The organism is Synergistaceae bacterium, assembly GCA_031267575.1.
In the GTDB taxonomy this organism is placed as follows: Bacteria; Synergistota; Synergistia; order Synergistales; family Aminobacteriaceae; genus JAIRYN01.
This window is the reverse complement of record JAIRYN010000047.1, coordinates 115,344-173,014: the sequence shown is the minus strand read 5'-3', so window position 1 is coordinate 173,014 and position 57,671 is coordinate 115,344. Positions and strand designations below refer to the sequence as shown.

51 protein-coding genes and 2 pseudogenes (1 of these 53 only partly in view) are annotated in these 57,671 nt (G+C 52.8%); 23 read left to right on the top strand and 30 right to left on the bottom strand.

Annotated elements, in window-relative coordinates:
* Positions 1–3: 3 nt before the first annotated feature.
* The 4 genes from LBJ36_07505 to LBJ36_07490 all read right to left on the bottom strand — a co-directional run bounded on the left by LBJ36_07505 (position 4) and on the right by LBJ36_07490 (position 3,487).
* Positions 4–306: a hypothetical protein gene (locus tag LBJ36_07505; GenBank protein MDR1378883.1), complete on the bottom strand. Its 303-nt coding sequence runs from the start codon at positions 304–306 to the stop codon at positions 4–6.
* Between the two features lie 385 nt (positions 307–691).
* Complete coding sequence (locus LBJ36_07500) at positions 692–1,816, bottom strand: Ldh family oxidoreductase (GenBank protein MDR1378882.1); 1,125 nt, start codon at positions 1,814–1,816, stop codon at positions 692–694.
* A gap of 78 nt (positions 1,817–1,894) precedes the next feature.
* A complete protein-coding gene (locus tag LBJ36_07495; GenBank protein MDR1378881.1) occupies positions 1,895–2,560 on the bottom strand; it encodes a hypothetical protein in 666 nt (221 codons plus the stop codon).
* 21 nt (positions 2,561–2,581) lie between these two features.
* On the bottom strand, positions 2,582–3,487 hold the full coding sequence (locus tag LBJ36_07490; protein MDR1378880.1) for a YitT family protein: 906 nt from the start codon (positions 3,485–3,487) through the stop codon (positions 2,582–2,584).
* Between the two features lie 177 nt (positions 3,488–3,664).
* Here LBJ36_07490 and gyrB point away from each other — a divergent pair, with 177 nt between their 5' ends.
* The 3 genes from gyrB (at position 3,665) to prfH (ending at position 7,489) form a co-directional block, all read left to right on the top strand.
* Positions 3,665–5,563 (top strand): DNA topoisomerase (ATP-hydrolyzing) subunit B, encoded by a 1,899-nt coding sequence (gyrB, locus tag LBJ36_07485; GenBank protein ID MDR1378879.1) that lies wholly within the window; start codon positions 3,665–3,667, stop codon positions 5,561–5,563.
* Positions 5,564–5,737: 174 nt separating this feature from the next.
* Positions 5,738–6,826 carry an RNA ligase RtcB family protein gene (locus tag LBJ36_07480; GenBank protein MDR1378878.1) on the top strand — a complete coding sequence of 363 codons (1,089 nt, stop codon included), beginning with the start codon at positions 5,738–5,740 and terminating at the stop codon, positions 6,824–6,826.
* A gap of 6 nt (positions 6,827–6,832) precedes the next feature.
* The gene (gene prfH, locus LBJ36_07475) at positions 6,833–7,489 is read left to right on the top strand and encodes a peptide chain release factor H (protein MDR1378877.1); all 657 of its coding nucleotides are present in this window, start codon (positions 6,833–6,835) and stop codon (positions 7,487–7,489) included.
* Here the strand turns inward: prfH and LBJ36_07470 are convergent.
* The 22 genes and pseudogenes from LBJ36_07470 to hisH form a co-directional block, all read right to left on the bottom strand.
* Positions 7,484–8,194 carry a thiamine diphosphokinase gene (locus tag LBJ36_07470; GenBank protein MDR1378876.1) on the bottom strand — a complete coding sequence of 237 codons (711 nt, stop codon included), beginning with the start codon at positions 8,192–8,194 and terminating at the stop codon, positions 7,484–7,486. The genes prfH and LBJ36_07470 overlap by 6 nt on opposite strands.
* Positions 8,191–10,518 (bottom strand): hypothetical protein, encoded by a 2,328-nt coding sequence (locus tag LBJ36_07465; protein ID MDR1378875.1) that lies wholly within the window; start codon positions 10,516–10,518, stop codon positions 8,191–8,193. Before LBJ36_07465 ends, LBJ36_07470 begins: the two co-directional genes overlap by 4 nt.
* Before the next feature lie 16 nt (positions 10,519–10,534).
* On the bottom strand, positions 10,535–11,575 hold the full coding sequence (mltG, locus tag LBJ36_07460; protein ID MDR1378874.1) for an endolytic transglycosylase MltG: 1,041 nt from the start codon (positions 11,573–11,575) through the stop codon (positions 10,535–10,537).
* Positions 11,576–11,583: 8 nt separating this feature from the next.
* Positions 11,584–12,690: a tRNA preQ1(34) S-adenosylmethionine ribosyltransferase-isomerase QueA gene (gene queA, locus LBJ36_07455; protein ID MDR1378873.1), complete on the bottom strand. Its 1,107-nt coding sequence runs from the start codon at positions 12,688–12,690 to the stop codon at positions 11,584–11,586.
* On the bottom strand, positions 12,687–14,111 hold the full coding sequence (locus LBJ36_07450) for a SpoIID/LytB domain-containing protein (protein ID MDR1378872.1): 1,425 nt from the start codon (positions 14,109–14,111) through the stop codon (positions 12,687–12,689). Before LBJ36_07450 ends, queA begins: the two co-directional genes overlap by 4 nt.
* Positions 14,112–14,149: 38 nt before the next feature.
* Positions 14,150–14,556 (bottom strand): annotated as a pseudogene (gene tnpA, locus LBJ36_07445) (IS200/IS605 family transposase).
* 178 nt (positions 14,557–14,734) lie between these two features.
* Positions 14,735–15,730, bottom strand: coding sequence for a threonylcarbamoyl-AMP synthase (locus LBJ36_07440; protein MDR1378871.1), 996 nt, complete (start codon positions 15,728–15,730; stop codon positions 14,735–14,737).
* A gap of 3 nt (positions 15,731–15,733) precedes the next feature.
* Positions 15,734–16,903: a tRNA guanosine(34) transglycosylase Tgt gene (tgt, locus tag LBJ36_07435; protein ID MDR1378870.1), complete on the bottom strand. Its 1,170-nt coding sequence runs from the start codon at positions 16,901–16,903 to the stop codon at positions 15,734–15,736.
* Positions 16,890–17,735: a TatD family hydrolase gene (locus tag LBJ36_07430; GenBank protein ID MDR1378869.1), complete on the bottom strand. Its 846-nt coding sequence runs from the start codon at positions 17,733–17,735 to the stop codon at positions 16,890–16,892. Before LBJ36_07430 ends, tgt begins: the two co-directional genes overlap by 14 nt.
* An 80-nt stretch (positions 17,736–17,815) precedes the next feature.
* A complete protein-coding gene (gene ribF, locus LBJ36_07425; GenBank protein ID MDR1378868.1) occupies positions 17,816–18,778 on the bottom strand; it encodes a riboflavin biosynthesis protein RibF in 963 nt (320 codons plus the stop codon).
* Between the two features lie 31 nt (positions 18,779–18,809).
* Positions 18,810–19,727, bottom strand: coding sequence for a tRNA pseudouridine(55) synthase TruB (gene truB / locus LBJ36_07420; protein ID MDR1378867.1), 918 nt, complete (start codon positions 19,725–19,727; stop codon positions 18,810–18,812).
* Positions 19,699–20,787 carry a DHH family phosphoesterase gene (locus LBJ36_07415; GenBank protein ID MDR1378866.1) on the bottom strand — a complete coding sequence of 363 codons (1,089 nt, stop codon included), beginning with the start codon at positions 20,785–20,787 and terminating at the stop codon, positions 19,699–19,701. The genes truB and LBJ36_07415 overlap by 29 nt, the downstream gene beginning before the upstream one ends.
* A gap of 14 nt (positions 20,788–20,801) precedes the next feature.
* Entirely contained in the window at positions 20,802–21,167 is a 366-nt protein-coding gene (rbfA, locus tag LBJ36_07410; protein ID MDR1378865.1) for a 30S ribosome-binding factor RbfA, read from the bottom strand.
* Between the two features lie 84 nt (positions 21,168–21,251).
* A complete protein-coding gene (infB, locus tag LBJ36_07405) occupies positions 21,252–23,249 on the bottom strand; it encodes a translation initiation factor IF-2 (GenBank protein ID MDR1378864.1) in 1,998 nt (665 codons plus the stop codon).
* Positions 23,250–23,670: 421 nt separating this feature from the next.
* A pseudogene (locus LBJ36_07400) lies at positions 23,671–23,913 on the bottom strand (YlxR family protein).
* A gap of 1 nt (position 23,914) precedes the next feature.
* Positions 23,915–25,024 carry a transcription termination factor NusA gene (gene nusA, locus LBJ36_07395; protein ID MDR1378863.1) on the bottom strand — a complete coding sequence of 370 codons (1,110 nt, stop codon included), beginning with the start codon at positions 25,022–25,024 and terminating at the stop codon, positions 23,915–23,917.
* Positions 25,025–25,636 (bottom strand): ribosome maturation factor RimP, encoded by a 612-nt coding sequence (locus LBJ36_07390; protein ID MDR1378862.1) that lies wholly within the window; start codon positions 25,634–25,636, stop codon positions 25,025–25,027.
* Between the two features lie 810 nt (positions 25,637–26,446).
* The gene (gene argF / locus LBJ36_07385) at positions 26,447–27,394 is read right to left on the bottom strand and encodes an ornithine carbamoyltransferase (GenBank protein ID MDR1378861.1); all 948 of its coding nucleotides are present in this window, start codon (positions 27,392–27,394) and stop codon (positions 26,447–26,449) included.
* Positions 27,395–27,691: 297 nt separating this feature from the next.
* Positions 27,692–27,982, bottom strand: a complete 291-nt coding sequence (locus LBJ36_07380) for a DUF4491 family protein (GenBank protein ID MDR1378860.1) — start codon at positions 27,980–27,982, stop codon at positions 27,692–27,694.
* A 40-nt stretch (positions 27,983–28,022) separates the two neighbouring features.
* Positions 28,023–29,810 carry an adenine deaminase gene (gene ade, locus LBJ36_07375; protein MDR1378859.1) on the bottom strand — a complete coding sequence of 596 codons (1,788 nt, stop codon included), beginning with the start codon at positions 29,808–29,810 and terminating at the stop codon, positions 28,023–28,025.
* Positions 29,811–30,568: 758 nt separating this feature from the next.
* Entirely contained in the window at positions 30,569–30,739 is a 171-nt protein-coding gene (locus tag LBJ36_07370) for a hypothetical protein (protein ID MDR1378858.1), read from the bottom strand.
* Positions 30,708–31,412 (bottom strand): imidazole glycerol phosphate synthase subunit HisH, encoded by a 705-nt coding sequence (gene hisH / locus LBJ36_07365; GenBank protein MDR1378857.1) that lies wholly within the window; start codon positions 31,410–31,412, stop codon positions 30,708–30,710. The genes LBJ36_07370 and hisH overlap by 32 nt, the downstream gene beginning before the upstream one ends.
* A gap of 798 nt (positions 31,413–32,210) precedes the next feature.
* Here hisH and LBJ36_07360 point away from each other — a divergent pair.
* The 11 genes from LBJ36_07360 to LBJ36_07310 all read left to right on the top strand — a co-directional run bounded on the left by LBJ36_07360 (position 32,211) and on the right by LBJ36_07310 (position 43,825).
* A complete protein-coding gene (locus LBJ36_07360; protein ID MDR1378856.1) occupies positions 32,211–32,369 on the top strand; it encodes a hypothetical protein in 159 nt (52 codons plus the stop codon).
* A gap of 130 nt (positions 32,370–32,499) precedes the next feature.
* Positions 32,500–33,135, top strand: coding sequence for a nitroreductase family protein (locus LBJ36_07355; protein MDR1378855.1), 636 nt, complete (start codon positions 32,500–32,502; stop codon positions 33,133–33,135).
* A gap of 676 nt (positions 33,136–33,811) precedes the next feature.
* Positions 33,812–34,390, top strand: a complete 579-nt coding sequence (locus LBJ36_07350; protein MDR1378854.1) for a TerD family protein — start codon at positions 33,812–33,814, stop codon at positions 34,388–34,390.
* Positions 34,391–34,491: 101 nt separating this feature from the next.
* Complete coding sequence (locus LBJ36_07345) at positions 34,492–35,082, top strand: hypothetical protein (GenBank protein ID MDR1378853.1); 591 nt, start codon at positions 34,492–34,494, stop codon at positions 35,080–35,082.
* Positions 35,083–35,386: 304 nt separating this feature from the next.
* A complete protein-coding gene (locus LBJ36_07340) occupies positions 35,387–36,082 on the top strand; it encodes a TIGR00266 family protein (protein MDR1378852.1) in 696 nt (231 codons plus the stop codon).
* 199 nt (positions 36,083–36,281) lie between these two features.
* Positions 36,282–37,685 (top strand): MATE family efflux transporter, encoded by a 1,404-nt coding sequence (locus LBJ36_07335; protein ID MDR1378851.1) that lies wholly within the window; start codon positions 36,282–36,284, stop codon positions 37,683–37,685.
* A 69-nt stretch (positions 37,686–37,754) separates the two neighbouring features.
* Positions 37,755–38,645 (top strand): 50S ribosomal protein L11 methyltransferase, encoded by an 891-nt coding sequence (locus LBJ36_07330; GenBank protein ID MDR1378850.1) that lies wholly within the window; start codon positions 37,755–37,757, stop codon positions 38,643–38,645.
* The gene (locus LBJ36_07325; GenBank protein ID MDR1378849.1) at positions 38,618–40,054 is read left to right on the top strand and encodes a MiaB/RimO family radical SAM methylthiotransferase; all 1,437 of its coding nucleotides are present in this window, start codon (positions 38,618–38,620) and stop codon (positions 40,052–40,054) included. Before LBJ36_07330 ends, LBJ36_07325 begins: the two co-directional genes overlap by 28 nt.
* Positions 40,008–41,615 carry an Hsp70 family protein gene (locus tag LBJ36_07320; protein ID MDR1378848.1) on the top strand — a complete coding sequence of 536 codons (1,608 nt, stop codon included), beginning with the start codon at positions 40,008–40,010 and terminating at the stop codon, positions 41,613–41,615. The genes LBJ36_07325 and LBJ36_07320 overlap by 47 nt, the downstream gene beginning before the upstream one ends.
* Positions 41,616–41,660: 45 nt before the next feature.
* Positions 41,661–42,674: a DnaJ domain-containing protein gene (locus LBJ36_07315; protein MDR1378847.1), complete on the top strand. Its 1,014-nt coding sequence runs from the start codon at positions 41,661–41,663 to the stop codon at positions 42,672–42,674.
* Between the two features lie 662 nt (positions 42,675–43,336).
* The gene (locus LBJ36_07310) at positions 43,337–43,825 is read left to right on the top strand and encodes a hypothetical protein (protein ID MDR1378846.1); all 489 of its coding nucleotides are present in this window, start codon (positions 43,337–43,339) and stop codon (positions 43,823–43,825) included.
* A 13-nt stretch (positions 43,826–43,838) separates the two neighbouring features.
* On the opposite strand, the gene LBJ36_07305 is transcribed toward LBJ36_07310, so the two are convergent.
* Positions 43,839–44,318: a hypothetical protein gene (locus LBJ36_07305; GenBank protein MDR1378845.1), complete on the bottom strand. Its 480-nt coding sequence runs from the start codon at positions 44,316–44,318 to the stop codon at positions 43,839–43,841.
* A 7-nt stretch (positions 44,319–44,325) separates the two neighbouring features.
* Positions 44,326–45,681, bottom strand: a complete 1,356-nt coding sequence (gene hydA, locus LBJ36_07300) for a dihydropyrimidinase (GenBank protein ID MDR1378844.1) — start codon at positions 45,679–45,681, stop codon at positions 44,326–44,328.
* A gap of 109 nt (positions 45,682–45,790) precedes the next feature.
* Here hydA and LBJ36_07295 point away from each other — a divergent pair, with 109 nt between their 5' ends.
* The 7 genes from LBJ36_07295 to LBJ36_07265 all read left to right on the top strand — a co-directional run bounded on the left by LBJ36_07295 (position 45,791) and on the right by LBJ36_07265 (position 53,164).
* Positions 45,791–46,885, top strand: a complete 1,095-nt coding sequence (locus LBJ36_07295; GenBank protein MDR1378843.1) for a UDP-glucose--hexose-1-phosphate uridylyltransferase — start codon at positions 45,791–45,793, stop codon at positions 46,883–46,885.
* Positions 46,886–46,889: 4 nt separating this feature from the next.
* Positions 46,890–48,083, top strand: coding sequence for a galactokinase (gene galK, locus LBJ36_07290; GenBank protein MDR1378842.1), 1,194 nt, complete (start codon positions 46,890–46,892; stop codon positions 48,081–48,083).
* Between the two features lie 53 nt (positions 48,084–48,136).
* Positions 48,137–49,654 carry an IMP dehydrogenase gene (locus LBJ36_07285; protein ID MDR1378841.1) on the top strand — a complete coding sequence of 506 codons (1,518 nt, stop codon included), beginning with the start codon at positions 48,137–48,139 and terminating at the stop codon, positions 49,652–49,654.
* 50 nt (positions 49,655–49,704) lie between these two features.
* Entirely contained in the window at positions 49,705–50,244 is a 540-nt protein-coding gene (locus tag LBJ36_07280) for a nitroreductase family protein (protein MDR1378840.1), read from the top strand.
* A 185-nt stretch (positions 50,245–50,429) separates the two neighbouring features.
* On the top strand, positions 50,430–50,825 hold the full coding sequence (locus LBJ36_07275; protein MDR1378839.1) for a transcriptional repressor: 396 nt from the start codon (positions 50,430–50,432) through the stop codon (positions 50,823–50,825).
* 104 nt (positions 50,826–50,929) lie between these two features.
* Entirely contained in the window at positions 50,930–51,493 is a 564-nt protein-coding gene (ahpC, locus tag LBJ36_07270) for a peroxiredoxin (GenBank protein MDR1378838.1), read from the top strand.
* A 3-nt stretch (positions 51,494–51,496) separates the two neighbouring features.
* Positions 51,497–53,164, top strand: a complete 1,668-nt coding sequence (locus LBJ36_07265; protein ID MDR1378837.1) for an FAD-dependent oxidoreductase — start codon at positions 51,497–51,499, stop codon at positions 53,162–53,164.
* Positions 53,165–53,306: 142 nt separating this feature from the next.
* Here the strand turns inward: LBJ36_07265 and LBJ36_07260 are convergent, their stop codons facing one another.
* Together LBJ36_07260 and LBJ36_07255 are read right to left on the bottom strand one after the other, a co-directional pair.
* Positions 53,307–53,879: a flavin reductase family protein gene (locus LBJ36_07260; protein ID MDR1378836.1), complete on the bottom strand. Its 573-nt coding sequence runs from the start codon at positions 53,877–53,879 to the stop codon at positions 53,307–53,309.
* 145 nt (positions 53,880–54,024) lie between these two features.
* Positions 54,025–55,308, bottom strand: a complete 1,284-nt coding sequence (locus tag LBJ36_07255) for an amidohydrolase (protein MDR1378835.1) — start codon at positions 55,306–55,308, stop codon at positions 54,025–54,027.
* 590 nt (positions 55,309–55,898) lie between these two features.
* Between LBJ36_07255 and LBJ36_07250 the strand changes: the two genes are divergently transcribed.
* Both LBJ36_07250 and mnmE read left to right on the top strand, forming a co-directional pair.
* Positions 55,899–57,197, top strand: coding sequence for a hypothetical protein (locus LBJ36_07250; GenBank protein ID MDR1378834.1), 1,299 nt, complete (start codon positions 55,899–55,901; stop codon positions 57,195–57,197).
* A protein-coding gene (gene mnmE / locus LBJ36_07245) for a tRNA uridine-5-carboxymethylaminomethyl(34) synthesis GTPase MnmE (protein ID MDR1378833.1) crosses the window boundary here: on the top strand, positions 57,184–57,671 show its beginning. The gene runs 958 nt beyond the window's last position; the window shows 488 of its 1,446 coding nt (coding positions 1–488); its start codon is at positions 57,184–57,186; its stop codon lies off the right edge, out of view. The genes LBJ36_07250 and mnmE overlap by 14 nt, the downstream gene beginning before the upstream one ends.

Genomic DNA, 57,671 nt, shown 5'->3' with positions numbered 1-57,671 from the left:
TGTTCAGGGATAGGAGGGATAATGTCCCGTAGGGTGATAGAACAGTCGGCTCACTTTGTCGTAGCCCGGAGCATCCAATAATGTTCTGTCCTGGCGCAACGCCGGAACATTGGCGACGCGCTCAAGAGGGCGGTTGCCGTCATTGTCGTCGATAGAAAACAGGAGAACTTTTGCGGCAGTCGCGGGAGGAAACATCCCGTTGATGAAAATATTTTTAGGAGAGAAAGGCTTGCTGGCATGATAGTTGTTGAACAGGGAAATTATGAGATCTTTTTGCTCATATTGGATGGGCAGTATTCCATTCACGCGAAATTATCTATGTATGACGAGTATAAAGAAGTGATCGCCAGCTTTAAAATTCCTCTATGTTTTCTTTCCTCCAATTTTTTCTTAAATTCTTAAATAATGGCCCTGAAACAAGTCGGCTTTCCGAGCGCGGAGAGGAGTTTAAAAAATAACGGTCCGCGTGTCGTGTACCGGTAACGACTCAATAAAATATTCTGTCCGTCCGTGGATGGATGTGTCCGAGATGCGGGGCGGAACACGACCGGGATATCAACCGGGATATCGATGCGGCTGTAAATATTCTCAGAGTGGGGGCATCCACTCTTAAAGGAGAAGACGTAAAACCGGTTTTAGTCGGCTGTCTTTGTCGATCTTAGAATCTCATGACTTTAGTCGTGGGAGTATGTCACGAGAGGCTTGTGACTTCTTCCTCAGTCGGTAGAAACCGAATCGGTTCCAGCTTGAGTTCCTCGCTCAGCGAGCCCAAAAAATCGCGTGTCGCGTCATCGATAAAAATGCCTTCTTTCAGCGCTTTCTCACGAGCTTCGGATTCTTTTTCCCCGTGGATGTAAATTCTCTCCTGGTCCACCGCTTTTTCACTTTTGCGGATATCGTCGAGAATTTTACTCACTCGACGCTTCAGCTCTTTCGGATCTCCGAAAAGATCAAGTCGGATAGCGCCGAAGAAGTGAGTTATCCCTGAACCTTGGCCTTCGCGAAAGGTTTCCACCGTGCTCATGCCCAACGACAGTCCTGAACAGAGCAGCTCGACGAGAAGCCCCAGGCCGTAACCCTTGTGTCCGCCGTTTTCCTCACCCCCGCCACCAAGGAAAAGGTGACCACCATACGTCGGATTCGACAAAAACATCTTCTCGAAGCCGGTGGCGTCGGCAGTCCCGATGCCGTTCTCATCAACCGCCCAACCGAGCGGCATGGGTTTCTTGCGTCTGTCGTAAACCTCAATCTTGCCGTGAGCCACCGTCGTCGTCGCCATGTCGAGCAAAAAAACACTGTTGCGCGTGTTTTCTTCGGGTATACCTACCGCTATCGGATTGGTGCCGAGCATTCTTTGGCGCCCGTAGGTCGGGATTCCACAGGTTCGGGTATTGGTGAACGCCATGCCGATCATATCGTGTCGAGCGATTGTCTCCGCCCAGTATCCCGCAATTCCAAAGTGATTGGAGTTCCGCGCGGCGCAAAAGCCCGTGCCGGCCTGAGACGCTTTTTCGATGATCTTTTTCACGCAAAATTCCGATACATAGCAACCCACTCCGTCATGCCCGTCGACGACAAGCGAACACGGCGTCTCCCAGACGATTTCAGGCTTGGCGCCAGGCTTAGAAAAACCGCGGTCTTTATTCATTCGATAGAAAGCCAGCCGAGACACTCCATGAGATGGAATGTTTCTCGCATCGGCCTCCACAAGAACCCGCGCCGTCACTTCGGATTCCTCATGCGAATAACCGTAACCTTTTGACAGTATTGATTCGGTCAGTTTCATAAGATCGTCATAACATACCTTATTTCCCACGGTATACAACTCCTCAGCCTATTGAATTTTCTAGAGACGCGTGGCCATACGTTTCTACTGTATTTTATCTCATGTATTTTATCCCACGAACGGGCTGCCAGCCACCACAAAAGCTCCACATACCTCCGCTCCTTGGGCACGGGCGGCCTTGGCTAGACAAGAAAGAGTTGTGCCCGTAGTGCAGACGTCATCCACAAAACCCACCCGAAGATTAGAAATATCCATGCCGAAACCGAAGGCCTCAGGGGTAAGGGAGAAGCGTTCCGACAAGGAAGCACCCGCTCGCGGTGAAACATCAATTTTCCACTGCGCGACATCCAGAACCTCGGTTCCCCAAACCTCGCTCAACCCCTTGGCTATCCCTTCGGCCTGGTTATAACGCCGTTTGCTGTTCTGGTGTAGGGGAATGGGGACGAGAACGTCCACCTTCGGGCAAGCGACAACCCGCGCCAGAGCTTTTCCCAAATGAGGACCTAGGGCTCTATATCTTTTGTATTTAAGAGCCAAAATCAGTTCTTTCACGTGCCCCTCGTAAACGAATCCCGTTTGGATCTTCGGGGTTTCGGCCTTATGGATCTTACAAGGAATAGGCTCGCCGCACCAAAGGCAGCGCGGAAGTCGGAATTTAGCGAAAGACCGCAAACAATCCTCGCAGATCAGCTTCCCAAGAGCCCCACACACAGGACAGGCGACGGGCCACATAAAATGCGCGAGAAGCTCCATCAGCATTTTGGGTGATAACATTCCGGCGAATTTTTATTTATATTAAAGAGATCGCCAATTTTTGAAGCCCCTGCCCAAGACCTCCGTAGCGTCGCAAATGGAGACGAAGGCGTTCGGATCTTTTTCCCCAAGGTAAACCTTGAGCTGCATCACCTGACGCGCCTCCAATAGGGAGATCAGCACGGTACGCGGCTGCCCCGTATAGGCCCCCTCGGCATTGATGCGGGTGACGCCCCTGCCTGTCGCCGAAATGAAATCACACACGTCGTCGGGGATGTTGGTGATAATGAAAGCCTGTTTGCGCCGATCAAACTTACGCATAACATTATCTACGGTGACGCCGTAGATGTAAAGTCCCACGATACCGTAGATCACGGAATCCAACCCGATAACGCTCAACGACAGCGCCAGGATGAAAATATTCACGAAGATGGAGAACTGACCCACCTCTATGCCGTAGCGCCGGCGCATCACCATTGCCACAATATCCGTTCCGCCGCCTGAGCCCCCCACATTGAAGATCATCCCACTCGCGACGCCCTTTAGGACTCCGGTAATGACAGCAGCCATAAATTTGTCCTGGGGCAAAGGCAAGGGATACAGTAGAAAGAGGGGCATTGAAATGGAGAAAACCAAGATGGAACAGACCGTCAGGCCCAAGAAATGCAGTTGCAAATTTCTTTTGCCCCAAAGGATCAACAGCAGGTTTCCGCCAGCTACCACCCAACTCGGGGAGACGCCAAACACGTAGTTCGACAAGACCGCCAGCCCCGAAACACCCATGTCGGGGAAACGATAGGGCAGTGTGAAATTGATCACAGCGAAAGCGGTGGTCACGTTCCCCAAGACAATCACCAATAACGCCTTCCAGTCATTGCGCGCGCCACGCAGCATGGATACCAGGATTTCTTTTATTTTTCCCTGCACGTTGAACTTTGAACCAAGCAAAATAAAACAACCTTCTTTCGTAATTTTTATATTTTTTCATTCCTCGCTCATGCGCCTGGTATAATTAACCAGTTATGGGAATGATACACGCTATCGAGCCAAATGTGTATCCTTTAAAGAAAATTATGAATCATGATTATGAATCATGATATGGAAAGTCCTTCGAGGAGGTACGACATGAGCGACATCACCGACTACAGCGCCGGAAGCATACAAGTCCTGGAAGGCCTGGAGGCCGTGCGCAAACGCCCCGGCATGTACATTGGAGACACTGGCAGCCGTGGACTGCACCATCTCGTCTACGAAGTGGTGGACAACGCCATAGACGAAGCGATCGGTGGATTTTGCGACGAGATCAGCGTCGTCATTCACGCGGACGAAAGTATCTCTGTCCGGGACAACGGGCGCGGCATACCCACGGATCCTCACCCCTACAACGGACGCCCCACTTGCGAAGTCGTGCTGACCGTCTTGCACGCGGGCGGCAAGTTCGGCGGCGGAGCCTACAAAGTATCGGGAGGGCTCCACGGCGTGGGCGTCTCCGTGGTCAACGCCCTATCCGAGTGGCTGGAGGTCACCATCGCTCGTGATGGGGCCGAATGCTCCCAGCGGTACGAGCGAGGAGCGCCTGTGACGGATCTTTCGCTCCCGGTTCCTGCTGAATGGCGTGGGACGCGGATCCACTATATGCCCGACGCGACCGTCTTCGAAGAGGTCAAGCACTCCCTGGATATGTTAAAGAGCCGCCTCCGGGAACTGGCTTTTCTGAACCCCGGTCTACGTATCCACATCGAGGACGAGCGTACAGGGGAACTCAAGGACTACTGCTTCGAGGGCGGCATCAAAGCCTTTGTGGAGTACCTGGATCGGGGCAAAAACGCGCTCTTTCCCAAGCCCATTGTCCTTTCGGGCGAGAGGGACGGGGTCTCCGTGGATGTGGGTTTTCAGTACAACGATACATATCTGGAGCGCATTTTTTCCTTCGCCAACCTGATTCACACCGTGGAGGGCGGCACCCACGTCTCCGGACTCCGCACAGCCATGACGCGGGCCATCAACGAGGCTGCCCGCAGCGGAAAGATTCTGAAAGACAAAGATGAAAACTTGTCGGGAGACGACCTGAAGGAGGGCTTGACCTGCGTTGTGTCCGTCAAGCTGACCGACCCCCAGTTTGAAGGGCAGACCAAGACCAAACTCGGCAACAGCGAGGTCAAAGGTATTGTGGACTCCTTTATTTACGAGGGGTTGCTGGCCTGGTTTGAGGACAACCCAGACACGGTGAAACCCATTGTGGAAAAGGCCATCAAGGCTCGCCAAGCTAGGGAGGCCGCCAAGCGCGCCAGGGAGCTGGTCCGAAAAGGAGCCATGTCGGGCATGAGCTTACCGGGTAAATTGGCGGATTGTTCTTCCCGCTCCCCTGAGAATACGGAACTCTACATCGTGGAGGGCGACAGCGCCGGCGGCAGCGCGAAGCAGGGCCGCGATAGGTCTTTTCAGGCGATTCTGGCGTTGCGGGGCAAAATTCTGAACGTGGAAAAGGCCCGGCTCGATAAAATGCTGGGGAACAACGAGATACGGACGATCATTCAGGCTCTGGGTTGTGGAATCGGAAACGATTTCGACACTCAGAAGTTGCGTTACCACAAGATCATCATCATGACCGACGCGGACGTGGACGGGGCCCATATCAGCACGTTGCTCCTGACTTTCTTCTATCGGCACATGCCGGCGCTGATCGGCAGCGGCTACCTTTACTTGGCCCAACCGCCGCTCTACAGGGTGCAGAGAGGTAAAAAGGTCAACTATTGCTACACGGAAAAAGAACTTCGCGGATACGTGAACGACGCGGGAGACGCTAAGGTGGGAATACAGCGTTACAAGGGTCTGGGGGAGATGAACCCCGTTCAGCTTTGGGAGACGACAATGGACCCGGAAAACCGCGTTTTGAAGCAGATTGCCCTCGACGACGACGTCTTAGCCGACGAGTACTTCGATATTCTAATGGGCGACAAGGTAGAACCCCGGCGCGAGTTCATCACCGCCTATGCCCACGAGGTTAAGAACTTGGACATATAATCTCGATCATCTGGCATAGTCGTCTTGTAGAATTATCGCTTACAATTACAATCCCTTGCATGAAAGCTTTTGCATGAAAGCTTTTGCATGGAAGCCTTTGTATGGAAGCCTTTGTATGGAAGCGCATAAGCAAGCGGAAGCGCATGGGTAAATTGATATTGAGAGGCGGCTTTTATGACGCGATCCAATGACAAAATCACCCTTATAGCGAACGAAAAATGCTGGATGGAAGGCGATGCCATCGCGCAATTGAAATCCGTCGCTGCCCTACCGGGTGTAATTCGCGCCGTCGGGCTCCCCGACTTACACCCCGGTAAAACTCCCGTCGGCGTAGCCCTGGAAACTGAAGGCATAATCTACCCGCACCTTATCGGCAACGACATCGGTTGCGGTATGGGGCTCTTCGAGACAAGCTGCCGTGTGAAGAAATTCAAGCAAGACCGCGTTTACACCAAATTGAACGACATCAAAGCCTTGCGGGACATTCCTATCGATAATCCTTTCCCAGAGGAAAGCCCTATATCAGACTTGGGCACTATTGGGGGCGGCAATCACTTCGCCGAATTTCAGACAGTGGAGAAAATTTTCAACGAAAAGCGTTTCGAGGCCCTCAATGCAAACAAAAACCAACTTTTATTGTTGGTTCATTGTGGCTCACGCGGTTACGGCCAACAGGTCTTTGGCGAATTCAGGGAGTACGGCGGCTATCCCGCGGACAGCGAACGTGCCGCGGCTTATCTGACCGCTCACGACAGTGCTTTGCTGTGGGCACACCGCAACCGCCTGTTGGTCGCGAAGAAGTTGGTGGATTATCTTGGCTATTCGCCTGACGTAAAAACACTGATCGATTGCCATCACAATTTTCTCGAAGAACGCGGTAAACGGTATATCCATCGCAAGGGCGTGGTGAGCGCTCTCGTGGGCATGGTCGTCATCCCAGGATCACGTGGAAGCCTGACCTATGTCGTCTCGCCTAGTGAGAATGTCGAAGATACGGATAAGTCCGCTTTTTCGCTTTCTCATGGCGCGGGCCGGAAATGGATCCGCTCGCTCTGCAAAGGGCGTCTTAAGAACAAATATCACAAGGACGCGATCCACGAAACGCGCCTCGGAAGCAAGACCGTCTGTCACGACGTTGACCTGTTGTACGAGGAAGCTTCAGAGGCTTACAAAGGTATCGAATATATCATCGACGCGTTGGTACAGCACAATCTATGTAGCGTCGTCGCCACATTACGGCCGCTCTTGACAGTGAAAGTGTAATCATTAATGGAATTGCAGTTAAGTTCCGGGCAAGGTCCGGCGGAGTGTGAACTGGCGGTAGGGAAATTGCTATTTTCTTTAATGGGAGAATTTTCGGATATCAAAGTTTTAGAATGTAAGCCTGAGCACAGAAAAAAAGAAAATGTAAAAAAAGAAAACGGAAAAAAAGAAAATTGTTATCGTTCCGTGCGGATAGCTAGTGAAACGGATTTGTCCTTTTTAGAGGGTACAGTGCAGTGGATTTGTAAAAGCCCCTTCCGTCCCCATCATGGACGAAAAAATTGGTTCGTGGATATCAGCCTGTGCCACGAGAAACAAATCGACGTATTCGACAAATCGTTGGTAAAGTTCGAGACTTTCCGCAGCGGCGGCAAGGGCGGACAAAATGTCAATAAGGTAGAAACCGGAGTTAGGGCTCTCTACCTGCCCCTCGGTCTCACGACGGTCTGTACAGAAGAACGCAGTCAACGCGTGAACAGACAAATTGCTCTGACCCGCCTTGAAGAAATCGTCATCGCCCGTAACACTGCCGGAGCGGCGTTCGTCAGGTCGCTTGATTGGCTGCAACACACTCAAATCAAGCGCGGTAACCCCGTTCGCGTGTATGAAGGAATGGAGTTCCGGCTGGTGTGGAGCGCTCAAGAATCAGCGGCGAGACTATAGCTTCACTTCCTCGAAAAGACAATAAACCCCCAAACTTCCTTTTTGGATTTGCGCGCACACATGGTCTCCCGTGGGAACATTGCTGACCGTGTAAGGGCGCCCCAGAAAAATTTCCGCGTCGTTTAACTCCCATTTCGTCCCGCGAAGGCATACTCCTTCGCAAATGTCGGTAAAAGGCAAAAGAGAAATCACCGATGGGCGCGCGCGAAAAAACAGCTCGACCGACTCCCCTCCCACAAGAGGCACTAGGACCTCTCGATCGTCGGCAAAAGCCCGGACGTTCGCGCCCCACTCGCGCCCCCACGGAATAGAAAAAACGTTGGCGAAAGCATGGTCAAATCGCCCGCCCCAACATCCCGTCACCAACAGGTCGCCCTCGGCCTGGCGCAGACAAAGTTGGAAATCCGTGTAGTCCTTGTCCGTCGGGTAGCGTTCGGTTTTTACCCCCAGGCGCTCCAACCATGCCTTGCCCTCTTCTTCAATACTATCGAAATCGCCCAAGGCGCGGTTCGGAGACACTCCCGCGGTTTTACACGCTTCCGCTCCATGGTCCGCCGCCCAAATAAACTTATCCGAAGCCGCGAGACGCAACCAAGCCGCGTCTGGCGCGCGTCCACCCAACACAACAAGTTGCCCTATGCGAACCTCTCGCTCAAAGGCAATCTCCATTTGGGGTAACGCGAAGCGAGACAATAGACCGCTCATAACCCACTGGCCGAGGCTATTCCCGTATCCATTGATGACCTTGATCGCCTCGCGCTGGATTTGTCGCCTCCCCCGTTTTCATTGCCGCTACTGTTGCCGCTGCCACTAAAATCTTCGAACTCGACGTAGTGTGGTTCTCCAAAGATTTTTTTCATGGACTCCACAAACTCCAGCGTGCGCTCCTCCGTGATAAAGGAAGCCTGTAAGCGAATCGGGCGTGGGTAGCGCGTACTATAAAAAAGCATGTCTCCCTTGCCCAACAATTTCTCAGCCCCACCTGTGTCGATGATAATTCGGGAGTCCGTTTGGGAGGGCACGGCAAAGGCCACCCTTGCTGGAACATTTGCCTTGATAAGTCCCGTAATGACGTCTACGGAAGGACGCTGGGTCGCGAGAATGAGGTGAATTCCCGCGGCGCGGGCTTTCTGAGCAAGACGCACGATAAGCCCCTCCACTTCTTTGCCCGCGGTATACATCAGATCCGCCAGTTCGTCCACCACTACCACAATGTGAGGGAATCTGTTTTTGGGCAGGGCTTTTTCATTATAAGAGGCTAAATTGCGAACTTTAGCGTGCGCAAAGGCCTCCGAACGGTTTTCCATCTCCTGCACAGTCCAGGAAAGCGCGGCGATGGCCTTTTTTGGGTCGGAGACGGGCCGCGCCAGGAGGTGGGGCAGCCCGTCATATATGGCGAACTCTACGTGTTTGGGGTCCACTAGAATGAGCTTCAGCTCGTCGGGGCCGCGCCGATAGCACATTCCTAAAATACAGGTGTTCATAAAAACGCTCTTTCCTGAGCCTGTGGTTCCAGCCACCAGCAGGTGTGGCATCTCCTCCAGTCCACATACCAGACGCTTGGAATCCACTCGAACACCCATAGGCATGGGTAGGGCGTACTCGCTATCCAGAAATTCCTCCGACGCTATGATGGAGCGCAGAGCGATTCCCTTGCGCTTGGTGTTGGGGATCTCGATGCCCACGTAACGCTGTCCCAAGATGGGAGCCTCCACACGAACGGAGACCACCGCCAGAGCCATAGTCAGATCGTTGGCCAGGCCAGCGACCTTGCTTACTTTGATGCCCGGCGCCAACTCCAATTGAAACTGAACCACGGAGGGACCAGTGACAATGTGTGCCACGTTGGATTTGACACCGAAATTCTGGAGTGTCTCGACGATGGTTTTGGCCTGTTCATTGGCTAGATCATATTCTTTCTCCTCGTCCTCGTTTTTGTCGTTCTTGTCGGCGGGACCGAAAATATCCAAGGGCGGCGGAAAGTTTGGTTCAGAGGACTCCGCCTCGAAGGTTTCCGGATCCGGCGTTTCCCTTTCAAAGGGTTTCGCGTCTTGCGGAACTTTGGACTCGGCGATGGATTGGGATTCGGATGACGAATAACCGTTCGATTCGATCAGATCTTTGCCTACCAGATCTTTGCCTACCAGATCTTTGCCTACAATCACCATTCCGTCGATGGGCGTAGACTCCAGAACCTCCGTGGGCTGTACAAAGGGAGCGGATGAGGCGGTTTGTATGCTTTTGGCTTGCACATTCAAAGAAGAGGTTTCCAAAAACAGAGGTGGAACCGAGACCGTGTTTTCTGTTGTAGGCGCTCTTCCCCTCACTCGCTCTCTGTTTTCTTTGACTCTATTTTCTTTAAGTCTGGTTTCTTGGGCTCTGGCTTCTTTAGCTCTGGCTTCTTTAGCTCTGGCTTCCTTGGCTCTGGCCTCCTTAGCTCTGGCCTCTCTGCCTATGACCTCTCTGCCTCTTGCCTCACGCCCTCTCTTGCCGCGTTCCCTCACGTTTCCCTTCATAAAGCGCGCCGTCAAGACGTGGAAAAACCGTAAAGGAAACTGGAAACCAAAAAGAATGGCCGACAAGAGCAAAGAAACAATCGCTACGAAAATCGTGCCCAAGATCCCTAAGTTTAAGCGGAAAAATTGGGTCAAAGCGTCACCTACTCTTCCGGGCTGACTCAAAGCCCAGGACAGATTTCCTCCCGCGTTTCTAAACAAGCCCAATATAAACGCCGTCGAAAGGTAAAGTTGTAACGTTCCGAAAATCTGTCCTAGGGGTCTCGGAATACGACTCCTGGCAAACCAGGCGACGCAGAGATAAACCAAAAATAACAGGGGGACAATGAGCGCCCCGCCTCCCCTGATGCGCAGATACTCTCCAATAGCCTGTCCTCGTTCTCCCGTCCAGGAACTATTCATTAGGGCTCCGATAAGATAAAACGTGCTGGACATGAAAAAAAAGACGACCAACTCAAACCAGCTTCCGTGCCTATCAGAGGCTTTGATTTTTTTATTCCGCGACAATGCCATCTATTCCGTAAACCTCCTATTCCGTCCTCGCTTTTTTTATGTTGCGGCGGTGTTCTTCATAGGTCTGGGCAAAATAGTGATACCCGTTTTTGCGCGCGACGTAATAATAATAGAGGTTTCGCTCTGGAGCCAAAGCGGCTTCCCACGACTCGGTAGAGGGAATACATATGGGCGTCGGCGGAAGACCTGGCGAAACGTAAGTATTATACGGTGAATCCACCGCCAAATCTTTGTTGAAGACACGCGTCAGTTTTTTCCCCTTGAGCTTCCAAGAGTAGATGACCGTAGCGTCAATTTGCAACAACATATCCTTTTTGAGTCTATTCTCAACAACTCCCGCAATGACCGCCCTTTCTTCATCCCGCAAAGCTTCCCGCTGAATAATAGAGGCCACCGTCGCGATCCTTCCTAAATCCTTCGACGTCATGGAGACCACTCTTTCCCCGAATCGACTCCACCACTCACGGCTGGCGATCCGGATCAGCTCCTCTGGAGATTCCTCCACGACAAAATACGTTTCCGGCAACAAGAAAGCCATACGTAATTCCTCTCTGGTGATCAGAAGATCCCGCATCGGTTCAGGATAATGCGCATCGTCCAGGAGGGCCTCGCGGAGAATGTCTGTGCTCACATTCAGAAAATTCGGGGAGGAGCCTTCTCCGAAAAGCTCTCGCAAAGAGAAAACATCCATTCCTGGCACGATTGTAAGACTGGAAGATATAGGCTGCACCTCCAGAAGCTGCCTGGCCAGATCCCAAGCGCCCGCTCGATAAACACGATACTGGCCGGGGCGGATCTTACGGTCAATTCCCAGCCTCGCCATCCAACGCGCCAACAAGACGGGCGACTGCGTCAGCGCTCCCTGTTCATAAAAAGCCAGAGCACATTGGCGAGCGTTTATGCCCGGTCTCAAAACGACGACGGCCATCTCTGCCTGAGGTAAGGGCAATATCTGATCCCAAAACTCGTGGGGGTATTTCATAAAAAACGCCGTCGTACCCACTCCTACCCCTAGTAAAAAAAGTGTCAGGAGCAGAATCAGCAATCTTTTCTTCATTTTCACCGTCATTTTTTTATAAACATCGCGTCTCCGAACGAGAAAAACCTATAGCCTTCGTTGATGGCAAGAGAATAGGTTTTTTGGAGAGTCGCCAAGGCCGTCATTTCCCGGTCGCCACCAGTAAGACTGTTCACAAAGGCAGCCACCAACATGAGAAGAGAACTCTTAGGTAAATGAAAATTCGTAATCATCGCGTCCACCACTTTGTAATCGAAGCCTGGATAGATAAATAGCTCTGTTTCCATGGCGCCTCGCCGAACCCCCCCCTGAATCGCCCCATTTTCCGTGGCCGCGGACTCCAGGGTCCTGGCGACGGTGGTTCCCGCGGCCACGACTCGCCCGTGCCTCAAACGACATCGCGTCACAGCCTCTTCTGTAGCCTGGGGAACCTCGCAGTATTCGTTATGAATCCGATGTTCCCGTATATCCTGAATCTTCACCGGGCGGAAGGTCCCCAGCCCCACGTGCAACGTCACCCACGCGAGTTCTACTCCCCGATCCGCTATCCGCTTCAAAAGCTCTTCCGTAAAGTGCAAACTCGCGGTGGGGGCCGCCACGGAACCGTCGTTCAAGGCGAAAACAGTTTGATACGCGTCCCGCAAACGCGAAAAATCCGTCCGGTCGATATATTTGATATAAGGCGGCAAAGGCGTCTGACCATGAGTCTTCAAAAAAGCGAGCACGTCTTCTTTGTTTTTTCCAACTCTCACAAGCCCTATGCCCTCGTCTTCTCTGTCTTCAATGGTAAGAACATGATCACCTACCCGCACCTCGGAACCAACAGATAGCTTCCGGGCCGGCCGAAGCAGCGCTTTCCAAACACAATAATTCGGTTCTATCGGCCGGAGCAACAGAATTTCCACCTTGCCGCCACTGCCGTTTTTGTTGCCCCACAGCCGCGCGGGCAGCACGCGGGTATCATTTAACACCAAAAGGTCTCCGTCTTTCAAATAGTCTGGAATGTCTCGAAACACGCGGTGCTCCACCTGGTCCCCTGTCACGCTCCAGATCAAAAGTCGAGCGGAATCCCTAGGCATTGCCGGCATCTGGGCGATTTGGGACTCCGGCAATTCATAGTCATAGGCGTCGAGGGTGTAAAGACTCGGAATCATTGGAAACGTTTAACCGCGGTTCCCGGATAATAGTGTTCGAGAATACGCCTGGCCGTCCAACCCTCTCTCGCCAGGGCCTGAGCCCCCCATTGAGAAAGCCCCACCCCATGTCCCCATCCTCTGCCTTGAAAAACGAAATACCCATTTTCCTCAGAGATGGATCCCCCGGAACGAAGAGTGGGCATCGAGGCCGATGGCAAGGACTTCGGTAAAGGGGTTTTTGGGGGTTCCTTTTTTTTCTCCGAGCCGCTTCTTTCTATTCCTATATAAAGGTACTCTTTGCGTTTTTCGGGCTTCAGTAACATATCCATCAGTTCAGTTGAGGTGAAAACCCCTTCCGAGGTCATGAGTATCAGGCGAAGCTCCTCGGTTTCGGACATGGAAAGATTCGAGGTCGGAACCGGCGCTCCGAGCAGAGCGTCGTTCTTCGCGGGGGTGTTAGGTGTCTTTGTCCCCTGGAGCGTCTTCGGTAGAGGAACACCGTTTGTCAGCATGGTGCTCTTCAAGAGATTGGGTCCTATAACTGTTCGGAACTGACTAGACTTTATCGTCGAGGACCCCCCGCTTCCTATAAACGTCAAGTTTGTGGCGCGACCGCCTGAATCCATCTCTGACACCTGAATTTCTTTGACCCTTCCTATGTTACCGCCTACTTTGGCCAAGGCCGCCTGCACCTGGGAACCGGAAATCTTGGCAGTCCAGTTAGTATTGGGGGATTGATAAACTACAAGTTCTTTCACTCCTCTCAAGTAGGGGATATCTTTTCCCCACACGTGGGCGTTCGTGGCCGTGTGCCCACCGCTGTCGGAATGATAAGGGGTAAAGGCCAGATTACCGCCATAGGCCAAAACTTCACCTTCGGTTTCCTTAATCGCTTGATTGGTGAAGGTCGTTTCTACACCAGCCCCTTTGTAAACCTGGTCAGAAGTGTTATCGGCGACATCGTAACCGCGAACGGAACGATTCAGGCTTTGGCGCAACCCATAGGTGCGGGAAATGATCGCCTGAACCTTCAAATATTCTATGGGCCATCCAGGGATGGCCTCCGCGGGCAAAACGCCTCGGATGTAATCTTCCACATCCAGGATATTGATTAGAACAAATTCTTTAGTGAGGAGAAATTTACCTCTGTATTTTCTACCCTTGAAGCCCAAAAGCCCCGAACTGGAGATCTGCAGAGGAAGAGAAAATTTGTTTTTTCCTACCAGCGCGAACCCGCCGGAGCGCGTCAACACCGCCGTCTTCCCCAAACCAAAGTTTTTCTTTCCAGCGTCGAGAAGGGTTATCGTGCCATCCGAGGACAAGGAAACACTTGAAGGACCATCCGCTAGGCGCACGTAAATATCTCTCGCTTCCACGTAACCCGCGAAGAATAGAATCGACAGCAATGGCAAAAGGCATAGTTTACACGCGTTTCGCAACAAATCAACCTCCCAAATACACACCCTTTGATGCTATTTTATACAAATTTATTGCTTTGTTCAAACCTCATGATAGTTTTCTCTGAAATATGCCCCATAGATTCATAGTAGTACGAATGTGTCCACAAGAAAGGCATTTTCAGGAGATGAGGAAATTCCAAGCGCAATACTCTTGCGGTATAGCCCTTGAGCTGTCGGACAATATAGTGAGGAGCGTTTATAGGCCGCATTTTGACAAAGGGACAAAGGCGTGAATGTGATTCGGCATGATCTCAAGCTTCGCAATCTGAACATCGATCTCATCAGCTTTCTCGTATAAAAGTTCTTTAAGTCGTATTTCTACATCACCAACAAGCACCTTGCGCCGATATTTTGGACACCAGATAAGATGATAACCAATATTGAACACAGATGTGTTCGAATGAATCCATCGTTGATAAGCCATAAACGGAGTTTAACATGAAAGTAGACATATGGCAAGAAACCAAATACAAAACAAACGCCGCCAACGGCGGCGTTACGATTCTCATTCAATCTTATTCAATCTCATTCAATCTCATCCAACTCTCATCCAACGACTGAAGCCGTTGGCTTTCTTATCGCTTTATCGTAAACATTCAAGCTCAGGGGGGCAGAGCTCGTTCGGCGAGCGCCGCTCTGCGGATACGATCCCGTAGAGCAAGTCCCAACCCCTCCGGCCTTGGCCATTCGACGACGATATAGCGGAGTCCCGCCGCCTCGAAACGCCTGAAGCTCGCGAACATTCCCCTGGCGTAGCTTTCCTCAGAATCGAAGAGAATTGTTTGAGCGAAGTGGGCCGGTGGTGGCGTCATACCCATAAAACCCGACGCAGAGGAGGCGATGGACCGTGGGAGTTCTTCTCCGGGTATCCAGATGTGTACCGGCACGGTTGGGGCGTAATGCCTATAACGCGTCCCCGGCGAGTGTCTTTTCGCGTCTCCGTCTGGAATCCCCAGAGGTTCCTCGAAAAACGCCTCTAGCCTTTCCACCGGCGTTCCTCCGGGCCGCAACAGAAGAACTTCCCGTCCCGTCAAATCCACCACTGTCGACTCCAGCCCTACGTCCGTCTCGCCCGCGTCTAGCAGAAGGTCGATCCGGTCGCCCAGATCGGCCGCCACCGCCTCAGCGTCCGTAGGACTAGGGCGACCGCTGCGATTCGCGCTGGGCCCAGCCACGGGGCAACCCGCCGCCCGGATCAGCGCTAAGGCCACAGGGTGGTCGGGAACACGCAAGGCCACGGTGGAAAGCCCACCGGTTACCTCTTGGGGGACAACAGGGCTCGCGGGGAGTACTAAAGTCAATGGGCCGGGCCAGAAAGCGGCCATGATGGCCCTCGTGCGCTCATCGACCCTCGCCAATCGCTCCGCTTCCCTATAGTCACTCAGATGCAAAATCAGTGGATTGTCCGCAGGGCGCCCTTTGGCTCGGAAAATCTCCTGGACCGCTTCCGGGTTCAATCCGTCCGCCCCCAGACCATAAACGGTTTCCGTCGGGAACGCCACCAATCCCCCGTTCCTCAAAATCGACGCCGCCTTAGCAATCGGTTTCGAGTCCGGGTTCCAGCGGTCCACCTCAAGTCGAGACATCCGTCGCGGCATCAATCATTCACCTCCTGCGTCCCCATTTTGGGCATCAGGTCTCGAATCTCGAAAACTTTCCCGGAAACGAGCCAGAAAACGGGGATATTCGCCTTTCAGGATGGCCTCTCGAGCCTCCCGAGCCAGGCGTATCGTAAAACGCAGGTTGTGCCAGGTGCAGAGCCGCGCCGCCAGGATTTCCCCCGCTTGGTACAGGTGACGCAGATAGGCCCGGGTGAAGGCGCGGCACAAATAGCAGTCGCAGGCGGGGTCCACCGGGGAGAAGTCTCGCTCGTATTTTTGCCCCTTGATGTTCACACGTCCAAATGAGGTGAAGAGTGTTCCGTTGCGACCATTGCGGGTGGGCAACACGCAGTCGAACATATCGATGCCCCTGGCGATGGCCTCTACGATGTTGGGAGGGTAACCCACCCCCATCAGGTAGCGGGGTTTGTCCTTCGGCAGAGCGGGGTTCAGCAGATCTAGAATGCGGTACATGTCCTCGTGAGGCTCTCCTACCGAGAGGCCGCCGATTCCATAACCGGGGAAGTCAATTTCAGCAAGTTCCTGGGCCGAGCGCAGTCGGAGATCGTCGAATGTGGAACCTTGGACAATACCGAACAAAGCCTGAGTGACGTTAGCTCCCTGAAGGCTCGCCTCTTGGAGGTGAGCCTCCTTCGAGCGCCGAGCCCAGAGAGTCGTCCGTTCGAGGGCTTTCTCCGCCTCCTGCTGCTCAGAGGGGTACGGGATACACTGGTCGAAGCACATGGCGATGTCGCTGCCCAGCAACCGCTGAACTTTCATGGCCCATTCAGGAGACATGGCGTGAAATGACCCGTCGACATGAGACTGGCATAACACCTCTTTGTCGGTGACTTTATTGAGCCGCGCCAGGGAAAAAACCTGGAATCCCCCGCTGTCCGTGAGGATCGGGCGATTCCAGCCCATGAAACGGTGTAGTCCCCCCGCCTGAGCCACGACCTCTGCGCCGGGGCGCAAGTAAAGGTGGTAGGTGTTACCCAAAATAATCTGGGCCTCAATTTCTTCGAGTTCTCGGGGAGTCATGGCCTTCACTGTCGCCTGAGTTCCCACGGGCATGAACACGGGGGTTTTCACCACCCCGTGGGGCGTCACGAATTCTCCAGCCCTGGCGCCGGTCTCGTTACAACGGGCGATAATCTTAAACTCGAACATGGTTTTGCGCTACCGGCGCGTTCGATTCAGTTTTAGATTCGTGAAGGATTCCCCAGCCGAAGAGGCGCGCGGCGTTTTCGTCGACGATCCGAGCCAGGCGTTCGACGGAAAGATCCCTGGCCTTCGCGATTTCCTCGTAAACAAGACGAACGTAGGCTGGTTCGTTGAGCTTGCCTCTGTGGGGTTTGGGCGTCAGCCAGGGAGAATCCGTCTCGCAAAGCAGACGATTTTCGGGAATACGGGCGGCCACCAACCGGAGTGCGTCGTTTTTTGGCCAGGTGACGGGCCCTCCCAAGGACAGGTACGCGTCTAGATCCCTCATGGCACTCAGGTATTCGAGTCCCCCTGCGTAACAGTGGAAGATCAGCGGTATTTTTGAAGATAAGGAAGAATTTCCCCCCCCCAACAGCTCCAGAATGTCGGGCATCGCGTCCCGGACGTGAAGGACCAGGGGTTTGTTTATCTCCGCCGCCCACTTCAGGTGCATGAGGAAGACGCTTTGCTGTACGTTGCGGGGCGAGTGATCGTAGTAATAATCGAGTCCCGTCTCCCCGATGGCGACAACTCGGGAATCTCGCGCGAGGTTCAGAAGCTCTTCCGGCAGTCCGCCCTCCACGGTTTTCGCGTCGTGGGGATGTACACCCACAGCCGCGTAGACGCCTTGGAGTTCATAAGTATGGGCCAGTTCCACCGCCTCTAGACTGGTCGCCAGGTCGGAACCCGCCACTAGGATATGCGCCACCCCGGCCTCCCCCGCACGTCCAACGAAAGAAGCACCATCCGCTCTCAATTGATCGGAATTGATGTGGCAATGTGTGTCGATGAAAAACAAACAATGGCCCCCTTATATAAATTAAAGTAAAAGGCCTAAAGTTAGAATAGCTAAAAACAAGTCATTTACAATCATTCACTTCAGTCCTTCGGGATCTCGCAGCCCAGCTTGCTCAGAAGTTCGACGTAAGCGATCAAGAACCCGGCGTACCATTCCGTGTGCTGCGCAAAGCTGTGCCGGAACACGGTCCGCGCCCGCCTGGAGTCCGCGTCGATTTGCATGACGAGCTGGTCCACGTCTTTGAAAGGCACCTGGGGACGCAAACGTGAGAGAAAGAAGACGGGCAGACTTTCATCGTAGAGGTCTCCTTCGTAGTCCAAAATGAAGACCTCTACCCGAATGTCGGAAATATCTGTAAAGGTGGGGTTTTTACCGATGGACAGAGCCCCCGCCTTCCACTTGCCTTTAACGAGCACGGCGACGGCGTACACTCCGTCAGCGGGAAGAAGTTTGAAAGAAGGAACGCTCAGATTCGCCGTGGGAAATCCCAGCTCTCTACCTCGCCCTAGGCCGTGAACAACTTCTGACCAGAGAAAATAGGGATAGCCTAGATTGCTGATGGCGAGTTCGCATTGCCCGGACACTACCTGTCCCCGAATGACCGAACTGGATATTTTGCTCCCCAAATACTCCAGAATGTCCACCGACAGAAAGGGAATATCTCCTTCGCGGCAGTATCGCTCCAATAGTGCCACATCTCCGGTGCGGCGGTAGCCGAAGCGGAAATCTTGTCCTACAACGATCCCCTCGATCACCACCTTCTCCCGCAGATATTCCCAGAAAAGATCGGGGGAAAAACGCGCCAGCTCCTCGTCGAATTTGAGGCTGACCAGCCGAGGAATCTCCAGAAAAAGCCGGATCAGCTCTCTTTCCCGCGAAGTGAAGAGAACCCCGGAAATCGCCCTCATAAAAAGCCCCGGATGTGGATCGAAAGTAATCGCTCCCCACTCCAAATTCAGAGGGAAAGCCAAAATCTTTGCCCGCTCGAAAAGGAGCGCGTGCCCTCGGTGAAACCCATCGAAAGCTCCCAGCGCGGCAATCATTTCTCGTTGCCCTTATGTTCGCGCATAATCTTCAGGACTCCACGTCTACAATATTGGCTTCGGACTTCAGAAGAACAGGCCCTTTTTCGGAGCTTCGTGTCATTCTGGCGAATCCGATCATTCTTTCGCCCTCGACGCACAATCCCTTGCCCAGTCCTATTGTTCCGGGAAAATAGCGCCCAGCGTCCGCTAAGGGTACACAAAGGCCATTCAAAAGACGGCGTTCAGCGTCTTTTGTCAAGACGATGCGGTGAAACGGCCTCCCTAATTCCCTCAAATTTATCAAATTTTTCAAGTTTCCCAATTCTTCCAATTCTTCCAAAGCATAGGCGTCGGAAACATGAAAGGCTCCTATCGACAAACGGCGCAGCGCTTCCACGTGGGCGCCGCAGCCCAAGGCCGTACCCATGTCGCGAACGATGCCGCGGATGTAGGTTCCCTTGCCACAAAACACGGAGATCGTGACCCGTCCGCCCAATAGGGAAGAACTCCGAGCCGCGGCAGTGATGGAGACAGGGCGCGGGGTCAGGTCCGGCACCTCGCCTCGTCTCGCCATTTTGTGAGACGCCTTTCCGTTTACTTTCAAAGCCGATATCTCAGGAGGGCGTTGCATACGCGTGCCCCAGAAGGAGCAGAGAACCCGATCAAGGGCGCGCTCATCCATCCGCGACGCGTCCCCGCGAAAAATAACCTGTCCGGAGGCGTCGCACGTATCAGTAGAGACCCCCAGCCGAGCCGACGCCTCGTATTTTTTGGGGAGTTTCATCACGTAGTCCGACAGGCGTGTCGCCTTTCCAAGAAGTAACAACAAAAGTCCCGACGCGGTCGAATCCAGGGTCCCAGCATGTCCCACCTTCACGTCCTTGCCTAGGAGGCATTTGACGCGGGAGACACACTCGGCGCTTCGGGTTCCCACTGGTTTATCGACCAGAAGAAGCCCATTCGGCATAGGCGGCCTCCACGGTTTCTCGGACGGATCGGATGGCTTGGTCCAGCGGCGGAGGTAATTGCGCCCCCGACGCGCGAGGATGTCCTCCTCCGCCCAGGGCGCGGGCGACAGTAGACGCGGCGACGGATTCCGCTCTCGATCGGAAGCTCGCTTTGACCTCGCGCTCTTCTTCCGTGAGCAAAACGGCGAAACGAACATCTCGGATGAGGAGTAACTGGCTGACCAACATCTCCGTGTCAGAAGCGTTGGCTTTCGTCAAACGGAAATCTTCTTGCGTCAACCAGGACATGGCAAACTGATTTTTCTCTCCCCAGCGGCAGATGCGCCCCAGGGCCACGCCCCAAAGGTGCATCCCCTCCAGCGAGCGAGTCTGACGCAGGAAAGCGTCTATTCTGGCGGGGTCCACTCCGCGTCTCAGGAGATCCGCGGTTACCTGGTGCGTCGTGGAGGTGGTGTTGCTGAACACAAAGTTTCCCGTGTCGGCGACAATGCCCGTGTAAAGGCATTCAGCGATGTGGGGTGTGATGGTCCAGCCCCCCGCCTTCATGACGTGCCACAACAGTTCCGATGTGGAGGAGGCTTTGGGTTCCACGCAGTTCAACGTGCCAAACCTGGAATTGTCCTCGTGATGATCAATATTCAAGATGAACGTGCTAGGAGACCGGTCTCGGAGACCCCTTGTCCCTCTATCCTCATTGGCCGAATCCAGAAAAACGTATAGACGATCTTTTTCGTCAAAACGATATTCCTTTTGGGTTACGTATTCTTCCACATGGGGCAAAAAGCGGTAAGAGGGAGGCACGGGATCGGGACCTATCCAGCGTATGGTTTTACCCTGGAGCACTCCGGCCTCGAAGAGGGCCGTCGCCGTACCTAAGGCATCCCCATCCAATTTCATGTGCGAAAAAAGGCTCCACGCCGAAGCGTTTTCCAGAGTTCGAGCCACTTCCGCCAACAACTTCGCGGAAACCGGCAGGTCGCTTCTGGGCTCCGTCGTTTTCTCTATCGTTTTCTCTATCGTTTTCTCTTTGTCCTTCGTTTTACAATTGATCTTCGCCATCTCTATTTTCTACTTCAGGATTCCTCGTCGTTTTTGACGGAATCCAACCCCAATTTGTGGAGGATGCCGTCGATTCGCTCTCCGTAGTCCAGCGATTGGTCGATCATAAATTCAAGTGCCGGGATATGACGTAGCTCCAAAACCTGCCCCAACATGGAACGCAAAGCGCCCTTCAATTTGCGCAGCTCGGTCAGCACAGATTCACGGTTAGCGGAGTTTATTGTCGTGAAGTACACTCGCGCGAACTCCAGATCACGGGCACACTCTACTCCGGTTATAACGGCGTTTCTCGCCATGTCGTTCTTTACGCGCTGCTCCAGCAGAAGCGATATTTCGCGCTGGAGCTGCTTGTTAATCCTGGCCATACGAAATGTCCCCATATTTTTTGTTCACCTCTTGCCGAGGGGTAACATGTAAATTAAAATTCCAAATAAATTTTTACACAAAATCAAATTTACACAAAATCAAAGAGTCCGTTTCTCCTCGATGATCTCGTAGGGTTCCAGAATATCGCCCTCCTCGAAGTCTTGAAACCCGGCCAGAGCGATTCCGCAGTCGAACCCAGCCTTGACCTCTCGCGCCTCATCCTTGAAATGCCGGAGAGTGGAGATGTTCCCGTCCCAGATGACGATTCCCGCCCGCACGACTCGTATTCGGGAGGAGCGGCGCACCAAACCCTGCGTGACATGACACCCTGCGATCTTGCCCGCCTTCGGGATCTTGAAGACCTCGCGCACCTCCACCTCGCCCTGACGCTGCTCCCGCAACGTGGGTTTCAAAAGCCCTTCCATAGCGGATTTCACTTCATCGATGACGTCGTAGATGACGTTGTAGAGGCGGATCTCGACACCATCGGCCTCGGCGATTCTTTTGGCGTTAGCGTCCGGGCGGACGTTGAAACCGACAATCACGGCGTTCGAGGCAGCTGCCAGCATCACGTCTGACTCCGCGATACGTCCCACACCCTTATGAACGATGGTCACCCCTACTTCGTCGGTGGCCATTTTTTCCAGGGACGCGCAAAGAGCCTCCACGGATCCCTGGACGTCGCACTTTACCAGCAGATTGAGCTGAGGCACTTGTCCTTCTTTCATCTGGGAATAAAGGTCTTCCAGAGACGCCTTTCTCACAGGAGTTCCCGCGTCGCGCTGGAGAGATCGGGTATCAGAAAAGGCGTTACGGGCCTCCCGTTCGGAAGACACCACCATAAAGGTTTCGCCGGGCTGCGGAACTTCGATCAAACCCAGAACCTCGACGGGGATGCTGGGTCCTGCCTCATTCACGTTTTTGCCGGATGCGTCGATCAGCGCCCGCGTCTTTCCCCAAGCCGAGTCGAAAAGAAGTACATCTCCGCGTTTCAAGGTTCCCTGTTGGACGATCACCGTGGCGACTGGACCTTTGCCCTTATCCAGTTCCGCCTCGATCACGACACCTCGGGGAGAGGCCTTCGGATCCCCCTTCAGCTCTTGCATCTCCGCCACGAGAAGCACCATTTCCAGAAGGCGGTCGATTCCGTCTCCTAATTTGGCCGAAACGTCTACCATTACCACGTCGCCGCCCCATTCCTCTGGAACCAGTCCCACGTCAGAAAGTTGTTGGCGAACCCTGTCTGGTTTGGCGTTCGGCCTGTCCGCCTTGTTCACGGCCACCACGATGGGGACGCCCGCGGCCTTGACGTGATCAATGGCCTCTCTGGTCTGGGGCATCACGCCGTCGTCCGCCGCCACCACTAAGATGACGATGTCGGTTACGCTGGCTCCTCGAGCGCGCATGGCCGTAAAGGCCTCATGGCCGGGGGTGTCCAGAAAAACGATCGGTTTTTTGTCATGTTCGACGATGTAGGCCCCTAAGTGCTGAGTGATACCACCGGCCTCGTGTGCCGTGACGTTCGCGTGCCGTATCGTATCCAAAAGGGTCGTCTTGCCGTGGTCCACGTGCCCCATGACCGTCACGATCGGTGGACGGGGCGTCAAATTCTCTTTCTCCTGCGGTTCATCCGCCGCGTCTTTTTTGCGGAGTTTCGCTAGTTCGCCGGTCTCGCTTCTTCTGGAGGTTCTGTCGTCACGTTTTGTCGCTTCGGCAAACCCTTCGGCCAGCTCGAACTCCACATCAAAGGATTTGCTCAATACTTCCAAAATTTTCTCGTCCACATCATTGGTCGCGGGGACCATCATACCGGAAGACATCAGGGCCTTTACCGCGTCAGCGCTGGAAACGCCGATTTTCTCCGCTACCGTTTTAATCGTGACACTCTCTCCCAACACTATTTGTTTTTTCGCCGCTGAGGCGACATCCGCTTCTTTTTTCGGAGGCGCCTCCGTGAGAGCGTCCTCGACCAACTGCGCCACGTCGTTCTCGATGGAGCTCATATGCGTTTTGACTCCGACGCCCAGGTCCTCTAGGATTTTCATCAGATCCTTGTTACTTTTGCCCAGGATTTTCGCGAGTTCGTACACTCTCATTTTACTCAAGGGCGACTCCCCCTTCTCGTTTACAAATCTCAATTCCCGATCTTCATGCCCCACGTCCATCGGGAAGCAACATCTTTATCTTGTCTGCCAGGCCGTTTCGAACCGGCAGAGCCATCACCTGTACACCCGCCGCCCCTATCGCCGCGGAAAAAGCCTCTACGTTCAGGGGAGCGCAAACATGAACGTGCCGATACTCTAAACTCTCGACCTGTTTGCGAACGATATCCTTCACCGCTTCAGAGGAATCGGCGGCCGTCAAGATCAGCAAAGGTTCTTTCACACATTGAGATTTTACACTATCGATGCCGATATGAAGCAAACCAGCGCGTCGCGCCAAACCTAAAAGGGATCGAAGCTCTCTTTGAACGTCCGCCGTGCCGTGCGTTTCTTTGTAAGTTTCGATATACTCCTCCAGTTGGTCGTAGAGTTCGCCGGAGACCTCTGTCTTCAAGGCGCGGGCGAGAGATTTGTTTTTTTTCGCCTTGTCGAGACACTCTCGGCGGGCGCAGATATACGCGCCTCTGCCGGGCAGCTTGCCACGCTCGTCCACGGCCACGGTCCCCGCGGGAGATCGCACTACGCGAATCAGCGCCCTCTTTGGCGATTCTTCTCTGCACGCAACGCAGGTACGAGGTCGTTGGCGTGGAGGCGTCATTTCATTTACTCCCGTTTCCCGGCTGCTCTTCGACAAAGTCGTGGAAGATATCGGACAGTGTGGGCATACGCTCGACTTCCATGGGGTTGATGTCGATCTTCCAACCCGTCAGGCGGGCGGAAAGCCGCACGTTCTGCCCTGCCTTCCCGATAGCCAAAGACAGTTGATCGGGGTAGACGTAGACCTGAACCGCGTGGTCCTGGTCCAAAACGGGTTCCACCTTGGCAACCTTTGCTGGTGAAAGAGAGTTGCGGATATAGATCAGCGGGTCGTTGTGCCAGACGGTGACGTCGATTTTCTCGCCCGCCAGATCCCGGCTGATGTTCTTGATGCGCTCGCCATCGATGCCTACACAAGCTCCAACAGGGTCCACATTGCCGTCCAACGTCATCAGCGCCACTTTTGCCCGAGTTCCGCCTTCACGCACGATGTTCTTGATCTCAATGGTGCCGTCCACAATCTCCGGAACCCAAAGTTCCAAGAGTTTTCGCAAAAGCCCTGGGTGGGTACGGGAAACGACGATGCGGGGTCCCCGTGTAGTCTGGCGCACGTTCAGCACGAAGAACTTCATCCGATCACCCGGATTGTACCTTTCCTTGGCGATGCGTTCCTCTCGCGGAAGAATGGCCTCCGTCCGCTCGCTCAGGCGGACGAGTACTTGGTCGTTCTCGGACTTAAAAACGACGCCGGTCATCATTTCGCCCACTTTATCGGCGAATTCCTCGTAAATGACCTGCCGTTCCGCGTCCTTCAGTCGCTGGATGATAACTTGACGCGCCGTCTGGGCGGCGATACGCCCGAAATCTTCGGGATTTTTTTCGATGCGGATGACATCTCCCACCGACACTTTGAACCCCAGATTTTTGGCGTCGGTGGGGGTGATCTCCGTATCTTCCGAGGTCACCATTTCCACCACGGTACGCCGCTCGTTCACCGATACATTGCCGTTCTCGAAATCGACCTCGACCTCGACCTCCGGATTTCCTCCCTGATATTTTTTATACGCGGAATTGAGAGCGGCCACGAGGCTCGAAGCTATTAAATCCGAGGAAAGACCTCGTTCCCGGGTTATTTGGTTCAAGGCACGTAAGAAGTCGCGTCCCAGTTGCATTTAATGCTCCTCCTCATATTTTTTGATTGTTTCCGATTTCCTCTTCTCTGCTTTTTTCTGTTTCCCGCGCGGCTTGGAGGCATTGGAAGAAACCGTTTTTTTGGGGCTTTGAGGTTCCAGTCCCCTGAAAACTAGCGTAGCCCGCGCCACGACACCGAAGGGGATGTTTCGAGTGCCCTCCTCCGTCGTCAACGTCACGGACGCCTCATCGGACGCTTGAATGAATCCCACGTGGGTTTTGCGCCCCTCAACCAGCCTGTGGGTCTTGATTCGCGCCTCCCTTCCCCGGAATCGCTCGTAGTCGGCAGGGGTAAAGAGCGGTCTTTCCAAGCCCGGCGAGCTGACCTCCAGATAGTACTTATCGCTCAATTCTTTCGCATCGCTGACGTCCTTGCCGTCCAGGTAGCGATTCACCGCCTTTGAAACTTTCTCGCAATCCCCAACGTTGATTTCTCCGAGGGTATCGATCAGAACACGCAGAACAAAACGCCTCTCCTCCGTCGTCAGCGCGATGTTCACACATTCGTAACCAAGCTCGGTCACGATCGTCTCGATCGCCTGGGACAGCTCCTCTTTTCCCAAAACCACACCTCCCTCGGTATGAATTTTCACTGGAATTCCTCGCCCGGTGACGTCGGAAGAAGGCGGAGGGATTAAATTAAAGAGAGTGGGCACCAACCCACTCTCTACAATATTTATTATAGCACAATTCTCGACAACGCAATGCCGTCATAAACTCTTAGGGTCAATTGTTTTAGACCGCGAGTATATTATAAGTAGAATTATAATAAATATATATAGAGGGGGGGTAGGAATATCGACATAATAAATGATCACATAGATGATATACACTCTTTTAAGTGGAGATGGGTATATTTTAGAGGTTTATATTTTCTCGTTCATACATGGCGTCCCTATTACTATTATTATTTATATGATTTGAAAGGACGCCGTCTGACACCAAGACTTACCCACAAGAAAATTAACGCTTTGATGAATAAGATGAATAAAGAAATCGAAACGTCTGTGCCGGAAAATTACAAGCTTTGAGAATGGGTATTACCACAACAATACATTTGTCTTCAGTGTTTCTTATTGCCAAGCCTGTAGAAGACTTCCGCCTCCAAGTTATCGCCCATGCTAAACACATACATAGGAAGCCGCCTAAGAGGAGGCCTCCTAATATAGTGAGCGGTATCCTGCTCAATGCTTTCGTCTCTTCATTTTGCCCAATGCGCCTAATGGCAGCCGCAAGCGCAAGCACCGCAGTTTCCTCCGCAGTTTTTGGCGCCCTTCAGCGAGGGTCCTTCGAGAAGTATCAACGTCTTTCCCCGACACTCGGGACAACGCGGAGAAGGACTATCCTGAGTGAACGTGTGAGAACACTCCGCACACCGAAAAACCCGTGTTTCGTTCATGATATCACCCCCCCATCGTGGCCACCATAACAGCCTTGATAGTGTGCATACGGTTTTCGGCTTCGTCGAAGACCTTGGAGGCTCCGGACTCGAAAACCTCTTCCGTGACCTCATACCCTTTCACCGCCGGCAGACAGTGCAGGAAGATCGTGGACGTCTTTCCCGTGGCCTTCATGAGTTCGGAGTTCACCTGGTAGGGTTGGAGCAGTTTGACGCGAACCTCCTTTTGGTCCTCCTCGCCCATGGAGACCCACACGTCGGTGTAAATCGCGTCGGCTCCCTTTACGGATTCCCTCGGGTCTTCGACCGTTTTGAGGACGGCCCCACTCCGCTCCGCCGCACCCTTGCATTTCTCGACCAACGCGGGGTCGGGGAAAAGCTCCTTGGGAGAACCGATGGTAAAGTGGATCCCCAGTTTGGCGCAGCCGATCATCAGCGCGTTGGCCATGTTGTTGCGCCCGTCCCCGACATAGGTGAGAGAAAGCTTTTCAAGCCGTTTACCGAAGTTTTCCTGCAAAGTGAGAAAATCCGCCAAAACCTGTGTCGGATGGTCCACGTCCGTGAGGCCGTTCCAGACGGGAACCCCCGCCCATTTCGCCAGCTCCTCCACCGTATTTTGTTTGAAACCGCGGAACTCGATGCCATCGAACATCCGTCCCAAAACCCGAGCCGTGTCCTTTATGTCCTCTTTGCCGCCCAGGTGAATGTCGTTTTTCCCCAAGAACTCAGGGTGTGCTCCCTCGTCGACGCAGGCGACGGTAAAGGCGCTCCGGGTACGAGTCGAGGCCTTTTCAAACAAAAGGGCCACGTTCTTGCCCGCCAGAGCTGTCCCTTTGATGCCAGCGCGTTTCTTCGCTTTTAGGTCGGCGGAAAGATCCAGAAGGTACAAAATCTCCTCCGGGCTAAAGTCCAAGAGGGTCAGAAAACTTTTTCCTTTCAGGTTCACAGGCATGATCCACTACTCCCCTCATAAAATACCGAATTTATTATTCAATAATAAACTATATGGTATTTTATGTCAAACAATGAACTTTTTTATAAATATTTTGACTGAGCAACCTGCTAAACTTTGCCGATTGCTCATAAGCATCTAGAAATCGTTCTGCCAAACCTACGCAAAACCTGTAAAGATGGGCCTACCGTAGAGCCTTTTAATCGTAGAGCTTTTTAATTGTAGAGCCTTTTAATGGCGGGGATATCACGGGAGTCGATTGTAGAGCCTTTTAATCGTACGTAGAGCCTCTCCATTCTATTGGGAATTTCGTCTCGAATTTCGAGGGAACCACCCCCTTTCAACCCGTTTTGTCTGTTCTTTCAGTTCCAAAATCGACCAGAGGCTGACGCATCCGAGAACGCCAAGAGTGGACGACAGAATCGCTTGACGGACAAAACAGGATAGGATGAGCACCACGACTCCGACCAACAAAAAAAACGGCCATATCTTCTCTGTAAAATAATATTCTCCCTTGATGACGATGGGATGAAAAACCCCTATAATCAGAAACGCGATGACGCCAATAATTAGCCCACTAAACCCCATTATACTCCTCCGCCGGGCTCTACTCCCTGAGTTTGAATGTTTACTCGACAAACAAGTCCGTAAATTTATAGGCAACCGTGTCGATAAGTCCACGGTTGGTCAAGCGTAGCTCTGGTAGGACCGCGAGAGGGAGTAGCGCCATGGTCATGAAGGGAGATACCAAGTCACAACCGAGCGTCTTCCATGCCTCATCCAGCTTGACCACGCGCGTGGCGACCTCCGGCGCGGATTCCTCGCTCATCAGACCCGCGATCGGCAAGGGCAAGAGCGCCAAAATTTTTCCGTCCTTCACGGCCGCCATGCCGCCACCACACTCGGCCAAAGCGTTGCCCGCCAGGGTCATGTCGGCCTCATTCATACCGACAATCATCAGGTTGTGAGCGTCGTGCGCCACCGTAGAGGCCACGGCTCCGCATTTCAGACGAAAACCCTGCACGAAGCCCTTTCCCATTGTCCCCGTCGCCTTGTGTCGTTCGACGACGGCGAGTTTCGCGATGTCCCACTCTGGGGCCGCGGGCACGAAGCCCTCTTCAATCGCCAGGTCATACTCCCGCGCGTAGGTGCCGACTCGCGCTTCTATAATCTCGATCACTCGCGTTCGGATGGTCCCTGTGCGGCCCCGCGGAACCGCGATTTTGAAGTCCTCCGCGGCGAGGGGCTTTTTCAGGTGGCAGGTGTTCAGAACAAAAGCAGGCACCGCGGCTTTCTCAATGACGACCGAGAGCTGTCGGTCTTTGGAGACCAACTGGCCGCCGATAAAAACCTTTTTGACGTCGATCCGAGCGAGGTCGGAAATCAAGAGGATGTCGGCCAGCTTTCCCGGCGAAAGACTGCCAAGATCCCGATCCAGCCGATAGCACTGGGCCACGTTGATCGTGGCCATCTGGACGGCGGTGATCGGGTCCACCCCCTCCTCGACGGCGCGCCGCACGATGTGATCCATGTGTCCGAGGGAAATCAGAGTGTCTGGGTGGGTGTCGTCGCTGACAAGGGTCGCAAGGCGGGTATCGACGCGGTGTTCGGTGATGGCTTTTAAAACCTCCTGCGCATCACGCCACGCCGAGCCCTCCCGAATTTGCGCGACCATGCCGAGCCGCATCTTGGCCAGGGCGTCCTCGCGCCGCACAGACTCGTGGCAACAGCGGATGCCCGAAGCGATGTAGGCGTTCAGGCCCGCCCCCGTCTCCGGCATGGAGTAGTGCCCAGTGATAGTTTTGTCTTTGGCGAGTGTGGCGTAAAGTTCTCTATGAACGTTCTCGTCCCCATTCAGAACACCTGGAAAATTCATCATTTCGCCAAGTCCACAGATACCCTCCATCTCCATGAAATCGGCGATGTCGTCCGGCCCGATTGCCGCGCCCGCGTCCTCGAAGGCGGGGACGGCTGGAACGCAGGAGGGCATCATCGTGAATACGCGGAGCGGCGTAGCGCGCGCGTCGTCCATCATAAACCGCACACCTTCTCTACCGAGGACGTTGGCGATCTCGTGAGGGTCAGGGAAGATGGCAGTCGTCCCGTGGGGGATGACCGCTCGAGCGTACTCACGCACGGTCATCATACTGCTTTCAACATGCATGTGCCCGTCCATGAAGCCGGGTGTCGCGTACATTCCCGCCGCGTCGATAGTCTTTGTGCCCTCCCCGACGGTGTGAGAGGCGTCCCCTATGAGAGCGATCCGTCCGCCGGCGATCGCGATGTCGGTATTTTCCAGAATTTCCCTCGTGTTCACGTTGACGAGCCGCGTGTTTTTGATGACGGTCTCGGCCGGTTCTCGCCCCATAGCCACAGCCGCGAGTTTCTTCGTGACGTCTTTCAAAGTCTGTTCCATAGACTCACCGATCCTTTCAGCGTGCTAATACCTATAACGAAAAGATATGTTTCGCGTAGTATTTCTTTGACTATGAAGTCAAAGAAAAAGCTGAATCTCGTAAAGCTCGCGGAAATATTCCTCAAGCGCCGTTGTAGTCCCGATCCACAACAACATTTCATCAACATTATTTCATCAACATTTCATCATAGTAGAGGCATGCGGTCTCTACACGCAAACGTTCGGATGCCCGGGGCAATAACTATTATGCGGTCTTGATTTTCGGCTACAACATTAGCAGCTATTGGAACGCGTTGGAACGCGTATGAAGAACCATCTACCAGACTCCAGAATCAATCGTAAATTCTGCCTTCATCGACCCACCTCCTTGTTGTTGAAAGTTGTTGGTTGTAAAAGTTGTTGGTTGTTAAAAGTTGTTGAAAGTTGTTGAAAACGCGCAACCCTGTTACCTACGCCGCTCGATACACCGTATAGAATTTCACCTCAACACACTACCGTGCTTTGTAATAGCTTATGCATATACTATGTATTATCCCCGATAATTTTTGAGGCTTTACCTCCAAAGACATCAGCTCGCCTTTGTCAGTATAACGGTTCGCGCGAAAAATTGGAAAAGTTTGTTTAGCAGATGATCGAGGTTAGCCATCGGTCTTGGTTTGCCGATTTGTATACCATAAGAAATCTTCCTCGCTATTTTCCTGCTCGGATTTTTAGCGACGATGGTGATCTCCGCTAACGGCTATAGTTATCGAGGTCCGCTACGTGAATGAAAGAGGCGCCGGCTTTTTTCCACTTGACGTTTTCCACTTGACGGTTTGGGCGGCGGGATCCTCGGCAAAAATCACCTCCCTCCAGAAGTCGCCATGCTTCAGCCGCACACAGCGACCGTCTTTCACGTCAATGGCGGGGAAAAGAATCAACGTACCCACCGTAGTAGCTTCCGAAAAACAACGCCGCCCCATAAGTGGGTTTCCGTAGTGAGACGACACGCCTTAGGGATTTGGGTTGAACCAGGGCGAATCTCTTCAAAATCTCTATGCCCGTGGGTCCGCTTTTTTCAGGATGGAACTGCAACGCGTAAACGTTATCCCGCTCCACCGCTGCCGTCAGATCCGTGCCATAAAAGGTGGACGCGGACACATAAGCGGGGTCGGCTTCCGCCCGATAGGAGTGCGCGAAGTATACATAATTGTCGTTCGAGTCTCGAACGCTGAAAATGTCGCTTTCCTTGCGAATCTCCAACCGATTCCAGCCCATATGAGGGATCTTCAAGTTAGGGATTCGAGTCACTTTTCCAGGAAAAATCCCCAACCCTTCATGGGTTCCATTCTCCTCGCTGGTCTCGAACAGAAGCTGCATACCGAGAGATATCCCTAAAAAAGGTTTCCCCCGACGGATCGCCGTTTTGATTTTTTTGACCCAGCCCTGGCTTCGCAAAGCCTGGATAGCCCCCTCAAAGGCTCCCGTACCGGACAACACGATTCTGTCAGCCCGGTCCAACTCGTTGGGTTTTGCGGTGACGAAAACCTCGAAACCGAGCTTACAGAAAGCGTTTTCTACGCTCTTCAAGTTACCCATTCCGTAGTCGATGATTCCAATCATTGTCATGACCCTCCGTTCAGATTAAATATCTTAAATTAAATACATCTCAAATTAAACGCAAATTCAAAGCGCGCTCTTTGTGAAGAGCCGTGAAGAGCCGCAAAGAGCCGCGGATCGACTGTCGTCCCTTTGTCCAGCGTGCGCCCGAAAGCCTTGAAAGAGGTAGCTATGAAGGCGTAATCATAGCGGTGAAAAACGGACTCCAGGCCGTTTTCTATCCGTTTTTTGAAAATACGAAGCTCGTTGTTCATCATTTGTTCATTATTTGTTCATTATCGTTATCTGTCATTTTCCTATCCTCGATGCGAAGTTTATATTTTGATTTAATATATTATCACAGTGTTTAGATAGTTAAGTATAACATAATTTCGAAGTGAGGTATAGGTGCATCAAGAAGACCGAAGTCGTTGATGAAGAAACTAAGCTAAGAACGCGAATTATGTTTTACCTACTTTTTTAGTTATTCTACTATGCTTGTTTGATTTGCCAAATTCCAATATCGGGTGTATTCTAAAGAGGTAATTTGAGGATTTGCTTCAAATTTGAGGATTTGCTTCAAAGTTGAAGGGTTAGGTTATAAAGTAAAGGTTAAATCAAAAAGACTTGCGCCGATTTTTGCGAAGGTTGCACACAGTACCTAAATAAGCTATAACACAGTGTCATAATGTGTTATAGCAAAATTATGTATAGCGCACCAAGCGGCGTAGATAACAGGGTTATACGTTTCGACGATAAGGAGGTGGGTCGATGAAGGCGGAATTTACGATTAATTCTGGAGTCTGGTAGATGGTTCAGTAGATGGTTCATACGCGTTCCAATAACTGCCTGATGTTGAAGCCGAAAACCAAGGCCGTGTGGTGGTTATTGCCCCGGGCATCTGAAGGTTTGCGTGTAGAGACCATGTGTTTCTACTGCGAGAAAAGTATTGTTGTAGATTGGTACTACAACGGCGCTTGAGGAATATTTTCACGAGCTTTGCGATATTCAGCTTTTTCTTTAGCTTCATAGTCAAAGAAATACTATGCGAAACGTGTATCCACTCGTTATAAGTAGATATTAGTACTCTGAAAGGATCGGAGTGATCACGATGAGATCTATACTGAAGTATTGCGTGTTATTGCTGATGCTGCTTTCTGCCGCCACCGCCTATGCGGATATTCAGTTGCCTCCACCCCAAACTGAGGGCGGAATGAGTGTTTTTGAGGCCTTTAAGAAACGTGTCTCCGCTCCGGGAGTGGATTTCCCCATCGCGCCGCTGGAACCGGAAGAGCTTTCCACAATCCTCTGGGCCGCCACGGGGCTGAATCGCGGGGAAAAAGGCTGGACGGTGCCCATGTCAATGGGGCTGGAGCCCTATTGCCGGGTCTACGTACTGCTGGATGAGGGGATCTTCCTATATGATTGGAAAAGCCATAGTTTGAGAGAAGTCTCAAAGGAAAACGTCAGAGCGAAGGTGGGTTCACAAAATTTCGTCAAAACTGCTCCCTGCATTTTAGTGGTGGTAGCGGAGGGAAAGGTTCTGGCGGACAATTTTAATGAGCGAGACGGAACGGAGTTCGCGAACGTGGCCGCTGGCGCCATGACCCAGGATATCTACTTAGCTGCCGCGGGCCTCGAAATAGGCGCCCGCTATATCCACTCTATGAATCTGGAAGAGATCGAGAGAGCACTTTCGTTACCAAAAGAAGACTACCCCATTTGCTTGATGATGCTAGGGAAATAAGGCCCAAGCCCCGGAACCGAGGGTATACCCTGATACTAGATTGTGCAAGGTAGGGCGACGTAATACCGCGGCGGCCTGCCTTGTATTTTGAGAGTATTGTCGAAATAATGATTTTTCAATTAAAATTTTTGCAACGCAGTGATTTCTACTCATAATGATACACGCGATAAAAATCCAGGTTATACATGGGTTTGCCAAAAAACAATCGTTATTTGAGCAACACTCTCGTATTTTTTGTATCTCTTTTTTTGTATCTTTTATTGAAAACTTCCGCTTCCGCGTCGTTGCATTCTGTGGAGTACGGAGAGGAATGCCTGTCCAGCATCTTTCCAGATATAAAAGCTGAGTTATTTATATCTCCATTTAATATCTCCATTTACAAAATGCTACAATATGTTATGCTGAAATATACGGAGTATCAAGCGGCGTAGGTAATAGGGCCGCGCGTTTCCACAATAAGGAGGTGGCCGATGAAAGCAGAATTTACGATTAATTCTGGAGTCTGGTAGATGGTTCATACGCGTTCCCAAACGGCGCTTGTGGAATATTTCGGAATTTCTACGAGCCTTGTGAGATTTAGCTTTTCCTTTGACTTCATATTCAAAGGAATACTATGCGAAAAGTATCTGCTAGCTATAAGTGGATATTAGTACGCTGAAAGGATCGGAAAAGAATAATGGCAATTTCATTGCAGAAAGGTCAGAAAGTTGATCTGACCAAAGGCAACTCTGGACTAAGTAAGATTTTTATCGGTCTGGGGTGGGACACGAACAAGTATGACGGAGGTGTAGATTTCGATTTAGATGCTGCTGCGTTCTTGCTTGGCGACAACGGAAAGGTCAACTCTGATTCCGACTTCGTATTTTACAGTAATCTAGAATGTCCGAGCGGAGCGGTTGAACACACTGGCGACAACCTCACAGGTCAAGGCCAAGGCGACGACGAGATTATCAAGGTAGACCTGTCGAAAATCCCTGCAGAAATCTCAAAGATTGATTTCACGGTCACAATTTACGACGCGGAAAAACGTCGTCAGAATTTCGGTATGGTGTCCAACGCGTTTATCCGCGTAATTAACGAAGTCAACGGACAGGAACTTATCCGTTACGACCTCGGTGAGGATTACTCCATTGAAACGGCGGTCGTCGTCGCGGAAATCTACCGCAGTGGGACCGAGTGGAAGTTTAATGCCATCGGCAGCGGCTTTGCGGGCGGTCTTGCCGCGCTGTGCCGCAATTTCGGTGTAAACGTATAATTTAACCAGGGGGATTGTAACCAGGGGGATGGTATAACCTATCCCCCCGTGTTCAAGAAAAGTTCGTGACCGTCCGAACTCACGCAAGGAGTGATAAAACAATGGCAGTAGAACTTAACAAAGGACAGAAAGTGAATCTGTCGAAATCTGCCGTGTCCGGCGAGATAGTTATCAATCTCAACTGGACACAGGGCGTCTCTAAAAAAAGATTCTTTGGCGGTACGAAAATACAGTCGATAGACCTTGACTTGGGCGCGTTCGTCGAACTGACTGACGGAGCACCACACGTAGTACAGGCTCTCGGCAACTCGTTTGGCAGTTTGCAGACCCCACCGTATGTTGCGCTCGACAGCGACGACCGTTCTGGCACGTCGAGCGGTGGCGAGAACATTCGCGTAAGCGGACGGCATCTTGGCGACATAAAGCGTATGCTTATCTATACGTTCATCTACGAAGGCGTTGCCAATTGGCAACAAGCCAATGGTGTCGTAACAGTTAAATATCCCGGTGGTGACGACCTGATTGTTCGCATGGACGAATACAGCATTTCTCAGAAAATGTGCGCAATTGCCGAAATCAAGAATGACGGCGGCAACATTTCGTTAGAGAAGTTAATTCGTTTCTTTGACAGTCAGCAGGATATGGATAGAGCGTTCGACTGGGGATTCCTCTGGACAGCGGGGCGTAAGTGACTGGCTTCGGAATAAGCATTCCGCCTACGGTACGAAAAACGACGCGTTATAGTTATAACTAATACACCCTATCAAGAGCATGAAACAGTTCGTACGGAATAAAATTTGAGAGTGTTGCTCAAATAATGATCATTTCGTAACAAACCTATGTATCACCTGAAATTTTATCGCGTGTATTATTATTCATGGAAATCATTGCGCTGCAAAGACTCTAATTGAAAATATCATTATTTCGACAACACTCTCAGATTTTTTAAATGATATTTCATTTGAAAAATCCCAATGACTGACAGGAGGATACGCGTTGTACAATTCAAGCGAAAAATACGAGATATTATATCAGGACGCTTTCCCGATGGTGCGTTATAAACTGTGTCAGGGCGAACGGCTAAAAGCCGAAGCCGATGCGATGATAGCAATGTCAGCAACGATTGACGTGACTGGCGGTACGGAGGGCGGTATAATGCGCGGTTTGACGCGTATGCTTGGCGGAGAGAAGTTTTTTTTCCAGTACCTGACCGCGAATCGAGGCCCTGGCGAGGTGCTGTTTGCCCACTCGCAACCGGGAGGAATTATTGATATTGACCTCGACGGTTCTTATGGTTTGCGAGTTCAGAAAGACGGTTTTCTCGCTTCAAGCGATGGTGTGGAGATTGACACGAAGACACAAAACCTTATGGCAGGTCTATTCAGCGGAGAGGGATTCTTCATTCTGAATGTGTCCGGCAAGGGTACCGTATTCCTAGGCAGCTATGGAGCAATACACGCCATCAATCTCGAACTCGATGAAGAAATCGTCATCGACAACGGGCATCTTGTAGCGTGGGCAGACTATATGCGGTACGAAATCACTAAGGCTTCCAATGGCTGGGCGAGCAGCTTTATGTCCGGTGAGTGTCTTGTCTGCAAATTCAAAGGCCCCGGCATTGTCCTGATACAAACTCGCAACCCCAATGGTTTTAAGAACTTCATCAAAAAATTGGGATTTAAACTCAATTGAGGAGATTGAAAACTTCTGTTTTTGTATTGAAAACTTCCGTTTTTGTGTCGCTTGCATTCTTTCGTGTTGTGGCATAAACTTCTTGTCGTTAACGGGTATTTTCCTCTCGCACTTTGATCGGTTTTTCAGGTTAGCTGCAAGGACCAATCCCGTTCCCGGCGTCAACGCCGGACTAGTTTGGCACGAAGGAGCGACAACCATGAAAAACGATAGTGTAACAATGCCCCAAAACGGCAAGAATATTCAAACCTCCAGAGGACACCCAGAGAACAAAATGGGCGTGATGTCCATTCACAGACTTCTGCTCTCCATGTCGATCCCGATGGTGGCCGCCATGTTGGTGCAGGCCCTTTACAATGTAGTGGATAGTATTTTTGTCGCGCAAATGGGGGAAAACGCTCTGACTGGCGTGTCGTTGGCGTTTCCCATTCAGATGCTGACTATCGGAGTTGCCGTCGGAACCGGCGTGGGCGTCAACGCCTTTCTCTCGAAAAGCCTTGGGGAGAAAAATTTCGATGTCGTCAATAAAACGGCCATGAACGGCATTTTCCTGGCGTGGGTGAGTTGCGCCCTCTTTACTCTGTTTGGTTTTTTCGGTGTCAAAACGTTTTTTCGCGCTCAAACCGACATCCCGGAGATCGTGCAATACGGAGAAGAATACCTGTCCGTTATTTGCATTTTTTCATTTGGGGCATTCAATCAAATCACCTTGGAACGATTGCTGATGTCCACTGGAAAGACTTTTTATTCAATGATTTCTCAGACGGTCGGAGCTCTTACCAATATTATCCTGGACCCCATCATGATTTTCGGCCTACTGGGGTTTCCAAAAATGGGGGTGGCTGGGGCCGCTCTCGCCACGGTTATTGGGCAGACCACAGGCGCTTGTCTCGCCCTTTACTTCAACCTCCGGAAAAACAAAGAGATTGAGTTTTCGCTGAAAGGATTCCGACCCAGTATCGAAATCGTAAAGAAAATCTACGTTGTGGGCTTCCCTTCTATTTTGATGAGTTCTCTGGGGTCGGTTATGACCTATGGGCTCAACAGCATTCTGATTTCCTTCACGGCCACGGCGGCGGCGGTGTTCGGCGTCTATTTCAAACTCCAAAGTTTCGTATTCATGCCGATTTTTGGACTGAACAACGGGATGGTGCCTATCCTAGCCTACAACCTGGGGGCTCGGAAAAAAGAGCGCATCATCGAAACGATTAAGTTGAGCCTGATGTACGCATTAGGTATCATGACGTTGGGCACGGCGGTTTTTCAGATCTTCCCGGACAAATTGCTCATGATGTTCAACGCCACCGAGGACATGTTTAACCTGGGCGTCCCTGCCTTGCGGATCATCAGCCTCCACTACCTATTCGCGGCGTTTTGCATCATCTTCCTGTCGGTTTTTCAGGCCCTCGGTAACGGTTTATACAGTCTGTTCGTGGCTACATCCCGGCAGTTGTTCTTGCTGTTACCCATCGCGTGGTTGTTGTCTTTCACAGGTGTTGTGAACGTCATATGGTGGGCGTTCCCCGCCACCGAGGCGGTGACTCTGATGTTGTGCGCCGTTCTGATGAAACGCGCTTACGACACAAAATTGAAAACGATGTAAAATTTAAATGGTTGTACGCGCGACCGCAATTAAAACTGTGAAAAACGCGTCGTTGGAAGGGTGAATCTCTTGGGACTTTCGGAAAAAGCGGACGACAGCAATTTCTGGTGGAGCATAGAGCTAGAGGCGGAGGGGGCGGAAGCAGAAGTAGAGGAGACCCTCTCTACGGTGGCGGACCTTTCTGGAAGCATCGGGGCGGAAATCTTCGGAGAAAAAGAGAAGATGGTTCTGCGGGGGACCTATCTCAGCTCGCAAGACCTCTTTCATTGGCTTTCTGTCCTAGACGCGTTGTTACCGAATTTTCCTGGTGTTCGCGTTCGTTCTCACGCCAAGGTTGAAAACCAGGATTGGCAAAAACAACATCTGGATGCCTTTCCGCCTTTTTCCGTGGGCGTGAACCTCGTGGTTATGGCCCCCTGGCACAGAGGAAAAGAGCCCGCCGGGAAAACGCCCCTCTATATTTACCCTGGCTCGGCCTTCGGCACGGGCTACCACGAGAGCACTCAGATCGCTCTTTCTTTGGTGGAGCGTTTCATCAAAGCCGGCGACACGGTGATGGATGTGGGGACGGGATCAGGGGTGCTCTTTATCGCGGCATTGAAGCTGGGCGCACTCAAGGCCACGGCCCGCGACATTGACCCCACGGCGATCTCCGAGGCGCGCCGCAATATGGACCTGAACGGACTGCCCTCCAGCGCTTGTAACCTGCAAACCGGAAACCTTGTGGAGGGTCTGGAGAGCCGAGCCGATGTTCTGATGGCCAACATCCTTCTGGATCCGAACCTGAGGCTTCTGAAGGATGTGCCCCGCGTGTTGAACCCATCGGGGATAACGATCTTCACAGGAATGACGGTGTCGGAGCGTCCCTCCTTCCTGTCCGCCCTTGTCGCGGCAAAGCTGTCTCTTTTGGCCGAGTTGACGCAAGAGGACTGGTGGGGCTGCGTGGCGAGAAGAACTTGACGGAGCGGGAAACACCCCTCGACGTGGGTCTTCGTGGTCTAAAGGTCTGGGTGTGCGTTCTGGGCTGCCGGTCGAACCTCTACGATGGAGATGCTCTGGCGGGGGAGTTGGCCGCTCGTGGAGCTCGGATCGCGGACAGACCGCAGGGGTGCAGTGTCGCCATCATTATCAGTTGTTCGGTCACATCCGTAGCAGACAAAAAATGTCGTCAAGCGGTCCGCAGGGCAAGGCGAGAGGTGGGAAAAGGCGGGGTCGTGGTCGTGTGCGGCTGCTGGGCGCAAGGATTAGACGCGACGGAAGCCCGTGATTTGGGCATTGACATACTCGCAGGAAATCGCCGAAAAAGTGCCCTGCCCGATGCGTTGGAGGCCGCGCTAGAGGCACCGGACTTTGTCGACATGAGGGGAGATATAACGGAAAGCCCGGCCAGCTGCTGGGACCCTTTGAAGCTGGATCATCCTATTCTTCGTACTCGAGCTTTCTTGAAGGTACAGGAGGGATGTGACCACTTTTGCTCGTACTGTGTCATTCCTTTTTTACGAGGGCGTTCGATCAGCCGTCCCCTGGAGGATGCTTTAGAGGAAGCGCGGCGCGTAACGGCAGCCGGATGTGGGGAAATCGTTCTGACGGGTATCCACTTGGGAATGTACGGGCGGGACAGTGGGACGGTTTTGGCCGAATTAGTGCGCCGCGTTTCTCGCGTGCCGGATCTGACGCGGCTGCGTTTGGGTTCATTGGAGCCTTTCGCCTTGAACGATGATCTTCTGGAAGCCCTGGCAGATTCTCCTGTTTTCTGCCCACACCTGCATCTGCCCTTGCAGAGTGGCGATGACGAAGTTCTCGCTCTGATGAGGCGCGGGTATGGAGCGGATGACTTTGCCCGGATCTGCGAGCGGGCTCGGAAGAAGTTGGGCGAGGATTTGCACATCAGCAGCGACATTCTGGTGGGGTTCCCCGGCGAAAGCGAAGAGGCTTTTCGCAACACCCTCGCTCTGATGGGACGAGTAAAATTAGGGCGTGTTCATGTTTTCCCTTATTCGCCTCGCCGAGGAACGGCAGCGGCCGCTTTTCCCGGCCGTGTGCCTCCGCGGGTCGCCTCTGAGAGGATGTCGGTCGCCTTGACTCTGGGGGAAGAACTTCTGACGCGCTATGCCTCCCACTTTGTGGGACGTGACCTCTCCGTCCTGGTAGAAGGCGCGGGAGAGTCCGGAATGACGATGGTAAAGGCAGCATTGGGCTCAAAGGTCGCATTAGGTTATACGCGACACTTCATTGCCGTCGTCCTAGAGGAAAGGGGTGTGTTGAGGCAAGCGGGACGGGAAATTCAGGTTCGCATAACGGGTTGCGTAAATGGAGAATTAAATGGCGAGCTGTGGGGAGAAGCGGGGGGTCGAAGTGATGGAGGCTAATCGCAACGTGACGATCGGGATAGACTTGGGAACGCGAAACGCCCTCTGTGCCGTCTTGGACGGGGACCGTCCAGTGGTGATTCCCAACCGATGGGGACGCGCGTCCACTCCGTCCGTGGTAGGGTGGGATGAAGGTTGGATCGTGGGGGAAGATGCCGTGCGCCTATCCCTTCGAAAACCCTCTCCCGTTTGGTGGGACCTCAAACGTAAGGTGGGCGGAGACTTTCGCGCTTTCTGCGGCGGAAAGATCTATAAGGCGGAGAACCTGCTGACGCCACTGCTCGGTGTCCTGCGAGAGGATGCCGAGGCTTTTTTAGGGCAGTTTGTCTCCTCCTGCGTGTTGGCCGTCCCCGCCGGTTTTTCTCTCTCTCAAAGAAAGGCCATGACCCAGGCCGCTGAGGAGGCGGGCCTGAGGGATGTCCGCACTGTAGCCGAGCCGACGGCGGCGGCGTTGGCTTTTGGGCGCGAGGGACGTTTTTTGATATTGGACTTCGGCGCTGGAACAGTGGACGTCTCCGTCGTGGAAAGCGAAGGCGGGGTGTGGCAGGTTTTGGAGAGCGTGGGTAGCGCCAGAATCGGCGGCTACGATTTTGACCTCGCTTTGGCGGAGTGGCTGAAGGAGCGATTAGGATTCGGCGCTTTGCCCGCTGATGACCCACGTTGGCGCACGTTGATCTTGGAGGCGGAGGCGATCAAAATCACCCTTTCCTCTAGCCGAAGTTGCGATTGGACACCTCCGGCTATGGGCAAAGGAAGTTTCAGTTACCCCAGTCTTCGGATCGAGCGGGAAGACCTGGAGCGCATGGTTCGTTTTTCGATCAGGCGTATCGTGCACGTGGTGCAGAAGATGTGGGAACAATACAAGCCGGAACACCTGTTATTTGTGGGAGGGTCTAGCCGTATGCCTCTTTTGCGCGAGATACTGGAGAAAGAGGTGACGCATCCTGAGCGCTTGAGCCTCTGTGCGGAGGAGTCCATCGCGACGGGGGCAGCGCTCTACACTCAGGGGGGAAAGAAGCGGCTGCTACTGGACGTGCTGTCCGGGGACATCGGTTTTTTGCGGGACGGCGCTCCGGAGATCTTGATTCCAGCCGGAACACCCGTGCCCTTCACGGCTCGGACGACTTTTGTGCCGCTCCGATCAGGACAGATGGAGGTACCCGTTTTTCAGAAACTAGCCGACATGCGGGGCGACGCCCAGGAAGAGCGAACGGTTCTCTCTCTCTTGGAGTTGGAGGTCACGGAGGGTTTGGAGGTCGAACTCCGCTGTGTCCTTTCCGCCGCAGGCTCGATCAGTTTCAGCGTAAAACACAAAAACGCGCTTGCGGAAACGCCTCTTTCACCCAAGAACGAGAATATGGAGGCGACCTCAGATTTTTCCTCCCGGCAACGGATTCGCGCGTTGAAATTACGCCTGACTTCCCTGGAGATCCTTCTTTCACCTTCGCATTTGGACAGACTTCACCGTCTGGTGCGCTGTATCGAGGATGTAGAAGACGAGGACTCCTCGCTAGAGATTCTAGAGACAGTTGTCAAAAATCTGGAAGTTGCGCTATCCTAATGGGGATTGTAATTGGCGAAGCCATCGGGGGCACGGGATAAACGGATGGGTATTTCGGTTAAAGTAGCGCATAATTTACAGATTTTAGGCTTGCCACCAGATGCCACGTCCTCGGAAATCCGAGCAGCGTTTCGCCGTCTTGCGCGAACCTGTCACCCGGACGTGGTGGGCAAACAGGGTGCGCGTAAATTCGAGCAGATCACCGGAGCTTATACATTTCTCAAAAATCTAAGTCAAGACGAGCTTAACGAAGAGGTACGGAGCGAGGTTCCCTCCGCACCGAAGGTGTCCGGCTGGAAGTGGAAGGGAAGCTGGCGTCGCAAGAGACAGGTACAAGAACACCTAGAGGAAGACCGTAGAAAAGAAACGGAGCGAGAAGCGGAGGAACAGGTTCATCGCTCGCGGGAGGCCTCTGTGGAGGCGATTTTGAGCTCCGCTGAACAGGCTCTGGAAGACCTCTTGGTCCGTGTCGAGCAGGAAACCCGGAGTTGCAGCACCCAGGACTTGACACTTCGCCTTTCCAGCGGAATTCCCCAAGTGCGTCACCTTGCCCTTTCTCGGCTGGGGACGTTGGTCAATCGCCGCGAACTTCTGGATGCGGTTCTTAGTCTGTTGCAAAATTGGGAGATCGACGAAAAAACAGCCCGTTTGGTCTCTTTACTCCCCTTAAATCTGGAAAATCACAGAACCTTGGCCAAACATCTGGTGAACAAGGCCTCAGAGATGCCTGAGTTGCTGTTAGTCTATTTATTGCGCCTCTCAGGCTCGCGAGAAGCGGATCAAGACCTTCTGGAGCGATACATCCAGAAAGCCGCCCCCAAGGGCGTTGCCTTGATCCTGCGGCAGTGGCCTCAAGAGTCCTTTGTTTCACCCTCCACCTTACGCTTTCTTCTGGTACGGGAGGAACCCGTTATACTTGTCTCTTTGCTCAACCTTATGAAACAACGTTCCATTCCCTGCCCAGAATGGGCGCGTGAGCGCCTGAAGACTCATCTTGCCCACCCCAACGCAGCCGTGCGCGTATGGGCCAAGGCCCTTCTGTCAGATGATCTACAATAGAGAGGGAGGGAACAAGGTAGAAACGATGAGGCGTACTACAAAAAAATAAAGGAGGTTGCTTCTAACTTTGCTAATTATGAACCTAAAGTAGGGAAAGAGGGAAAGATGAAGAGGGAAAAATCTGGACTATTACACATTTGTGTAGGGTTTTAGCAGGATACTGTTTTTACGATAAAGCGATGAGAAAGCCAACGACTTCAGCCGTTGTTGGATGAGACTGGATGAGAATCGCACCGCCACCGCTACCGTTGGCGGCGTTTGTTTTGTATTTGGTTTCTTGTCATATGTCTACTTTCATGTTAAACTCCTTTAATAGCTTATCAACGTGAGATGCGGTGAGATGCGGAGCGGACACGACCGGGCTATTAATGTGGCTGTAAATATTCTCAGAGTAGGGGCATCCACTCTTATGGGGGCATCCACTCTTAAAGGAGAAGACGTAAGACCGGTTTCAGTCGGCTGTCTTTGTCTATTTTAGAATCCCATAACTTTAATCGTGGGAATATGTTAATGTGCCCACTCACTATGCCCACTCACCTCCACGTGCTTTGTAGTGTGTCTGTGTCTCGAACAGCATAATATCAAAATAAGCGCTTAAGCGCACTCTCTGTACGTTTCATCATGTTCTGTGCCTGAGCGTAGCGAAAGGAATGGTTATATTCATGAAGTACGTACCGAAAAAAGAGCTGTTCATCGCGCTTGTGGGAGTCGCTTTTATGGCGCTCACGTTTCCCAACCAAGCGCTCTTCGCCTCCACCCCAGAACAAAGCGCGGAAAACCCAAAAATTTTCGAGATCCGGGAGAAGATGTTCATTCAGCAGTGTAACGACATCTACCTCAACCCAGACGAATACCTGGGACGGATGGTGAAGCTGGAGGGCATTTACGAGGAATACACGGACAAACTGGACGATGAGGTTACCCAAACTTTTCGCTACGTGATTCGTTATGGTCCTGGTTGTTGCGGCAACGACGGAGTAGCCGGGTTCCAGGTTCTTTTTGACGGCGACCCCGCCCCTAAACAAGACGATTGGGTCGAGGCCGTCGGAACGGTGGAACTGGATAACCAAGGGGAGGAAGCCTCGGTGGTGCTGAGGCTGTCTCACTTGGAGGTTATGCAAAAACGCGGCGCGGAATTTGTAAAGAACTGAAAATCGCGTCGAGTTACCGTCCGCGAAAACTCTTGTCGCTTAAAGCGCGGCGTCCCTCGCTTTGGCGGGAACGCGTCCGCAGTTTGTCGAGCTCCTGCATGATATGTTCCCGCCCCTTGCGATCAGATTGCAGGTCAATCAGAAGAGGCATCAGGTCGTCCTCCAGCCTGGTGAGTTCCGCCGGCGTGGGAGGCATGGCGCGACCGATGTTTTTTGCGCCGTCGATGGCGTTTTGGGCCACCATCAGCGCCAGGTTGGCCAAAGTTTTTCGTAAGTCGTCCAGCTCCTCGGTTGAGGAAAATTCTTCGTCATATTCCGCATATTCCGCGCCGATGTGTAGGTTGGTCAAGGCATAAAACAAAAACAGGGCAGTCAGGGTGAACATGGCGCATCCCGGCATGTACCGTTCGAAATAGAAAAGGTGCCCGGCCACGAAACCAGCCAACATTCCGGCGCAGAACAACAGGCCATTAGCCACTTTTCTCCAAGTCATCGCCACATCACCGCGCGAGAAATCGGCCTCGCCCCGGATGCCCCGTAAATTCTCCGTCCCGATAGATCAGTTCTCCCCTGGAAAGCGTCGCGCAGACCTTCCCCCGCAAAGACAATCCCTCGTAAGGGGAGAAATCGCAGTTGGAGCGGAGTTCGGACGCCGTCACCGTCCACTCGGCCTTCGGGTCGATGACAGCTACGTCGGCGTCTGCTCCCGGCAAAAGACTTCCCTTCTGGGGGTAAAGGCCATAGAGCTTCGCAGCCGCCGTCGAGGTTAACTCCGCCAGGTCGCTCAAGGAAAACCGTCCCTTCATGACTCCCTCGGAATAGGCCAGAGGCAACATCAGTTCCACGCCGGAAAGCCCGTAGGGCAGATGATCGAAGCGCCCTTGCCACGTTTTTTGCTCCCGCGTGAAAGGGCAGTGGTCGGTGGTGAGAAAAGCCAGGTCTTTTTTGGAAAGGGCGCGCCACAGAGCTTGTTGGTCGGTGATGGTCCGCAAAGCGGGAGCGGCGGAAAAAAAACGCGCGTCCTCTTTCTTGTAAACTTCGTCGGTCAGCAACAAATATTGAGGGCAGGTTTCCGCCGTAATCTCGGCCCCGTCTCTCCGAGCTTTCAAAAGTTCCTCTAAGCCCATTTGAGAACTCAGGTGCATGATGTGAACGCGCGCGCCGGCGCACTGGGCCAACCAGGCGACGGAGTTGATGGCGCTGGCCTCGCAGACGTCGGGGCGGGAGAGTCCCAGGGCGGTCATGTGTGATTTTTCTTCGTCGGTCATTTGGTCGAGAAGTGTCTGAATAACGCTCTCGTCCTCGGCGTGAACCACGGCCAACCCGTCGATCTCGGCCAAGAGTTGCATGGATTCCAGCAAGGGGCCGTTATCGGTGCGCCGCCCTGATGCCCCATAGGCGGTAAAAAATTTGAAACTGCGCACCCCCATCTCCGACACTTCGCGCATCTCATCCAGACGCGCGGGTGTCCAGCCCACCACCTCGGCGTGAAAAGCATAGTCCACGATAGAACCCCGCGCGGTCTTTAAACGGTTCTCCAGGTCGTCCGGCATTGTCGATTCGCGGCTGCCTACGGTGAAGTCGATGATTGTGGTAACCCCACCCGAGGCCGCAGCTTTCGTTCCCGTTTCGAAATCGTCGCAGGAGCACGTTCCTCCCACGGAGAGCGACAAGTGCACGTGAGGATCGATTGCCCCAGGCAGTACGATTTTTTCTACCAAGTCCAGGCAGCGGCTTTCACCCGCGTCCAACTCTTGTCCTATCGCCACGATCTTTCCGTCACGAATTGCCAGATCGCCCTCGAAAATGTCCTCGGACGTCACCAAGGTTCCACTCTTCAAAACAAGGTCATACATGAACGCCACCTCCTGATTCCATTATAATGGTCGAAATGCGGAGGATGCGTTTCCTAGTTGAAAACGCCATTGCGACTTCCACGCAAACTTGTCTGGAGGATTTTTATGTATGGAAAACTCTGTGGAAAACCCTGACATTTCGGCAGTACGTTATTTGGATCAGCCCCACCGCCGCTTTAATCTTCTGACGGGAGAATGGGTGTTGGTTTCGCCTCACAGAACACAGCGTCCTTGGCAGGGAAAAGTGGAGTACCTTCCCCCTGACAACCGCCCGTCTTATGACCCGGCCTGCTACCTCTGCCCCGGCAACGAGAGAGCTGGAGGAGCGAAAAATCCCTCCTATGATCACACCTTTGTCTTCACCAATGACTTTGCCGCCCTGATGCCGCTAACAAACATTCAAGCTCACGAAGCAGAAAAAACAGGGAAAAAATTATTGAGGTGGGAGCCATCCTCTGGAACCTGTCGGGTTATCTGTTTTTCGCCCCGTCATGACCTGACCTTGCCGGAAATGGAGCCACCCGACATTCGGCGTGTCGTGAACCTCTGGGCAGAGCAATACGAAGAACTCTCCGCCCAATATGAATGGGTGCAGATCTTCGAGAACAAAGGCGCCTTGATGGGGTGTTCCAACCCGCATCCCCATGGGCAGATTTGGGCGGGGTCCTTTTTGCCGAACGAGCCCGCCAAAGAGGAAAAAGAACAGGCACGTTATTTTGCCGCCCACGGGCGTCAACTGCTGGCGGACTATCTGGAAGAGGAGCTGAAGGAAGCCCCGAAGAAAGAGCGACGCATCGTGGAAGAAAACGACCACTGGGTGGCTCTCATGCCCTGGTGGGCAATGTGGCCTTTTGAGCTGCTGCTTCTGCCTCGGCGCACTATTGGGAGTCTGCCGGAACTGAACGGCCCGGAAAGAGACGCCTTAGCAGACATCTTAAAGAAAATCCTGACCCGATACGACAATCTCTTCGAGATTTCCTTTCCTTACTCCATGGGTTGGCACGGTCAGCCTCACAGCCTTTTCCCCCATTGGCGACTTCACGCGCATTTTTACCCGCCGCTCCTACGTTCCGCCACAGTACGCAAGTTCTTGGTGGGGTATGAAATGCTGGCGGAGGCTCAGAGGGACATCACGGCAGAGCAGGCGGCGGTGCGCCTGCGGGATTGTTCGACAGTACACTACAAACGGCGCGGAGAGAGCTGAGAATATGAATAAAAATGAAAGCATAAACCAAAGCATAAACCAAAGCGTTAATCATTCGATTAGCGAGAAGCAGGTGATCCAGGCATTTCGCTCCCACTTTGGGGTGACTCCGGAGTTTCTCGTCCGCACACCGGGACGCGTGAATCTCATTGGCGAGCACACTGACTACAACGGCGGGTTCGTGCTCCCCATGACCATCGACCGAGCTCTGTGGATGGCGGTGCGCGGCCGGAGCGACGGTGTAGTGCGCGTCCACTCCGCCGACTACGGTGAGGAATGCAGCTGGGACCTCCGAAATGAACTAAAAAAAGACTCGTCTCCCTGGTTCGAATACGTGAAAGGCTGCGCTTGGACCCTACGCCAAAAAAACCTCTCGCTGTCTGGGTTTGACGGCCTTCTCACAGGCGATGTTCCCCAGGGAGCGGGGCTTTCCTCCTCTGCCGCGCTGGAGGTGACGACTATTCTGGCCTTCGCGGAGCTGGGAGGCTACGACCTGCCGAAGCTGGAGGTAGCGCGACTGGGGCAACGCGCGGAAAACGAGTGGATCGGTATGAAATGTGGCATCATGGACCAGACGATATGCGCCTTGGGCCAGGCTGATAAGGCGCTTTTGATCGACTGCCGTTCTCTGGAACACGAGTTGTTCGATCTACCGGAAAGCACGGTGGTGGCGCTGCTGGACACGGACACCCGACATTCGCTGCCGACGTCCGCTTACAACGAGCGGCGCGAACAATGCGAGACCGCCTGTCGGATCTTGGGAGTACCGCTTCTAAGAGACGCTACCCAGGAGGCGTTAGACGCTCACAAGAAGGACATGCCGGAGACGGTGTTTCGCCGCGCCCGTCACATTTTCTCCGAAAACCTGCGCGTGCGGGAGGCGGCGGTCGCTTTGAGAAAGAAAGAGGCCGTTGTTTTCGGCCAACTCATGAACAAAAGTCATTTCAGCCTTCAATACGATTTTCAGATTTCCTGCTTCGAGCTGGATGTCATCAGCGCCTTAGCTCGGGAACACCCCGCTTGCCTGGGAGCCCGCATGACTGGTGGCGGATTCGGAGGCAGCGCCGTGGCGTTGCTCTACGCCGAAACAGAGGACTTCGCCGACTACGTCGCGGAAAGGTACCAGAAACGAACGGGGAAAATTCCCCACATTACCCTGTGCCGCGCCACGGACGGAGGAAAAGTGAGAAGAGTGTAAAGAATATAAAGAGTATAAAGAGTGTAAAAAATGGAATTGAAGGAGAAAATGGTATGGCTCATTATTACCCGGAACCCTCGCGGACTTTCAATGAATATTTACTGGTTCCCGGTTACTCTTCATCCCAGTGTGTACCGGCGAACACGTCTTTAAAAACACCCATCGTAAAATTTCGGCGAGGCGAGGAAGCGCCACTGTCCATGAATATCCCGCTGGTTTCTGCTGTGATGCAGTCCGTTTCAGACGACAAAATGGCCATTGCCCTGGCGAAGGAGGGAGGTCTTTCTTTTATCTACGCCTCCCAGCCCGTGGAGTCTCAGGCGGCCATGGTCAAGAGGGTAAAGGACTACAAGGCGGGTTTTGTGACCAGCGACTCGAATCTGAGGCCGGATCAGACTTTGAGCGATATTCTGACGCTCAAGGCAAAAACGGGACACTCTACAATGGCCATCACCGACGACGGAACCCAAAACGGGAAACTGATCGGAATTGTGACGGGCCGGGACTATCGCGTCACCCGCATGGACAAGGACACGCGTATCGACACTTTTATGACCTCCATCGACAAGATCGTGTACGCCCCAGAAGGCACGTCTTTGAAGGAGGCCAACAACATCATATGGACCCATAAGTTGAATACTCTGCCCATCTTGAGCGCCACGGGCCACCTGGTCGCTTTCGTCTTCCGAAAGGACTACACCTCCAACAAGGAAAACCTGCTGGAACTCACGGACGCGTCCAAGCGTTACATGGTAGGTGCGGGGATCAACACGCGGGATTATCGAGAGCGGGTGCCGGCACTGATTGAAGCCGGGACGGACGTGCTCTGCATCGACTCCTCGGAGGGGTTTACTGAGTGGCAGAAGATGGCGCTCCAGCACATCCGCGCTGTTTATGGCGACGCAGTCAAGGTAGGCGCGGGTAATGTCGTGGATCGCGAAGGGTTTTTTTTCTTGGCCGAGGCTGGAGCCGATTTCGTCAAAATCGGCATCGGGGGAGGTTCCATCTGCATCACGCGGGAAACAAAGGGAATCGGAAGGGGTCAGGCCACGGCGGTCATCGATGTGGCCGCGGCGCGAGATGAGTATTTCGAGAAGACGGGGGTCTACATTCCCATCTGCTCTGATGGGGGAATCGTGCACGACTACCACATGGCTTTGGCTTTGGCGATGGGAGGCAATTTTTGCATGTTGGGTCGGTACTTTGCCCGGTTCGACGAGAGTCCCGGCAACAAGGCCATTGTGGGGGGCAATTACATGAAGGAGTATTGGGGTGAGGGTTCGCTTCGGGCGCGGAACTGGCAGAGGTACGATTTAGGGGAAACGACTGGCGAACTTTCCTTCGAGGAGGGCGTGGATTCCTACGTCCCTTACGCCGGAAATCTCCACGACAACCTCTCCGTCACATTGCGCAAGATCCGGGCCACGATGTGCAACTGCGGCGCTTTGACCTTGTCAGAGTTTCAGGAAAAAGCCAGGATCACCTTGGTGTCATCTCTGAGCATCCTGGAAGGAGGAGCCCATGACGTCTATCTGAAGGACAACAGCGGCACTGTTCTGAAAAATAACTAAAATAATAAAATAAATTATTCGCTTATCATTTTATGTGAGGAGAAAACAAGATGTTATTGACTGATAACGAAACAATCCGAATTATTTTGGGCCGACGCAGCGTTCGGGCTTTTGAGTCTCGGAGTGTGGAGCCGGAGAAAGTGGAGGCGCTTTTGGAGTGTGCCTTCGCAGCCCCCAGCGCCATGAACATCCGCCCCTGTCATGTGGTGGTGATCGACGACAAAACGCTTCTGGCGAAGATTGGGGCGGCGAGCGAGCGCACCCGAATGGTAGCCGGAGCACCTCTGGCTTTTGCTGTCTGCGTGGATGTGGCAAACTACGAAAAAGAGCATAAACTCACCGACGGCACATGGATGGAAGATGGTTCCTGCGTTATGGAAAACCTTCTGCTCGCCGCGAGGGCTCTGGGACTCGAAGGGGTATGGCTGCAAATCGCCAACCGTCCCGAAAGAGAGGGCACGGTACCGCCTCTTTTGCGTATCCCGGAGGGAGTTCGGATCTTGGCGATAGCCCTCGTCGGCTATGGAACGGAACACAAAGCTCCCCACAAAGGCGTGGAAGAAACTAAGTTCCATCGCAACGGCTGGTAGCGGGGAGTGCTTAAAATCGAGTAGCAGGCCGTTCATTTTTGCTTTTCCTGCCGCTCATGCCACCATAACAAATCCAAACTGCGGTTTTAGTATCGAATCTAACCCTTGACATTCGGGAAAAATAAAGTAAGATAGTTTTAATAGTAGTAGTAATGATTACTATTATGAAAAGAGGGGGCGGAAATGTGCCTAGGCGTTACAGCGCGCAGAAAGAGACGATTGGGGGCGTTCTCTCGCGGCTCAACCATCCGACTGCGGCGGAGGTATATGAGGAGGTGAGAAAGGACTGCCCGCAGATCAGCCTCGGCACTGTTTATCGTAATCTGAGTCTAATGGCTGAGGACGGGGAGCTTTTGAGGCTGTCCTTTCCAGAAACGCCTGATCGCTTTGACCCGAATGCCCATGAACATTATCATGCTGCTTGTGTTCGTTGCGGGCACATTTTCGACACCGACGGAAGTGTTTCGGAAGGGCTCGTTGGTGAGATCGACCAGGCGGTGGAGGCGTGCACGGGGGTCAGAGTGGAAAGCCGGGTGATGATATTCAGCGGAGTTTGCAAGGCCTGTCAAAAGGCTGGGTAAGTAGCGATTTTCATTTGGCGGATTCGGCATTGCGCCGATCATGATAAAACATTTTCTATTAAAAAATTAAAACATTTTCTATTAAAAAATTAGGAGGGAACGACATGTCGCTCATCAATAAAGAAATTGGAGATTTTAAAGTACAAGCTTTTGCGGACGGAAAATTCAAAGAGGTCACCAAGGCGGACATCCTGGGCAAATGGTCGGTTTTTGTGTTCTACCCGGCCGACTTCACCTTTGTGTGTCCTACCGAACTGGGCGACTTGGCCGATCATTACGAGCAGTTTAAGAAAATCGGCTGTGAGGTCTACTCGGTGTCCACGGACAGTCATTTCGTGCACAAAGCGTGGCATGACGCCTCGGACACCATCAAAAAGATACGGTACGTTATGCTGGCCGACCCCACCGCGAAGCTCGCGGAAGCATTCGAGGTCTACATCGAAGACTCAGGTATGGCGCTGCGGGGCAGCTTTGTCATCAATCCTGAGGGAAAGATCGTGTCTTACGAGGTTAACGACACCAGCATCGGTCGTGAGGCAGCCGAGTTATTGCGCAAGGTGCAGGCCGCGCAGTTTGTGGCGGAGCATGGCGACCAGGTTTGTCCAGCGAAGTGGCGGCCCGGTGAGCAAACCCTCAAGCCCAGCCTAGATCTGGTCGGAAAGCTGTAAAACATGAAGAATGATCTGTACGACCTGATTATCATCGGTTCCGGCAGCGCGGGAATGGCCGCAGGCATCTACGCCGGGCGCGCGAAGCTCAAGACCCTTGTGCTCGACCGGGATCGATCTGGAGGACAGATCAAAATCACGTCCGAGGTGGAGAATTACCCGGGCATCCTGCGCGTATCGGGCGACGAACTGGGGCAAACTATGCGCAAGCAGGCGGAAAACTTTGGTGTGAAGTTTCTGCGGGCCGTGGTGGAGTCAGTGGACTTTACGCAGGACATCAAAAAAATTCGTACCGTGGATGGCGAATATCAAGCACTGGCCGTGGTCGTCGCGACCGGTGCCGTGCCTAGGAAGCTGGGTTTTGTGGGCGAGGAGGAGTTCAGGGGACACGGTATCGGGTACTGCGCCACTTGTGACGGCGAGTTTTTCACCGGCATGGATGTCTTTGTGATCGGAGCGGGGTTCGCAGCGGCGGAGGAAGCGATTTTCCTGACGCGCTACGCCAAAAAAGTGACCGTCATCGCCAGAGAACCAGATTTCACCTGCTCCAAAACCATTGCCGAGCGGGTCCTAGCGCACCCCAAGATCAAGGTTCGGTTTCAGGCGGAACTTTTGGAGGTGGGAGGGGACACCGTTCCTCGATATGCCACCTTCATCGACAATCGTTCTGGTGAAACTTGGCGTTATGACGCGCCAAACGACGAGCAGGGCAACGCGCGGACCTTCGGCGTGTTCGTATTCGTCGGGTACGTGCCTCAAAGCGCGGAATACGCCCAACAGCTTCGGCTCGACGAGCGAGGCTACATTCCCACCGACGAGAACATGCGCACCAACGTGGACGGAGTGTTCGCGGCGGGAGACATTCGTCCGAAAGAGCTTCGGCAACTGGTCACCGCCGTCTCGGACGGCGCTCTAGCGGCCACCTGCGCCGAAAAGTACGTGGCGCAAAAGAAGGAACGGCTGGGGCTGTCCGATGAAGAGCATGTCGTCCCGCGATTGATGGATTCTTTTTTTGACGAAGAGCTTCGGGAGCAGTTGGCGCCTATTTTCCAGCGCTTTGAAAATCAGGTCGGACTGGTGGCCTTTTTGGATGACGGCGGCGACTCTAATAACAACTTCAATAACAACTTCAATAACAACTTCAATGAGGAAATCAAGGCATTTCTGACGGAGTTCAGCGCTTTGACAGACAAGGTGAAAATCGAGTTTTTGCGTAAAGGCGAGGCCCCGGAGAGGGAAAGACAGGTCAACGCCACTCTCTTCCCCACGTTCGCCCTCCTGGGCCCGGACGGAGCCTACATGGGCGTGCAGTTCCACGGTATACCCGGCGGGCACGAAATTAACTCCTTCATTCTCGCCCTTTACAACGCCGCAGGACCCGGACAAGGGGTAAGCGAGGACACGCTAAAAAAGATCCAGGCGCTGAAGAACAAAGCCAACATCAAAATCGGCGTGTCCCTTTCTTGCACGCTTTGCCCAGACGTGGTAGCCGCGTCACAATTGATCGCGCTCAAAAATCCGCTGATCGAGGCTGAAATGATCGACGTGTCGCGTTTCCCTGATTTCAAGAACAGGCATTCGATCATGAGCGTTCCTGCCATCATCGTAAACGACGGCAAACCCGCTTTTGGTAAAAAGAGCTTAGACGAGCTGTTGAAGCTGGTAAGTTGAAGCTGGTAAGCGGCTGAGTTTTTCAGCGAAACGCTTTCCGTCCACTATTTAGGATTAATGCTATTTAGGATTAATGCCTGTTTTGTCACGATACGCCCCGTTTCGCGGGGCGTATCGTCAACTTTGATTCGTCTGTCTCCGTTTATTTTTCCATTAATTTCTTCCCGACCCCGTGGCTGCTGGACAAAAGTTCGCCGATCCCAAAATACTCACCGCTGAGCGTAAAAACGAGGGGGTCGATCTTCTTCGAGTCCAGCCTGCCACCGCCGAGCAAAACCTCTTCCGCTACCCAGCAGGCTACGATTTCCCCCACGAACAGGTCATGACTTCCAAGCTCCAGTGTGTGGGTCAGCTTACACTCCATGGAGATGGGAAACTCCAACACCAGAGGCGCTTCCACCGATTCCCCGCGGACAGGGGTCAATTTCGTGACATTAAATTTATCGGCGTCCTTGCCCGAAACAATGCCCACGTAGTCCGTCTCCAGAAGATACTTTGCCGAGGGTATGTTCACGCTGAACGCCTTGCGTTCTACGATCGCCGGGTGAGTGTGACGGCTCTTACGGATGGAAATTTGCACCGACGGAGGCTCTGAACAACAGACACCCGCCCAAGCCAAAGTCACCAGGTTTGGCTTGTTATTTGTGTCATAGGTCCCGACCACAACCACGGGAGTCGGGTAAATGCCCAACTTGGGCCCGATGTTTTTCTTCATGTCATACTCCTCCTGTAGCGAATTAAAATAAAAAACTAAAGCTAGCATAGCCCAAAACAAGATCATAAAATCGAGAATATTATAATGCTTTTATTATAATGTTTTCCTATGGGTTTGATCAATATTGGGGTTTTATCAATATTCTCTAAGGCTTTAGGAGTCGTTCCACAATGGCGACAAGGGCTCTGACGCCCAGAAGCAGGCTGCTCTCGTCCACGTCGAAACAACCATTGTGATGGGGCGCGGTGATATCCGATCCCAAACCCATATAAGTTGCCTGCCCACCAGCTTCCTGCACGCGACGCATCATCCAGGTCGCGTCCTCACTGCCCCCGCCTTGGACGGTTTCGCGAACCTCTTGGAAAAGCCCCGACGCCCTTACCGCCTCTCCGACCTTTGCCACAAGGGGGGCATCTCCCGCGGCGGTGGTTCCCGCGCCAGTTTGAGTCACAACAACCTCGGTCTCATACATGGTGGCCGCGCCTTTCAAGACCTCCAGAGCCCGTTTGTAAACGTAATCGGCGATCTCCTGGGTACTGCCACGGGTTTCCGCCTTCATGACGGCCTTCTCGGCGATGACGTTGCGTCCCGTTCCCGCGTTCAGCACTCCTACGTTAATGCGCATAGGGCCGTCTCGATGGGGAGCGATAGTATGTAAGGAGATGGCGGCCGCGGCCGCGGCCAAAAGCGCGTTATGCCCCTCGTGGGGCGCGCCCGCGGCGTGAGCCGACCGGCCGGTGAACTCCGCGTCGAATTTGGTGGTACAAAGGTAACCCAGCGAATTGAGCCCGAACGTGCCGCTGGGAAGCCCGCTGCCGATGTGCATGGCCAGGAAATAATCCGATCCATCAACAACACCCTTTTGCGTCATAGCGTAGGCTCCACGGCAACCCTCCTCTCCGGGTTGAAAGATCAGCCGGACTTCCCCAACCAGATCATTTTTTCTTTTCGCCAAAACCTCGGCCACACCGATCCCTATGGTGGTATGAGCGTCATGACCGCAGGAGTGCATCAACAGAGCGTTGACGCTGGCAAACCCTTCTTTGTTCGGACGATGGTCGGGAATTTTCGTTTCGTCTACGTCGACGCAGTCCATGTCGAAGCGAAGAGAGATGACGGGTCCGGGTTTCCCGGTCCTAAGGGTTGCCACAACGCCTGTGTATTCCCTAAGCTTGTCGATCCACTCAGGGTTGCCTCCTTGTCGTTTCGCGCGCTCCACGTGACTGTCGATCTCCGCCTGAGGGGGACGCCCCATGACTGCCGAAGGTTCTATCGTATCCAGTCCCACCGCTAGCTCATAGCCCAGCTTCTCCAGGCGTTCGGCCACAAGGGAAGAGGTACGGAACTCCGTCCAAGCGCTTTCTGGATATTTGTGCAGGTCTCGCCGCAATGCGATCAGGTTTTGTTCCAATTTGTTCCAATCCAACATAAACACCTCTCCGTTTCAATGTGAACCCAATTTGAATCCAACCGCTTATGACTTATGATCAAAGATCACAATAAACAGCGAAAAATAAGAGCGAATCTATTTTCTTGACATACTCCCACGACTAAAGTTGTGGGATTCTAAGATCGACAAAGACAGCCGACTGAAACCGGTCTTACGTCTTCTCCTTACGTCTTCTCCTTTAAAAGTGGATGCCCCCACTCTGAGAAGATTTACAGCCGCCTTGATATCCCGATTGATATCCCGGTCGTGTTCCGCCCTGCATCTCGCGTTAATAAGCCATAAAAGGAGTTTAACATTAAAGTAGACATATGGCAAGAAACCAAATACAAAACAAACGCCACCGTTGGCAGCGTTAGGATTCTCATCCAATGGCTTCAGCCGTTGGCTTTTTTATCGCTTTATCGTAAAATATAATATATTGTGATCTAATATGAATGGGGATTGACGACCGTCTTTAGTTTTTTATCTTAAATTACTCTATTTCGTCGATGTTATAGATGGCAATTCTGAAATATTTGATGTAAACTGCGATGTAGAGTCAAAATACTGAGATACGCGGAGGGATAGTGATGAAAACGTATCTGCGCGCTCTTGAAACTATCGAATCGTCGGGCGTGAAGGCTTGGCTCGTAGGCGACCCCGTGCGTAAAGTTGTGATGGGTATTTACCCCTCAAATCTGAATATCGTCGTTGAACCCTGCGACTTGGAGGCACTGGCGGTATCCTTAGGAGAGGGAGTGGTAGGAAGAACCGATTTTCCTGTTTTGCGAACTTCTCTCCTGGGACATAAAGTTGAAGTCTCCTGTATCCGTGGCCCAACCATCGAGGAAGATCTCGCGAAACGCGATTTCACCATGAACGCCATAGCGATACGAGGCAACGATAGTTTTGTGGACCCCTTCAACGGACGCCACGATATTCGTAACTCGTTGATCCGTTTGACCAACGATGACGTGGACTTGTTAAAGGATGACCCCATACGCATTGTGCGTATGTTGCGTTTCGCAGCGGAGTTGGACATGGATATTTTTTGGAAAAGCGAGTCGTCGGTGCGCGCTTTCGTGACGAGCAGCGCCGAACAGATCGGGAAAACCCCAGCCGAACGATGGGGGCGCGAGATCTTGAACGGAATGAGACGCCGGCCTTATGACTTTATCTACCTGTGTGACCGGTACCGTCTTTTGCCCCTTTTCCTAAACGCCCTCGAAGAATTGAAAAAAATCAAGATCAACGGCGAGGAAACGACTCTCTTCGATCATACGCTGAAAATGCTCAGTATTGCTCAAGATTTTCTCGGTGCGCGCAAACGCAGGGAAAACGATATGGCGTTTTCTTTGGCGATGCTTTTCCATCACGTGGGATCAGAGGCGGGCCAGTTCACCGACTCAAACAAGGCAGCCGAAATCGCCACGTGGAACCTGAAAGCGTGGAACGTTCCGTCCGAAACAATAGAAACCGTGAGGGCCATCGTTAAAAATTACCGACAGAACTATGTCGCTAAAACGGAAGAACAGTTGTGTAAAGATGTTTTGAAATATGGCAGTGAGGCGGTAGAGATGATCCTGGACTTCGCGATCTGTAATTCCGAGGCGGACGGGCAGAAAAACATGGAGGTACTGGCCGCTAATAAGTGGAAATTGGGCGAGGTCATCCGGCGCTTCGATGAGGCTCGCCGACGTGCCAACGGCAATCAACGCTACCTGAGTGGCGACGAAGTGATGAAAATTCTCGATATCAAGCCCGGTAAGGTGATTGGCGAAATCTTGAATGACTTGGGTATAGCGGTGGGAACGGGATTCGTCGCCAGCAAACAAGAGGCGACAGACTGGATACAAAAGCACGGAGCAGCGGCCGGTGTCCGGCAGTGACACGATCGTAGCCATCGCTACGGCTTGGGGCGAAGCCGGAATCGCTATCGTTCGGCTTTCGGGAGCTGGTTCCGTAAATCTGACCAAAGCGATGTTGAAGTTCGAGACAGGGTTGGAGTTCCCTCCTCCCCGTTTTATGCGTTTAGCCTCTCTTGTGGACGGAGAGGGCGCCGTTATTGATCAAGTACTGGTGGTGTATTTCGCCGCGCCTTGGAGCTATACAGGTGAGGACGTCGTGGAGATTCACACCCACGGGGGAACTTTAGTGGCTCAACTCTGTCTCGAAAATTTGCTCCGTAAGGGCGCGCGCTTGGCCCAACCTGGGGAGTTTACCAAGCGTGCTTTTCTGAACGGCCGTATTGATCTTTCTCAGTCGGAAAGCGTGCTAGGGATCATCCGCTCCCGCAGCGAAGAGGCACTACGGGCGGCGGCTCGCACTTTGTCTGGAGAGCTTTCCGTTTTCGCGGCTGAGGT

Excerpts from the sequence above, each read along its gene's own strand:
- LBJ36_07495 (MDR1378881.1), bottom strand. The coding sequence starts at position 2,560 with ATGTTATCACCCAAAATGCTGATGGAGCTTCTCGCGCATTTTATGTGG.
- gyrB (MDR1378879.1), top strand. The coding sequence starts at position 3,665 with ATGAGCGACATCACCGACTACAGCGCCGGAAGCATACAAGTCCTGGAA.
- LBJ36_07480 (MDR1378878.1), top strand. The coding sequence starts at position 5,738 with ATGACGCGATCCAATGACAAAATCACCCTTATAGCGAACGAAAAATGC.
- prfH (MDR1378877.1), top strand. The coding sequence starts at position 6,833 with ATGGAATTGCAGTTAAGTTCCGGGCAAGGTCCGGCGGAGTGTGAACTG.
- LBJ36_07470 (MDR1378876.1), bottom strand. The coding sequence starts at position 8,194 with ATGAGCGGTCTATTGTCTCGCTTCGCGTTACCCCAAATGGAGATTGCC.
- LBJ36_07465 (MDR1378875.1), bottom strand. The coding sequence starts at position 10,518 with ATGGCATTGTCGCGGAATAAAAAAATCAAAGCCTCTGATAGGCACGGA.
- mltG (MDR1378874.1), bottom strand. The coding sequence starts at position 11,575 with ATGAAGAAAAGATTGCTGATTCTGCTCCTGACACTTTTTTTACTAGGG.
- queA (MDR1378873.1), bottom strand. The coding sequence starts at position 12,690 with ATGATTCCGAGTCTTTACACCCTCGACGCCTATGACTATGAATTGCCG.
- LBJ36_07440 (MDR1378871.1), bottom strand. The coding sequence starts at position 15,730 with ATGCCGCGACGGATGTCTCGACTTGAGGTGGACCGCTGGAACCCGGAC.
- tgt (MDR1378870.1), bottom strand. The coding sequence starts at position 16,903 with ATGTTCGAGTTTAAGATTATCGCCCGTTGTAACGAGACCGGCGCCAGG.
- ribF (MDR1378868.1), bottom strand. The coding sequence starts at position 18,778 with ATGATTGCCGCGCTGGGAGCTTTCGATGGGTTTCACCGAGGGCACGCG.
- truB (MDR1378867.1), bottom strand. The coding sequence starts at position 19,727 with ATGCCGAATGGGCTTCTTCTGGTCGATAAACCAGTGGGAACCCGAAGC.
- LBJ36_07415 (MDR1378866.1), bottom strand. The coding sequence starts at position 20,787 with ATGGCGAAGATCAATTGTAAAACGAAGGACAAAGAGAAAACGATAGAG.
- rbfA (MDR1378865.1), bottom strand. The coding sequence starts at position 21,167 with ATGGGGACATTTCGTATGGCCAGGATTAACAAGCAGCTCCAGCGCGAA.
- infB (MDR1378864.1), bottom strand. The coding sequence starts at position 23,249 with ATGAGAGTGTACGAACTCGCGAAAATCCTGGGCAAAAGTAACAAGGAT.
- nusA (MDR1378863.1), bottom strand. The coding sequence starts at position 25,024 with ATGCAACTGGGACGCGACTTCTTACGTGCCTTGAACCAAATAACCCGG.
- argF (MDR1378861.1), bottom strand. The coding sequence starts at position 27,394 with ATGCCTGTGAACCTGAAAGGAAAAAGTTTTCTGACCCTCTTGGACTTT.
- LBJ36_07380 (MDR1378860.1), bottom strand. The coding sequence starts at position 27,982 with ATGGGGTTTAGTGGGCTAATTATTGGCGTCATCGCGTTTCTGATTATA.
- ade (MDR1378859.1), bottom strand. The coding sequence starts at position 29,810 with ATGGAACAGACTTTGAAAGACGTCACGAAGAAACTCGCGGCTGTGGCT.
- hisH (MDR1378857.1), bottom strand. The coding sequence starts at position 31,412 with ATGATTGGAATCATCGACTACGGAATGGGTAACTTGAAGAGCGTAGAA.
- LBJ36_07360 (MDR1378856.1), top strand. The coding sequence starts at position 32,211 with ATGGTTCATACGCGTTCCAATAACTGCCTGATGTTGAAGCCGAAAACC.
- LBJ36_07355 (MDR1378855.1), top strand. The coding sequence starts at position 32,500 with ATGAGATCTATACTGAAGTATTGCGTGTTATTGCTGATGCTGCTTTCT.
- LBJ36_07350 (MDR1378854.1), top strand. The coding sequence starts at position 33,812 with ATGGCAATTTCATTGCAGAAAGGTCAGAAAGTTGATCTGACCAAAGGC.
- LBJ36_07345 (MDR1378853.1), top strand. The coding sequence starts at position 34,492 with ATGGCAGTAGAACTTAACAAAGGACAGAAAGTGAATCTGTCGAAATCT.
- LBJ36_07335 (MDR1378851.1), top strand. The coding sequence starts at position 36,282 with ATGAAAAACGATAGTGTAACAATGCCCCAAAACGGCAAGAATATTCAA.
- LBJ36_07320 (MDR1378848.1), top strand. The coding sequence starts at position 40,008 with ATGGCGAGCTGTGGGGAGAAGCGGGGGGTCGAAGTGATGGAGGCTAAT.
- LBJ36_07315 (MDR1378847.1), top strand. The coding sequence starts at position 41,661 with ATGGGTATTTCGGTTAAAGTAGCGCATAATTTACAGATTTTAGGCTTG.
- LBJ36_07310 (MDR1378846.1), top strand. The coding sequence starts at position 43,337 with ATGAAGTACGTACCGAAAAAAGAGCTGTTCATCGCGCTTGTGGGAGTC.
- LBJ36_07305 (MDR1378845.1), bottom strand. The coding sequence starts at position 44,318 with ATGACTTGGAGAAAAGTGGCTAATGGCCTGTTGTTCTGCGCCGGAATG.
- hydA (MDR1378844.1), bottom strand. The coding sequence starts at position 45,681 with ATGTATGACCTTGTTTTGAAGAGTGGAACCTTGGTGACGTCCGAGGAC.
- LBJ36_07295 (MDR1378843.1), top strand. The coding sequence starts at position 45,791 with ATGGAAAACTCTGTGGAAAACCCTGACATTTCGGCAGTACGTTATTTG.
- galK (MDR1378842.1), top strand. The coding sequence starts at position 46,890 with ATGAATAAAAATGAAAGCATAAACCAAAGCATAAACCAAAGCGTTAAT.
- LBJ36_07285 (MDR1378841.1), top strand. The coding sequence starts at position 48,137 with ATGGCTCATTATTACCCGGAACCCTCGCGGACTTTCAATGAATATTTA.
- LBJ36_07280 (MDR1378840.1), top strand. The coding sequence starts at position 49,705 with ATGTTATTGACTGATAACGAAACAATCCGAATTATTTTGGGCCGACGC.
- ahpC (MDR1378838.1), top strand. The coding sequence starts at position 50,930 with ATGTCGCTCATCAATAAAGAAATTGGAGATTTTAAAGTACAAGCTTTT.
- LBJ36_07265 (MDR1378837.1), top strand. The coding sequence starts at position 51,497 with ATGAAGAATGATCTGTACGACCTGATTATCATCGGTTCCGGCAGCGCG.
- LBJ36_07260 (MDR1378836.1), bottom strand. The coding sequence starts at position 53,879 with ATGAAGAAAAACATCGGGCCCAAGTTGGGCATTTACCCGACTCCCGTG.
- LBJ36_07255 (MDR1378835.1), bottom strand. The coding sequence starts at position 55,308 with ATGTTGGATTGGAACAAATTGGAACAAAACCTGATCGCATTGCGGCGA.
- LBJ36_07250 (MDR1378834.1), top strand. The coding sequence starts at position 55,899 with ATGAAAACGTATCTGCGCGCTCTTGAAACTATCGAATCGTCGGGCGTG.